The following is a 57,671-nucleotide window of genomic DNA, read 5'->3' on the forward strand; positions in this document are numbered from 1 at the left end:
CTTTGTCCATTAACTTTTTGATCAATTATACTGTGGATACCAGTATTGAAAATACTTTTACCATTTCTTCCTACTTATCTACAGTGTTAACCTTAACCATTGGCTCGGGTATTATTTTCCAATTACCGGTAGTGATCTATATCCTATCTAAACTAGGGATCATGACACCAAAGTTCATGAGATCTACCAGAAGGTATGCGGCTGTTCTAATTCTGATAGTGGCCGCGGTAGTTACACCTACTGCCGATCCATATACTATGCTCATTGTGGCTTTCCCTCTGTTCTTGTTATATGAACTAAGTATCATGATATCGGCACGAATAGAAAAAAAGAAACAGAAAGCCGAACTTGCCTTTTATAAAAAATAATCATCCGCTAATTCAATAAAATAGTTTTGAAACGGTCAATATCACGACCAAAGCAACAAAATATTTACCATCGAAATATATAATTCTATATACATTTGAATATGTCTACAGCTAACAAATTAAAGCTTGCCATCGGTGCCGATCATGCAGGATTTGAGTACAAGGAAATTTTAAAGGAATTTCTTATCCATTATGAAGTAAAAGATTTTGGTACTTATAGCACAGATTCTGTTGACTATCCTGATTTTGCTCATCCTGTAGCCAGTGCTGTAGAAAACAAAGAATTTGATTTTGGGATACTGGTATGTGGAAGTGCACAAGGCGTATCCATTACGGCCAATAAACACCAGGGAATTAGGGCAGCAGTATGTTGGTTAACAGAAATTGCCTCATTGGCCAGACAACATAACAATGCGAATGTGATTTGCATCCCTGCCCGCTTTGTGACAACGGAACTTGCTAAAGAAATGGTAACAACCTTTCTCGAAACCCCTTTTGAAGGGGGTAGGCATGAAAATAGGGTTAACAAAATATCCTGCTAATCAAAAACTAATTAAGCATAACCTTAACTAATAAAAATGAATAAAAAGTTCTTATATACCGGACTCGCCTTAATGATGAGTCTTGGTACTATGGCACAAGATAAAACGGCCATAAAATTTAGTGATCCAGTCAACAAGGATAGAGCTTATGCACACTTGTCTATTCTTGCCTCAGATGAATATGAAGGTCGTGAAACAGGCAAGAAGGGAGCTTGGATGGCGGCAGAGTATATCAAGAAGCAATTCCAAAGCTTTGGCTTAACAGGCCCTGTAAAGGGTAGCACTGATCCCTATTTTCAAAAAGTTGGCCTATCCAGCTACAATGTTGTAAATAGTACTTTAGTACTTAATGGCAAGGAAAAACAGGTTTACAAAGACTTTCAAATTGCCAATAACAGCGTTAGTTTAGCAGGTTTAGACCTGGCAATAAACGAAGTGGTCTTTGTAGGCTATGGATTATCTAGAGATGGCTATAACGATTTAGAAGGAGTGAATATTGAAGGAAAAGCAGTAATGGTATTCTCATCTGGAGAACCCAATGCTTTTAAGGCTACTGATGGCAAAAAAGTTAGCCCTAGGGCCGCAATGCTGGCCAGACAAAAAATGATTAACAATCTTCTAGCGGGAAAACCGAAGGCGATTATTTTCATTGACCTAAACTTCAACAATATTCCTGAACAAACTAAAATTGCTTCAGCTAATAGCAGGTTGATGCTACAAAATGCCGCCACTGCAGAAAACTTAAAGAAACAACCAGCGTTTGTTTCTTTGACTATCTCTAAAGAAACCGCCAATGAAATTTTAAGCACCGGAAACACATCTGTTGATGCTGTCATCAATAAAATTAACCAAACAGGTAAGCCTGCCAGCCAAACTTTCAATGTAAATATCATTGCAAAAGCACAAAAAAAGAAAGTTGAGGTACGAGCAGAAAATGTACTCGGCTTTCTGGAAGGCTCTGATCCTAAACTAAAAAATGAAATACTTGTACTTACAGGTCACTATGACCATATTGGATTAGTGAACGATCCCAATGCAAAAGACAAAGTAAATAATGGTGCAGATGACGATGGCTCTGGCACTACTGGCGTACTTTTAATGGCCGAAGCTTTTTCAAAAGCAAAAAAAGCAGGAAAAGGCCCCAAAAGAAGCATCTTATTCATGACCGTTTGCGGGGAAGAAAAAGGACTGTTAGGTTCTGAATGGTATTCAGAACACCCCGTATTTCCAGTAGAAAACACCATAGTAAATCTCAATACAGATATGATTGGACGTATTGGAGAAGAATATCTTGGTAAACCGGATAGCGCTAACTATGTGTACTCTGTTGGTTCCTATAAATTAAGTACCCAATTGGGAGATTTGAGTGAGAAGGTGAATAACACGTACACCAAATTAAAGTTAGATTACAAATATGATGATCCAAAAGATCCTAACCAAATCTATTATCGTTCAGACCACTATAACTTTGCCAAGCTTGGCATCCCGGTAATTTTCTATTATGATGGAATGCTAGAGCAGGACTACCACCAACCTGGAGATGAAGTGAGCAAAATTAACTTTCCTTTGTTGGCCAAGCGTGCCCAGTTAATTTTTTACACTGCATGGGAAATCGCAAATGGAGAAAAACGACCTTTTGTTGATAAGAAAGATGATGGCGGTAAAAGAAACTAACCCCATCATTTAAGCATAAAGAAATCCCGTTAGGTAAACTAACGGGATTTTTTATTTAAAGCATATCTTTGTTGCATCCATGAAAAAATATCGATTCATTACAGGCCTGATGGCAATTTTACTATTTATCTTAAGCACTTTTGTATATGCCCAAGAAGGTGTAAGCTCCCGGGAATTACTTAAAAAGCAGCCTAATTTTTTAACAACTCATTTAAAAGCTAGCGATACGCTTTTCCTGAAGGATATAGCTGTACTCAAAAATTTTATAGTGATGGATAGTGTAGATGTAGAAATACTGAAACCTCAAATTCTCTATACCCTACTTAACGAAAATACAATTGATACCACTGCAACCTATAAAACCCTGATTGATGCCATCCTTACTTTTAAACAGGGTATTGGCTATTTAGAATTTAGAAAAGGCATTATACTCTACAAACAAATGGCCATTGTTAAAGTAAATCCCAAAAACTGGGAAAATGATCAGATCTTATTTAAAAGACTTGGCTTTACCGAGGCCGACCTCGAAGATTTCCTATTATTTATTTCCAAACAAGAAAATAAGGACTTAAACTACAAGGAAGCATATTTAGCCTACATGAAAGAGATCGATCGTTTGCAGTAGCTGGCGCTCATCCTCTACTACTGATTTATTTCACGACCAAATTGGCATTTTCTATTCAATATACCGGATCAACCTGAACCTATTAAACGTCTGGGCAACATCTCCAAAAGTGGGTACAATTTGGCTTGCCCATTAAAAGAAATGAATGTCATATGACCAGATGTTGAATAATTATATCAACATCTGTCCGTTAAACTTTAAAGCCCTCGCCTATTTTTGCCTATATTTGAACTCTTATGAATGTTGCCGAAGAATTTTTAGTAAAAGCCGATGAAAAGGCTTTCGATATACCGCATCGTAACACAATAAACTACAACATTGGCAAGTACAATGCTGCAGTAGAACGCGGTCTTTCGAAGTTTGAAAATTTAGAAGCCTCTAAGCGAAAAGCCCATGTAGTAAAATGGAGGGTAATGGAAAACCTGGACAAGTTTTTACCTGAATTTGAATCCAATTTTCAAAAACGTGGGGGGAAGGTGATCTGGGCCAATGATGCTGCCGAAGCACAAAAAGAAATCCTACAAATTATCCAAAGGTCTGGTGGCAAAAGCGTCATCAAATCTAAATCTATGACTACCGAAGAAATTCATTTAAACGAATTTTTAGCGGAACATGGCATTGATTCCCTAGAAAGTGATTTAGGAGAATATATCGTACAATTGTTGGGGCAAGCCCCTTATCATATTGTTACGCCGGCTATGCACCTGAGCAAGGAAGATATTGCCAAATTGTTTAATGAAAAGTTTGGCACACCAATAGACGCTACGCCTGAACAACTTACCCAGAAAGCCCGTGAACTGCTTCGCGAAAAGTACCTAAAGGCCGACATTGGAATTACCGGAGGTAACTTTTTAATTGCCGACACTGGTAGCATTGCTTTAACAGAGAACGAAGGAAATGCCCGCTTAACCACCACATTTCCCAAAATACATATCGCCATTGTAGGGATCGAAAAATTAGTGCCATCCATTTCCGACCTAGACCTGTTTTGGCCGCTGTTGGCCAGTCATGGAACAGGACAGAACCTTACCGTCTATAATACCATTTTAAGTGGCCCTCGACAAGCCCATGAAACTGATGGTCCTGAAGAAATGTATGTCATTTTACTGGACAATGGCCGTACACACCTGCTTGCACAAAAGGAACAAAGACAAGCGTTATACTGTATACGTTGTGGTGCTTGCCTAAATGCCTGTCCGGTGTATAAAAATATTGGGGGACATACCTATAATACCACTTATAGTGGGCCGATTGGTTCCATTATAACGCCACATTTTAAGGGCATGAAAGCATTTAAACACCTCAGTTATGCTTCCAGCCTTTGTGGAAAATGTTCAGAAGTTTGTCCCGTAAAGATAGATATCCACAAAATGTTGCTATTGAACCGTAGAGATGCAGCCAACAACCATGACAATACCAAATTGGAAAATTGGGGCTGGGATTTATGGAAAAAGGGCATGAAAAAACGTTCATTTATGGATTTTTTTGGAGGCAAGGCCAAGAACTTCTTTTTAAGAACCTTCTTCAAGAAAAGCTGGGGAAAATACAGGGAGATGCCAGAAGTAGCAGAAAAGTCCTTTGCCAAACGTTGGGAAGAACACCAAAAAAACAAAGAGTTGTAAAATGAGAATGCAGCTAGATCTAGTAGTGTCATTTTTCAATTAAAGTGTCAAATCTATAATTTTAAGTCTTTGTTGACTATCCCCATTTATTAGTCTAAGCCTTAAAGTCTTAAGTTTGGAGTTGGACGTATAATCAATATCTTTATACTTTATACTTTATAAACTATTATGCTGTTCGACAGAAAACAAAAAGACGATTTGCAGCTATTATCTATCTACAAACGACTGCTTTATCCTCGCTTGGTAGAAGAAAAAATGCTCATTCTTTTACGTCAAGGTAGAATTGGCAAATGGTTTTCGGGAATTGGACAAGAAGCTATAGCCGTAGGCAGCACACTTGCCATGAACAATGAAGAGTATATATTACCCATGCATCGTAACCTTGGTGTTTTCACGACCAGAGATATCCCCCTAAAAAAATTGATGGCTCAATGGCAGGGTAAGATGAGTGGCTTTACCAAAGGGCGAGACAGGTCTTTTCATTTTGGCACGCAAGATTATAAGATTATAGGCATGATATCTCACCTAGGTCCACAAATGGCCTTGGCAGATGGTATCGCATTAGCTGATCTGATAGCAAAAGAACAAAAAGTTACCTTGGTTTTTACCGGAGAAGGTGCCACCAGTGAGGGCGATTTCCATGAGGCCATTAACGTAGCGGCGGTCTGGAACTTACCTGTTATCTTCTTGATAGAAAATAATGGATACGGCCTTTCAACCCCTATTAATGAACAATATAAATGCAAAAATTTGGTAGACCGTGCCATTGGTTATGGTATTGAAGGGATACAGATAGATGGAAACAATATTTTAGAAGTACATGACAAGTTAAGTGAGCTGGCCCAAAGTATCAGGAGCAACCCAAGACCCATCTTAGTAGAATGCCTAACCTTTAGAATGCGCGGACATGAAGAGGCTTCTGGCACCAAATATGTGCCCCAACATCTATTTGATGAATGGGCAGAGAAAGACCCCGTAAAGAATTTCGAAGACTATCTGTTGGAGGAAAATATCTTAACAGAAAAACTGATCTCAGAAATCAGGACTGATTTCAAGAAAACAATTGAACAAGAAGTAGAAGCTGTTTTTCAAGAATCCGAACCTATAGCAAATGCTATGCAGGAAATCGAAGATATGTTTTATCCCTATCGGTACCAAACCAATGTCCCAAGTGAAGTGCAACATGAAAAAAGATATCTAGATGCCATTAGTGACGGTTTAAGGATAGCCATGCAGCGCCATAAAAACTTAATCATTATGGGTCAGGATATTGCTGAATACGGGGGTGCTTTTAAAATCACCGATGGATTTGTTGCCGAGTTTGGAAAGGAGCGCGTACGCAACACCCCTATCTGTGAATCTGCCATTGTAGGGGCAGCCCTTGGCCTTTCTATCAACGGCTATAAAGCAGTAGTAGAAATGCAGTTTGCAGACTTTGTAACCTGTGGTTTTAACCAGATCATTAATAATTTAGCCAAAACACACTATCGCTGGGCAGAAAAAGCAGATGTGGTAGTGAGAATGCCTACAGGTGCTGGCACTGGTGCTGGCCCATTCCATTCTCAGAGCAATGAAGCTTGGTTCACTAAAACACCAGGTCTAAAGGTGGTTTATCCTGCTTTCCCTTATGATGCGAAAGGTTTACTATTAGCCGCAATTGAAGAACCAAATCCGGTTATTTATTTTGAACACAAATATTTATATCGCAGTTTAACCAACCTGGTTCCAGATGGTTTCTATACCATTGAGATTGGAAAGGCAAACCTATTGAAAAAAGGAGAACAGCTTTCTATTATTACCTATGGCCTGGGTGTACATTGGGCATTGGAATATTTGAATGCCCATCCTGAAGTTTCGGCCACCTTGGTTGATCTGGTGAGCCTGCAACCTTGGGATACACAATGTGTAGTGCAGGCCGTTAAAGCTACAGGTAGAGTGCTTATTCTACATGAAGATACCTTAAGCAGTGGTTTCGGTGCAGAGCTTTCCGCCTGGATTAGCGAACACTGCTTTGAACACCTCGATGCGCCGGTTATGCGCTGTGCCAGTCTGGATACTGCCATTCCCATGAACAAGGTTTTAGAAGACAACTTTATGGCAAAAGCAAGGTTGGCAGAAACCATAAACAAGCTATTAAGCTACTAATCTAATTAGTTCACCTCTAGAGGTTTCTTGATCAAATACCGAATCTAAAGCAATCGTTCCCGAGAACGATTGCACACTTTATTCCCTTAAGGATTAGGATCTTATTCTATTTTATTATTTAACTTGATTATAGAGTATGAACATTCTATATGTTAACCAACCTATATCCTCTGGCTAACTAATGAAAATTTAAAATCAAATTAACCAAATCTTAAATCAAATTAACCCCATGAACATTAAAAACAAAATCTATTATGCTTTTGCCATAGCTATTGCAATGGTTTGCATTATTCCAAGCTGCAAAAAAGGCTCGGAAAAAACAGAAGAAATCACTGAAGAAGCACAAGGGTTCATCAAAAGCACAGGGTCGGGAGCAACGATAGCGGCTACTTGTGGTGCAAAAGGATGGGCCTCGCAGAATGGTGGCACCCTAGGTGGTGGTACAGCAACGACTACCGTAGTCACAACATATGCCACCCTTAAAGCAGCCATACAGAATACCAGTGTTAAGGTAATACAAGTAAATGGCACCATCGAGATCCCATCAGGTGGCAGGATCACTTTTCAAGATCAAACTGGCAAAACAATTTTTGGCTCGTCTGGTGCAAGACTTACTTCTTCAGATCAAACTGCCGCTAATTCTGGGATCATGTACATGAAAAGATGTAGCAACATCCTTATCAGAAATCTCATTTTTGATGGCCCAGCAGCTTATGATGTAGATGGACAAGATAACCTCACGATAGATGCCTGCACAAACGTTTGGGTTGATCATTGTGAATTCAGAGATGGACTAGATGGCAATCTGGATGTGAAAAACACATCAGACTTTATCACCGTTTCCTGGACTAAATTTACCTACCTAAAAGCACCAAGAGCAGGTGGTCCAGGAGGCAGCAACGATCACAGATTTTCTAACCTTATAGGTTCAAGCGATAGTGCTACCGGAGATAGAGGAAGTTTAAACATCACATTTGCTCGTTGCTGGTGGGCCCAGGGCTGTGTAGAACGCATGCCTCGGGTTCGTTTTGGCAAAGTACATATTGTAAACAGCTACTTTAACAGTACAGTAAGTAGTAAATGTGTGCAGGCCGGGTTCGAAGCAAATTTGCTCATCGAATCAAACGTATTTGAAAATGTGAAAAATCCAATTGTTTTATTAAGCCCAGCACCTACCGCTGTCCAATCCAAAAACAATGTATTCACTAACGTAACCGGTACCACAGCAGGCAATGGTGTTAATGCCTTTACCCCTCCATATACACTAAGTATACTAAGTGCTTCAAGCGTTAAATCAACAATTACGGGTTCTTCTGGTGCAGGAGCCACCTTAACAGGCAATACCTGTACAGCACTTTAAGCCGAAACCATTAACTTCTTATTCGTAAGAGTTAATCAGATTAAGCTAGTCAGTAAAACCTGCGATCTGCTCAGATGTTTCCGAAAAGGATGTAGTGCAAATGGTACCATAATGAATGGGCAGTGGCTATGTTAAAAATAACATGGCCACTGTTTTTAATAGAATAAGGTTTATGTAACCGTTTCCAACAGCACTTCTGCTAGCGGATTAAACAGGTAAATTTTACCATTATCTAAACAGGTACAACGGTAACGCTTTCTTATACGTTCCCCCCTTTCAAATTTACGGCCGTCCTTAAGAAAAAATGTGGTATGGATGGGCAAATCCTCTACATGAATGATTTTCTCCTGCTTATCGTATTTTTTTAACGTTCTGGCCAAAGTTAGATCCGTACAGCTCGATGCCGCGGGATTATTGAGATAGACTGTAATGCTATAGTGAACATCTGGTGGGAAGACCTGCAATTCGAAAAAAGGTTTCATCATTCTTTTAAAATTGTCTTTCCACTCTACGCCGTGGGGTTTTACCTTATTCTTATGGTCATTCCACGTTAATAAATGTGCAAACTCATGCACAGTGGTGACCAAAAAAGCATAAGGGTTTAGATCATTGTTCACGGAAATTTTATGCCCACTCTCCCTAAAAGGATGACGATAATCGCCCAGCTTGGTGGTCCTATTTTTGGCAATTTTAAATTCGCATTGAAAATAGTCTATCCACTTGGCAATAATAGGAGCTGCCTGTGGAGGCATATAAGCGGCTAGGATCTCTTTCTTGTCCAACTGTTAATATATAAATCCGTTTGCAATTTAAAGATTTTTTTGATCAAAAAGTCCTCAACTACAGACAGAAAAGCCATTATAAAGCTATAATATTTTCATTTTCAGGTTACTTCAGCAACTGATAGGCAATCAAGGCGGCAACATAAGCCATTACCGTCATATACACCAATTGAATGATAGGCCATTTCCAGGATTTGGTTTCCCGGTAAACAATCGCTACGGTACTCATACACTGCATGGCGAAGGCATAAAATAACATCAGGGAAAAAGCTGCCGCAAAGGTGAATATTGGCAAGCCCGTTTCTGGATCCTTAGCCGCCCCGATCTTATCTCTTAACCTTAGTTCTCCCCCTTCACCATCCACACTATCTACACTATAGATGGTAGCCATAGTCCCCACAAAGGCTTCTCTGGCAGCAAACGAGGTAATAAGTGCAATCCCTATTTTCCAATCGTAGCCCAAGGGCTTAATCAATGGCTCTATGGTTTGTCCAACAATACCTGCATAAGAATTTTCCAGTTTTTCTGCCGCCCTATCTCTTTCCAATGAAGCCAACTGCACACTGTCTGTAGAAGTTGCTTCTATCGTTTCATATTTCTTTTCTATGGCAGCAAAACGTTGGCCAGGGCCATAAGAAGACATCACCCAAAGTACAATAGATATGGCAATAATTACCTTACCTGCCTCCATAACAAAGGTTTTGGATTTTTCATACATTGTGAACAGTACATTTTTCCAACGTGGCATCCTGTATACAGGCAATTCCATGATAAAGTATGACTTTTCTTTTGCTTTTAGGATGAACTTAAACACCAATGCAACCAATATTGCCGCAGTAATGCTAATTAGGTACATGGCCATTAAGGTTAGTCCCTGCAGATTAAAAAAGCCTAGTACTTTTTGATCGGGCACTACAAGTGAAATCAAAAGTGTATAAACAGGTAACCTTGCCGAACAGCTTACCAATGGTGTAACCATAATGGTAATAATCCTGTCTTTCCAACTTTCTATGTTTCGGGCGCTCATAATAGAAGGAACAGCGCAAGCAATTCCTCCAATCATAGGTACAACAGATTTCCCGCTCAAACCAAATTTACGCATTACCTTGTCCATCATAAACGTTACCCTGGCCATATAGCCTGTATCTTCCAAAATGGAGATCAAAGCAAATAAAATAGCAATCTGGGGAATAAAGATCACAATTCCACCAAGCCCTGCTACAACACCATCTAATAAGAGGTCGGTTAGCACACCTGCAGGCAGATGTTCATGCCCAAATGCCGTTAACCATACAAAGGCTTCCTCTATTAAATCCATTGGATAAGATGACCAGGAAAAAATAGCATTGAAAATAAAAAACAGAATAAAAAAGAAAATAATAAAACCCCAAATACGATGGGTCAATATCGAATCCAATTTATCGGTAAGCGTGAATTTTCTGGCGGCCCCAGTATCTACCACTACATCACTTAAAATTGTACTTAAATGTTTATAGCGCGCTACCGTTTCCTGTCCTTGTAATTTTACAGTATCAAAACCGTGGGCCTTCTCAATGGCCTCTATGGCTTCTTGTTGTTTGCCAGAAAAGAATGTTAGATGTTCATGTTGATGCAATACCTGAAGTGCATAGTAATCATTATCGGTATCGATCTCTTTTTTAATTGCCTCTATGGCTGTTGGTGCTAATTCAGCAACTGCCACACCTTTATTTTGGGTAGCAATTGGGGTCATTTGGGCTATCGCCTGTTTTAGTTCAGTTAAACCATCGCCCTTTCTAGCAGAAACGGTTACCACCTGTATTCCCAAACGTTGGGCCAGTTTATCTTTATCTATACTTATGCCTTCTTTCTTGGCCATATCGGCCATATTGAGCACCAACAGCATAGGAATACCCAAATCTGCCACTTGCGAATAAAGCAGCAAGTTACGTCTAAGGTTGGTCGAATCAGCCACCAAAACTACCACATCTGGATAGCTGGCATTATTTTTATCTGCTAATACCTGGAAAACAATGCTTTCATCCTTGCTTTTAGGATAAAGACTATAGGTACCTGGCAGGTCAATGATTTCAGTGGTCTGTCCTTGCGAAAGTCTGCAATATCCGATTTTTTTATCAACCGTTATTCCTGGGAAATTACCTATTTTTTGGTTCAGCCCAGTTAAAAGGTTAAACAAGGTAGATTTTCCAGTATTCGGATTACCGACTAATGCAACTTTTAAATCAGCCAAAATATTATTGAATTATAATTACCGCAGCCTCACTTTTACGTAAACAGAGTTGATATCCTGCTACCCGAATGGCAATTGGATCTCCTAGCGGGGCATACCTTTCCACCTCTACAATTTCACCCGGCAAGCAACCCATCTCCATTAATTTCACAGACATCTCTACATCTGTAAAGGAAACGATTATACCTTTTTGTCCCGGATTTAATTGCGAAAGTTTCATACAAAATATGTTATTTATGCAAAAAGGCTACATTTTGCCCCCTTACAATTTGGCTGCAATTTAACCCTTATTTATATCAAATCCAAATAAAGACTTGTAACAAAAATAGCCATCAAAAATTTGATGGCTATCGGTTATTTTATGATTTTGCTTAGAATCCGCCTGGTCTTCCTCCACCTCCAAATCCTCTTTGGCCACCCTGACCTTGTCTATTGTTGTTCATGTTCATTCCTGCAATGCTGCTCAACGAGTAGGTAAACGAGAACATGAAATAACGTTTCAATACATTAAAGTTCTGGTCAACAATCTGATTGGCATTAGCCGTACGAGAAATACCTGTATTCTCATTAAACAAATCGTTTACCGATAATTTAAAGGTTCCTTTGTTTTTAAAGAACTGGCGACTGATGTAGGCATTTACCTGCGTAAAGCTGGTATTATATTCCCCCCTGCCGGTATATCTGTTATAGGTCGCATCTGTCTGTAAGCGGATATTTCCAGGAAACACGTAGCTTATATCGATATTAGGCGATAGTGTATAGAAGTTTGTCGTTTCTCCCAAAGTGTAACTACTATGGTCCCATCTTCCAGAAACACCTGCGATTAAATCTAGTTTGTCCAGATTAGAAACCAACTTATAACCATTGCTCAAGCCAATGGTTTTGGTAACATTTTCTTGCCCATCGGCAATATTTGTTGAGTGGTTAAAAGAGCTTCCGGCATTGATCTGTAAATTAAGCTTATTTCCTTTAATGATAGGCAAGCCCAGGTTACCAAAGATGTTCGCATTATAATTCCCTTTAACATTCAAATAGCCAGTTTCTATTTTACCAAAATCTTCAGATGTTGGATCATTAATTACTCGTTGTGTGTTTCCAAAATCATTAAAAGTCTGTGTAATAAATGCACCCAAAAACAAGGTACGATAGCTGGCAAAATCGAAATTGTTATAAAAAATCCTTAAGTTATTGGAGAACGAAGGTTTTAAATCTGGGTTACCCAACGGTACGCTCTGCGTATTGGTATTATCACGTACAGGCTGTATCTGGTCAATGCTTGGCTGGTTGGTTCTACCATCATACCTGATGTTTAAACGCTTACTATTACTAAAATTATATCTAAATTGTGCTGTAGGCGTCACATTAACAAAATTCTGTTTAAACAAAAGTCCAGTGGTCAAATTATCGTTGGTACGATTGGTAAGCTGTCCGGCCACACCTACATTCCAGTTATATTTCTTCTCGTTTTTATTGAAACTGAAACCTACCGCATTGGTCCAAGTAGTGTTTTCAAACTCATTACTATAGTTTATATCAAGAAGATCATACTGTTGTGTTACATTATTAAAATTGTAGGTAAAACGCCTTCTGTTATCTTTCAGATAACCGTTCTGATAGTTAAGTTCAAGACTTAATGTTTTCGACAATGGCTCTGTATATACCAATCTAGAAGTATTGCTAAAAGATTTCGTATTGTTATCATTCAATAGGTTTCTATCACGGATATCGATTGGACCTGTTGGAGGAGTTAATGTTTCCGGATTTATGTTGTAGTTATCAGCATCACTATCGTTAATATTCGTATTAACGTTTAGTGACAAAGTACGGCCTCTACGCAAAAATTTCCTCCTCAGCAATAAATTGTTGCTTATAGATGGAGACGTAGAACCCGTGATTAAATTTTGAGAGCCTAAAGCATTACCAGCCAGGTTATTTCTACTATAATTGGTAAAGCTATTGGCTGAATTATCCGTATATGAAATATTGGGCTGAACCCTAATTGAAGTAGCAGAATCCAATTTGGTGTCGATCATGAAATTTAAGCGATGGTTTAAACGCTTGGTTGTACTTTCCGCATCTTCTAAACTGGTTACCACATCGTTTCCAATAAACCTTTGCGTGTTAGAGGTATTAACATTAAACAAAGACGTTTTGTTAAAGAAATAGCTGGCATTGAATTGGGTACCATCATCATAAGTATCGGCAAAGTTAATACCCGCCGCATTGGTAGTCGTAATGCCCTGCTGCTGGCCTGCTCCACCAAACATCATTCCACGGCCACCGCCGCCAAAACCACCGCCACCGCCAATTCCACCACCAAAATTTTGCTTGTTTACATTATTAAACTGCCCGATCAAGGAAAGCTGTTGGTTTTTATCGAAACGGTTAATACTAAGGTTTACATCATATCTATCATCAGTACCATAACCTACACTGTTATTACCCACATATCCTTTATTTTTGATCCCATTCTTGGTCACGATGTTCAAGATCTTTTCACGGTTACCGTCATCCACACCAGAGAATTTAGACTGTTCTGACATCTCATCAATGATCTGGATTTTATCTACCATATCGGCAGGCAAGTTTCTGGTGGCCAGCAAAGGGTCATTTCCCATAAAATCTTTGCCATCAACCTTCACTCTCTTAATGGTCTCTCCCTGTGTAGTAACCGTTCCATCTTTCGATACTTCTACACCCGGAACCTTTTTCAATAGATCTTCTACAACAGAGTTTTCCTTAACCTTTAAGGTAGAGGCATTTATTTCCAAAGTATCTTTTTTAACCACTACAGGCGGTGTTTCCCCTTTAATTTCCACACCTTTCAAGGTTACCCCTGTATCTTCCATCACTAGCTCGCCAAAGTTGAGGTTTGGAGAAGAAGCGGTCAGCTCAAAATCTTTATTAATAGATTTCAACCCTAGATAAACTACATATAATCTATATTTACCTGCAGCAATATTACTTATGGAAAATGTACCATTACTTGCGGTAGAAGTGGCGCCTACTACACTTGAATCGCTTAGTTTTTTAATAGCTATGGAAGCATAGTCTATCGCGCTTCTATCTTGTCCATTCAACACCTTTCCCGTAACGGTTCCCTGTGCTTGTGCAAGTGAAATACTTGCGGCAAACAGGATGGTAAAAAACAATAATTTTTGTACTAATTTATTCATTTGTCTGTTTATAATTTTTATGAAATTACTTTATCAGACTTTTTAAAGCCTGAAAGGTTTGTTAAGAAATGTTAAAAGGGCAGTAACATTTTAAATACAACTAACTTTATCGTTACATTGAGAAGAGAACGTAAACATCCCTTACCAATAAAAAGTTAAATTATCTGCTTTGATAGCGCGAATGAGGTATTTTAGGACACTTACAGCTAGGTTTAAAAATGCTGCAAGAACTGAAGAGCATCAATATAAAAAAAACGGCAATGAGATTAAACCCTTTCATTATAGTTCGATAAATGTAACAAAACATAACTGAATACCCCCATTAAACAGCCTATCATGTCGCAACCAAAATCCCACCATTCCGCAGAACGATAGGTAAAAACTTTCCACTGCAACAATTCTATCCCTCCACCAATTACAGCAGAAATAAGAATTATTTTAAAGATAGTCAGGGATCGGAAACTATAATTATGTTGGTATTTTATTTTCCCGTAAAAAAGTAGAATAGTCAGCACATAAAAAAAGCCCAAATGTGCCAATTTATCAAACCCAGTAAAAAAGAAACCAGAGCTACCTTGGCTACTAGATAAATCTATATTACAAAGCACCAGAATAACGGCAGTCCAAGCAACAGCCCAACCTTGGTATTTTAGTGCTTTGTAATTACTCATATTTAAGCGCCTACTAGGGCTTTGTATTCAGTAGCACTTAGCAGACCATCAACATCGGCCACATTACTTAAAGTAACCTTTACCATCCAACCTTTTCCATAAGGATCTGTATTTACCAACTCTGGATTATCATTTAACTCGGCATTAAATTCTTCTATCGTAGCTGTTATAGGCATGAACAGGTCAGAAACTGTTTTTACGGCTTCAACAGTACCAAAAACATCTTCTTTCGCTACTTCAGCACCTACAGTATTAATATCTATATAAACAATATCACCCAATTCACGTTGTGCGAAATCTGTAATACCTATAGTGGCTTCGTTACCTGATACTTTTACCCACTCGTGGTCTTTTGTATACTTTAATTCTGATGGAAAGTTCATTGCTATATTCGTTTGTTTTTAATATGATAAATATATGGGACAAAGTTAATTATTTATGGCAATTGTAGGTTTACTAATTTAAGGTTATTCGCAAACTAAAACCAAAATTGCTAAATGAAGTATTGAACGATTGCGAGGTATATGGTTTGGTAATATTCGAATCATAAAATACCTTGACATTAAAACGTTGGTTAAGCACATAATCAACACTTGGACGCAAGGTAATGTTCTTGGCACCAGAAGACACTTCCGCTTCGGTAACGTCTGCCCTATAAATTACCGTCTTGTTATCCCTTACCGAAACATCAAGCTTAAAATCCATATTATTATCCATCTTCATTTGCTTAAACAAGCCAAATGGAAAACGGAATTTTGTGGTACGATAGCCCAAGCCAAATACGATATTATTTTCAGACAGGTGTGCCAGTTGGCTGTTCGATAGGCTCAAGGCTAACAAACGGGTTCTATTGATTTCGAAATTGGCGGTCAGGTTATTCTTAAATCGCGTATCTACACCAATCAAAGGTGCAAATTGTTCGGAAATGCTTACCTGAGCGAATTGATAATAGGGCAAGAAATTATTGCTTACATCCCTACTATTCACAAAACCATTTACTTCTTCATACTTCAACAAGCTATTAAAACCATTTATGCTATAAGTTGAACGATAGCCATGTCTTAAGCTCAGCTCAGAGAAACGATCTGCGATATAAGGAATTTTAGTCAGTCCGGCATAGGTGAGCCTCCAGTTTGGCAATGGTATTTTTGGCAAACTATTCAAACTCGAAGAATTAGCATCTTTACCTGTATAAGCTGCTATAAAAGCCGAAACCACCACATCCTGTGCATTCTTATCATAACCATCTGCATAGCCATTATTCACCCCAATAGAATTTGGGTTTAAACTCCCCAAACGGCGCGAAATAATTACCCTGTTATCCATAAACTCATTGAAAACACTAGAGAGCACACTTCCACTCTTATCCTTAAATGCTGTAGCCAAAGAAATGATAGACACACTATAATCGCCAGTTGTGTTTGGACTTAGGTTTCTGAACGAGGCCGTTGTATTATCATATTTAAAGTTCGAGGAATAATTCAAGGTCCTGTTCTTACTTGCGGTCAAAGTAATCTTCAAATCCCTTAAAGGTTCTATGGTACTGGTTAGCTGAAAATCTTCACGTAAGGTATTCACATACAGCTGCACCTGTTGGTCATCCATGGTAAGCCAACCATTGTTCAAGGCCATTTCTCTAATATCCCTCTGACTACCGAACACAAAGCCCAGACCTGGTGCACCCGTCACATCGTCAATACCAAAGAACTTGGTTTTTGGCAAATAACCCGGCAAAAAGGTACCCTTAGTTTGGGTAAAGGCTACGTTTACATTTTTTATACTCGTCAGTATGCCCAACATCAATTTAGAGAACTTGAACACTGTATCCCTATTATTTAGGCTCCTCCTCATAAAACCGAACTTATTATATAAAGAAACCATATTAAGGGTAGGGTTAACCTGAATGGTTCTCGAGTTCTGAATGGTATTTCCTAAGTTAATGGTCGGATCGTTCAAGGTAGACAGGGCTTCTGTCTGCCAGTTGAAGGTCGTTCCATAAGTAGTCGCTACGCTCACCCAATCGAAACCAGGTATCTTGCCAATGGGTAAATTGTACCTTACGTTAAGGCTGTGGTTATAATTGGTGTTACGTCCCAAGCCTTTAAGGTTATTCCATAAGGTATCTCGTTTTAACCCTTCAATTCGTCCATCAGGTTCATCAATGATCGAATAATTGGTGGCATCGAAATCTAAACTCAAAGATTTGGTCAGGTCCCAAGCTATACCATAAACTCGGGTCACCAAAAAATTCTTGTTAAAGGTGGTGTTGATCGGGATATAGTTATTTGGATCATTATTTCTCAACGTATTTTCAGAATAGAAACGGTCAAAGTCAATTCTGAAGTTGATGGAATTCGGCATCAATGTAAAATTGAACTCTTTTAAGAGTTTTAGGCTATTCGATTTGATGATCTTGTCAAATGGCTGATAATTTTTGGCATTATAGGTATAATTATAGGCTAAAGAAGCTTTATAGGTATGCTGTAAATTATTTTCATTGATAAAATCACGATGGGAAAGCTTGGTCTGTGCATAGGAAATATTAAAGTTTTCAATATCCCACAGCCTCACTCTTGAATCTTCTTTGGTACGCTCTTTTCTAATGTTGGTAAATGCAATGCTGCTTCTGGTGGTATAATCCTGTGCAAAATTAAGTATTGAGTCTCTTTGGGCCTTATTTGCATTATCCAAGGCCTTTGACAATTCGATATCTGGTGTTCTAGGATCAAATTGTGGTGTAGCGATCTGCTTTGAATAGCTCACAAACATAGGAATTTTCACGCCGCTTTTTTGAGGTAGCAACTTGCCCAATTCTATATTTGATGAAATATCAAATGCAGTATTATCAGACCTGCTGCGGTCACTTACCTTGCTATCTAAAGTTCCAAAGCCTATGGTAGATTTGGTTCCAGATACATTTACGTCGGCAAAATCAGCTAGTTTGGCGCTCATTCGGGCTGTGGCTGCCCAGCCTCCGCGTTCGTCAAATTCTGTTAAGCGCAGTTCATTGAACCAAGCCTGTGCATATTTGGCCAAACCATCATCATTTGGAGAAGCGTCAATTCCATTTTTCCAAGGGTTCTTAAGTCCGAGCATATACACCCGCACCTTACTCATATCGGGCTGTCCCTTAACAATAATAGTATGCCTGCCGTTCGTATATTTATAAGGGATGTTAATAGGCCAGCCGGAATTATTACGGGCTATTTTAGCTTTTTGAAACAACTCAAGCTCAATATCCAGCTTGTTCTCTTCAGGCCATATGGCATACGGATCACTAGTACCCGGCAAGGTCACTTTTAAGGGCTGGTTATATTCATAGTAGTTGTCATCGTTATCTGTTCCAATACGCAAAAACACATTTACGTCGTTATTTTCTAAGGGATGAATGCCGTCACCTTCCAAATGGACATACATTTCCAGTCGCTTGTAAGACCTAAAGTCGTTAATGGCCGTTTTAAATGCCGCCCTTCCGTAGCCATCTTTCAAATCTTTAACAATGAAAGATAGTGACTGTTCATTTTGGCGTGTGTCTCCCCTGTAATTGCTAAAATCTCTTTCCCTTTCTATGCCCGGTGGCACCACATAAGGAATTGGGGTTCTCTTACCGTTCTCTTCAATATTTACCGTGCCCAGTTCCAAGGTAGAGTTATCTGCCGGTGCTGGTACAAGACCTGGGTCGACAATTACCTTATTGCTTTCGTTCTTGGCATTATATTGTCTCCACTCTCCGCGTACAAATTGTATTTTGGCAAATCTTAAAACCGCAGTATCTGCAAAATTGGTCATGAACATCCTTACAAATCGGATCGATTTAAAGTCTTGAATATTTCCATATTTTTGCTCGTACTGTGCCAAAGGAATCCTGACTTGATACCAGGTGGCATTTTGGGTCTGTCCGTTGGCCAATTTAACCTGCGAAACCACTTTATCTGTTACAAAATTTTGTCCAACGATTAAATCACCTGGACGCATAGATATCTTATATTGATAATATTCGTCTGATTGGGTCATATTGTTGTCCCGGTTTACATCTTCTCCGTCGGGCAAAGAAGTAGAAGCCGAGTTTTCTAATCCCAATTCATCCATAGACTGTTGAGAGGTTTTCGAGTTTCCCTCTACACCATTATAGTTCTGATAGCGCTTTAAGATACCCGCGTTAGATTGATCTAATAGTTCTCCCCTAAAATAGGAATAGTCATCAGATGAAGGGTCATTATCAAAAGCTAGTGCGGCATCTGGATTGAGCTGTGCCTTAATTTGGCTAATCTGAGAGGCAAATTTTGCTCTTTCGTTCGCATTTGATAAGCCGTCCAGACCTACATCTTGTGCTCGTCTTACATTGGGATCATTATCAAAAACCTGGACAACCGGTTGTAGCTTGGCTACCCTACCCCAACTCGTTTCATCATACTTCGTCGGATCGTCGGTGGCCGGCAGTCCATTTTCAATAGATTTTCTTCCGTCTTTTAAGATATCTTCTGAAATATTACCAATATTAAAATACAGGTCACCACCTTGCGAACCCGGCTTATACATAAAGGGATCCATTACCCAAAGCTCTATATACTCGATATTCTGCGCCTCAAAGTCATTAACATCTACCCTTCTCATTAATCCCGCCCACCTGTTTCTTGGATTCTGCAAAGTGCCATCTGCATTAAAGCCCGTAGGCGTAAAATTATAAGGTCCTCTTAGCATCGGATAATAAGCCAGATCTAAGGTCTGCAGGGTGACGGCCTGTCCCGTACTGATCTGCTTAAACGGAAAAACCTCCTGCTCCAAAACTTCCCTTACATAATGGTTAGAAAGTTCTGTTTTATTATTTCTGAGGTTGGCCGGAATTTGTGCTGTACCACCCCTGTTGTAGAAAATAGGATCTATATTGTAAAAAGCAACTTTGGCACGATTATAACCATATCTTAAATCATCTGAAAACTGAGATTCGGTAAACAATTGTGGTGTTCCGGAAATCTGCCAGGAAATGGCGCTCTTCAAATCGATTACCGAACGTGAAGCTTCAAAATCGTCAATGTAACTGGTACCGCCTTTACTACCGCCCATATTTAAGGCAGAAGGATGTCCTGGTACCAATTGCGCGAACTCTCCATAGAAAGTAATGGTCGACTTCTCCTTGGTAGAGATCAAGGGAAGCTTATCAATCATTTTGGTTAAAAACCTTGAGGGCGAAGAATAGTTCAAATCTAAGCCCCATATGGTATTGGATATAGGCTCTTCTCCATAATTCACTTTGGGCGTAATTGGCCTTTCTGTGAGGTTCATAAAGGTACCCCCTATATTGAGTTTGTTATTTACCCTATAATCGCCCCTTACACCAAATAACGAACGCTGTTGCAGTCCAAATAATTCATTATTTTCGGTCGATATTCTAATTGACTGACCAGAGCTCAACAAGGCGGTATTCAGAATTTTAACCCGTCCACCCATATAGTCGACCGTAAAATCAGCGCCTTCTACCAAAGGAATACTACCCAGGTAAACCTTTACAGAACCTTCAGGTACATTAATAGCATTTAGGCTAAATTCTGAAGAGATGTCGGATTGGTAATTCCCTTTGATGATGTAACGGTTTTTATCGGGGAACAATTGCTGGGCAACTACTTTAGTAGAATCGTACAATTGCGGATAGGTATATTTAGTGATGAGCCCTTGCTCTGTCGCTTGATTAAATTGAGCACCTAGGTCCTTACCAAAAGGTTCTATAAAAGGAAAAATGATCCGGCCATTTTGTGGATCGATAGTAACATAACCATTATTCGTATTTCCACTAAGTGTAGAGATAGAGCTGCTAGGAAAGCCAGTATTGGAAGAGTTTCCAGTATTTTGTGTTGAACTAAAAGGTTTATTTTCGGCTTCAAAATCGAACACTCCGTCTGGTTTACGTTCTTTTTGAGGATTTAACCGATCTAACCCAGTAGCGTTGATCCAAATTTTATTTAGGGTATTTTGCCCTTCGGTAATCACTGCCCTCTCTACCCCAGAGGTTTCATCCAATCTAAAGATGTCCAACTTAAAATTTTGATTACTGATTTGATAACCCCCAATATTATAGATGTTTTTCATCATCAAATCCCATATGGGAAGGTTGGTTTTGGTTGTTTCATTTTTCAGCAACTTGGCATAGAGCAGATTTGGGGCATTTTGGTCAAAGGGCACATCAGTAGAGAACTCACCCACCTGATATTCTACCCCATTATAAGTATAACGATAGGCCACAGCCAAAAGTTCATCCGTATTTAGCTGTGTATTTAAGGATATATAACCCAATTGAGGTTGAAAATTAAACTCTCTTTCGGTTAATTTCCTGGCATAAGTGATTTTGGCAAAATTATCCGTGGCTTCGGTGGCTGTGTTTGTCTTAAAATAATTGAGAATTCCATTTCCATTAGAAAGTTTGGCCCCTGCAGGTAGATTACGTAACAAGTCGTTAGACTGTTGAGGAAAATTAGTATTGCTAAATCCAGAAGGTAATACCGAACCTCCCCCTGTAACTAAGCCCCCAATAGCCACCGAGTTGTACGGTGTATTTTCTCCTAAATCTATAAACCCGAGCACATCTCTCGAATCGGTAGTATTGCCAGTTTTATTAGTGACCCATACCTCTATTTTGGTAATTAAAATCCCAGAAAGGACAGTAGGGGGGTTGGCAAGGGCCCTATTGTAATTATCCCTAAAATACTGCGCCAAAAAATAGTGCTTGTTGGCCTCATACTCGCTCCCACTAATCCTATATTCGTTTTGCTGTGCTCCGTTGCTAATTTCAATCTGCTTAGATTGCGATTTCTGTTGGGAAAACACGGTCGTTAAACCCAACTTGCCAAATTGCAATTGGGTTTTAATCCCAAAAAGTGCCTGTGTGCCGCTAATTAATGAGGTATTTAGCGGTAAACTTACATTTCCAGCTTCTATTTTCTTAATAATATCATCAGGTCCACCTGTATAGTCTAATTTAACCTGGTTTTCAAAATCAAACTGCGCTTCGGTATTGTAGTTCATTTTGATTTTCATTTTTGTACCAATGTTCCCCACCACATCCATCTGAATACGCTGGTTAAAATCAAAATTGCTCTGCACCCGCTGTCTTTCATTAAAAAGCGGATTTTCATTTTTATTGATACGACCTAGAAAAGTAAGCTCCGCTTCTCCACTAGGCTGTATATCAATACTCGTTCCACCAAAGATCTTTTCAAAAACACGGCTATTGATCTTCACCTCTGGAATAATGCCCGTTTTACGGATATCGGCTACTTCGGCATTAGACAATAAGCGCCAGTTATCTCGCTTGATCTCGCTATTGATGAGACGTAGATATTGTTCAACGGTAAGGTACTGCGGTAGCGAATACAGCTTATCGCCAACACGTTCGGTAATTACATAACGATTGTTAACCGCATCGTATTCTACCTCACGTTTAATGTTTTGTGGTAATACCAAAAAGGGATTCGTATAGGTACGTAATCCCATGATTTGCTTTTCTTTAATGTTGAAAGAATTCTTGGCCGAATCGATTCGCGGTCCCACATTGTTTACTTGAGAGAGCGAATTCTTGCCCACAAAAAGGCATACCAATAAAACAAAATAGGTAAGTTTGTTTGTCAATCGTGGTTTATTTATAAATTCTTCAATGCTATTTTAATCATCTGCTCAACCGTCAAATCTCCTTCCGCTTTTTTGATCACATTATCCAACGCTTTTTCAGCCACTTGCTTCCCAAAGCCAAGCATGATTAAAGCAGATAACGCTTCATCTTTAATTGTATTATGAACAGGCATAGAAATTAATGATTCTATACCTTCTTTCTTTAGTTTGTCTTGTAGTTCGAGTACTATTCTTTGGGCCGATTTAGCCCCTATGCCTTTAATCTTCTGAATCAATGCCACATCGGCATTTACTATGGCTTGCTGGATTTCAACTGGAGTAATTGACGACAGCATCATCCTACAAGTTGTTGGTCCAATGCCCGATACAGATATCAGATGCAAGAAAAGTTTCCTTTCTCCTTCATCAGAAAACCCATAAAGGGTATGCGCATCTTCTTTTACATGTAACCATGTATAAATTTTACAACGCTCGGCACTGCCCAAGGCGGTATAAGTGTTCAGCGATATATTGATGTGATAACCAACACCTCCTGCTTCTACAACAACATAGGTTGGACATTTGAATGTCAGCTTCCCATCAATATATGCATACATAGTGCTAAGTTAACAGTTAAAAAGCCAAAAATCAAAAATTAAAGATAGTTGGCTTTTTAATGATCTATCTGTCCTATCATAATCGCGAGATTACGACGAAAAGACCGTTTAATTATTTCTTTTTAAACAATCCCTTTCTTTTGGGTTCGGCTTCTTCCTTTGCTTGTACATCTAATACGGCAATGGTGACCATATTCACAATTTCCCTTACCGAGCTACCCAACTGCACAATATGAACTGGTTTTTTCAACCCCAATAAAATTGGGCCTACTGCCTCTGCACCTCCAAGCTCTTGTAAAAGCTTATAGGCAATATTTCCCGATTCTAAATTAGGAAACACCAAGGTATTTGCAGGTGCGTCTGCTAATCTACTAAAAGGAAAATTATCTTTCAGCATTGAATTATTAATTGCGAAATTTCCTTGCATTTCTCCATCTACAAGTATCTCAGGGTACTTTTCATGAAGAACCTTAACCGCTTTCCTGGTTTTTTCTGGAATTACGCCTTCATTAGAACCAAAGTTTGAGTAGGAAAGCAGGGCTATTCTTGGTTGGATATTAAATTTTCTAACCGATTTTTCGAGCAATAGGGTAAGATCTACCAGTTCTTCAACGGTTGGATCTACATTTACTGTGGTATCTCCGAAGAAGACAGGACCTTTCTCTGTCATCATCATATACATTCCCGCCACCCGGCTTACACCCTCTTCTGTACCTATAATTTGCAACGCTGGCTTAATGGTAGTTGCATAATTTTTGGTTAGGCCCGAAACCATCGCATCGGCTTCTCCAAACTCTACCATTGAAGAACCAAAATAATTCCTGTCGCGCATCTTTTTAACCGCTTCGGTTAAGGTTACCCCTCTTCTTTGCCTTTTCTCATACAACGACTGTGCATATTTCTGTGTTCTTTCGGTCTCTAAAGCCGGATCGATAATTTGTACCCCTTCCAATTCTAAAGCATTCTCCTCTATAATGGCTTGGATTTTTTCTTTATTGCCCAATAAAATTGGGATAGCGATATTATCGTCTTTAACAATTTGGGCCGCTTTTAGAATTTTATAATTATCGGCTTCTGCAAAGACTACACGCTTAGGATCTGACTTGGCTTTGTTGGTAATGGCACGCATAATGGCATCATCTGTGCCCAAACGATGTTTAAGTTCTTCTGCATACGCATCCCAATCGGTAATGACCTTACGGGCCACACCGCTTTCAATTGCCGCTTTTGCCACTGCCATAGAAACGTTGGTCATCAAACGGAAATCCATAGGTTTAGGAATGATATAATCCTTACCAAATTTAATATTTTTAGCATTATAGGCCATATTTACGGCCTCTGGGACAGATTTTTTAGCCAATTCGGCAATAGCCCTTACCGCAGCAATCTTCATCTCCTCATTAATGGCTGTTGCCCTCACGTCTAATGCACCTCTGAATATATAAGGGAAGCCCAATACGTTATTCACTTGGTTAGGATAGTCTGAACGGCCTGTAGCCATGATGATATCCTTGCGGGAGTTGATCGCCAAATCGTAGGCAATTTCGGGATCAGGATTGGCCATGGCCATTACAATAGGGTTTTTGGCCATCGATTTCAGCATATCAACCGATACGCAATCAGCTGAAGAAAGACCGATGAACACATCCGAATCTTTCATGGCCTCTTCCAATGTATGTAGATCTCTAGTGGTAACGAACTCTTTTTTAATTGGATCGATATTTTGACGATCTGCACGTATCACACCACTTCTATCGCACATTACGATATTCTCTTTTTTGGCACCCAAAGCCACATATAAACGTGAACAGGAAATAGCCGCGGCACCCGCACCATTTACCACGATCTTGATCTTGTCCATTTTCTTTTTCTGCAGTTCACAGGCATTTAGCAATGCTGCCGCAGAGATGATGGCCGTACCGTGCTGGTCGTCGTGCATCACCGGAATGTTCATTTCTTCTTTAAGCCTACGCTCTATTTCGAAACATTCTGGCGCTTTGATATCTTCTAAGTTAATTCCGCCAAAGGTCGGTTCCAGTGCTTTAACGATCTTTACAAACTCATCTACATTCTTAGTATCCAATTCCAGGTCAAAAACATCGATATCGGCAAAGATTTTAAATAGTAGTCCTTTGCCTTCCATTACCGGCTTACCTGCTTCAGGACCAATATCACCAAGTCCTAAAACTGCAGTACCATTACTTATTACGGCTACCAGGTTTCCTTTTGCGGTGTATTTATAAACATCTTCTTTATTTTCTGCAATTTTTAAACAAGGTTCTGCTACACCTGGCGAGTAGGCCAATGTTAAATCTCTCTGCGAAGAATACGGTTTAGTTGGTATTACTTCGATTTTTCCGGGCCGCCCTTGCGAGTGGTAATCTAAAGCATCTTGTTTTCTGTTAATCTTGCTCATTTTTTAATCATTTGTAGCGGCCAAAGTTACAATTTTTTTGAGGATACAATTTCTTTTTTATTAATCCTAATGGAGTGGCAACAAGTTGTAAGGCCCATGAATTTAGTCTGTATAAATGACAAAAGGGACCGAAAGTCCCCTTTGTCAATAAAAAATGGAATGAATTAACAGCCGCCTTGGGCATTATTTCACCCATAATTTTAGCGTTTCTTTATGGGTTTCACCTATCAGATTTACTATATAAATACCTGGCACCATCCCTTTAGCCAAATCTAACTGTCTTACCGTCCTGCCCTGCGGCCAAAAACTGGTTTCCGTTTGTAAAATCTTCCCTTCAACAGAAGTAATTCTAATCGTGATTTTTTCAGATTTTGGTAATGATAATACCATGTTAAAACTATGGTTTACCACGGGGTTTGGATAAATTAGAGCAGCCGAACCGGCAAAATCAAATTGTAGGGCCATAATTCCACTCTCGCTAAATTTTGCATCCTTATCAACAGCCCGTACCCTATAATAGTTATAACCATTTGAGGGATTTACATCGTTGAAAAGATAGCTCCTTAAGGCACTACTTTCTCCAGCAGCCTCTCTACGTCCAATGGTTTGGAATGTTGTACCATTAGTGCTCCTCTCAATAGTAAAGTGCGAGGTGTTATGCTCTGTATAGGTTGTCCAAGTTAATGCGGCAGTCTGACCCACTTTTTTGGCATTAAAAGTTAATCCTGTAACTGGAAGCACCTGAATGACATCTGATGCGGCACTTAATGCACCATATTCGCTAACTGCCTGTACTTTGTAGCTATAGTTTGTGCCTATAGTAGCCGTATTGTCTGTAAATTCGTTGGCCAGGCTAAAACCAATAACGATCTCATTTCTGGTAATTATATACAAGCGGGTGTAATTTACTGCCGACCAAGTAAGCTTATGATTGGTGAGGGTCAGGTTTAATGGTTTATCTGGTGCTTCGGCAATCATTCTCGGATCCCAGGTATCGCCACTTCGAAGTATTACATTTTCATAGGTATAGGCCGCCGCTTCCAGGTCTGTCAAGGTGTTTTTAGCTGTACCCGTTACCGTACTTGTTACATTGCCACCACCATCTTTAATATCATATTCATAATTAGAAATTCGCTGCGACATATCTACCGCCCCTCCCGCTGCATTAGTGGTTCCATAATCTGCAAAAACCGCCGGAATAGCTCCCATTTTATAATACCAGCCCTGTGGATATATATTCACATTACTCGATAATTTAGTATGGATGAAGACTGTTTTAGGGGCATTTTGCCAAGGGCGACCAAGATATACATCTACACTGGCAACTCTATCTTTCGCAATAACGGTATTGCTGAATACATATCCATAAACTGTGCCCGCCTGATGGCTAGGTGCCACGATATATCCTCCTGCAGCCCTATTAATAACTAACGTGTCCCTATCAAAGAAAACATCGCCACCACCATAAATGAAATCTACCGCACCATCAATTCTAGATTGTTTAATATAATGTCTGGCAGACAAACTGCTATAGGCGGTTAAATAAGTATCTTGATAGGATCTAAGGTAACAGTTGTTCATCGAGAACTTATCACCTGGTGTATATAGGGCCAAAGCTTGTGGCCCTGTAAGATTTACATAACCCTTTGAATTTTCAAAAGTAATATTTTCAAAATAGCAATTTGCCGAGTTAACCACCATGGTAGCGCCCAAGCTTACACTATATACCGTACTGCCTTGCCCGTCATCCCCAGAAAGTCGATTATCGGTAATGACAACCCCATTTCTACTTTGGCCAATCAAATGAAGAAATGGTTTATTTACAGGAATATCATGGTGCCCTGTGTAGGTGCCATTTTTAACAAAAATAAGCCAGGGCACGGTTCTATCTGTTGGTGCAGCAGCAATGGCAGCAGTAATGTTTGTATAATCTCCAGAACCATCCTGAGCCACTATCACATCGAATAATTTCATGGTTGGCTGCGCTCTTGTGCCCGTAGTGAACGTAAATGTTATACCCGTATAGGCATTACCCGACATATCTGTTAATGCACCTGCCGGAACAGTTACCGTATATGCGGTATTGTAATTTAATTTTTCATAAGGAAAAGTTACCGTTTTAGACCCAAAGGTACCCACCAATGTTTTTGCACCAAGGGTAACATTGCCTACACCTGCCTTTACCCGCTCGTTAAAAGTAAGTACAACAGCCCCGTTTATAGTTGCGGTATTAGATCCATTTGCAGGAACCGTAGAAATGAGTACAGGAGCATCCGTATCATTTATAACTTCTTTATCAGCGTAAACATAAATATTGGTAAAGGCAGATCCATCGTTATCTGCACTTCCTCCTAAGAGACCGCTTGTTGGATCAGCTACCCATCGCAAATAGATACGTGTTTGGTTTTCGGCACCTGCTGGCAAGGTTACATCTAAATTTTTCCAAGCGGAATTATACACATCGGTAATGTCTACACGAGCAACTTCTGTAAAAGTAGTCCCATTTGTAGAGTATTGTAAAGTCATTACTTTATAGGCTTGGTAGTTGGCACTCACCATAGATCTTACCTGTATGTTATGGTAACCTGTAGTAGAAAATTGCGCCTGTAAATAACGGCGGGTGCTTACAAAATTTGCCCCCGATGTCCATAATCTGGCATTGGGATAAGAGGGTGAAAATGCGCCTGGGTTTGAAAGCCAGTTCACCGCTACCCCCGTAGGTTCAAAAGCAGATAAAGTCCCTGTGTTTGTACTTTCTGAATAGTAATCGGCTAATTTAGACACCTTAGTATTCTGATCTTTAAAATTCCAACCCACTATAAAGGGAATTTCATCGAAGGTTGCGGTTAAAGATTGATCACTATTTACCGTAATTACTCTTTGCGTAGCGGTCGTATTATTTTCCCATTTACTGAAAGTGACCACTGGATTTGGCACCACCTCTACAGTAACTTCTGTACCTTCTTCGTATTTACCATTTGTTGGCAACGGGTTAAGCTTAACTTCGCCCCAAGCAGAGCCAGTGGTCGCTACACTAAAATTATACGTTACTTTTGTGTCAAAAACAGCTTTTATAGATTTTGCAGCATTAATGGTAACCAAGTAAGGATTTGCAGTAGACAGTTCTGCTTCGGTATTGGCATCTACCCATTTGGCAAAACGATAACCAAAATTAGCGGTTGCCAATAGCGATACATTTGAACCCTCGTCATATTGCACAGCATTTGGTGTACGACTTACCGTACCCGCATTTGCAGGACTAACACTTGTCGTTAAAGCATACTGGGTAACTATTGGCGAAGTATCATCGCTCAAGGTACCTGTAAGCTTAAAATCTTTACTGGCAAAATAGCGATTACCCGTGCCCGTAATCCAAACATAGATCCGTATGCTAAGGGTCTTATTCTGCGCTACCTCTATATTGGCCACATTGACATTAGCTACCTGCTGCCCTGTTAACGACGCTGTGCTGGTATTTAATAGGGCTACAGAATTGGTATTACCTTGGTCATTGGTATAAGAAGCACCATTATAGCTTATCGCTCCGGCAGGAAATGAATTAAGAAAGCCATCCAAAGAGTAGTAAATGGCCATTCTCGCAGAACCTGTTCCACCGCCCAGTGCACTGAGGTTAATATTTGTGAGCGTAAACTTTTTACCAACAGGCACTTTCAATGTATATTCCACATAAGAATTCTCATTATAATTAATTGGAAGAAAAGCTGTTGAGCCTACCCTTTGCCAACCTGATATCGTTCCAAAAGTGGAGTTATACTGGACACCGCTAATCGCATTTCCCAATACCTGGTCAGTCGCTATCAACCCTCCGCCAGATACTAGGCCAGTAGCGTTAGCTAATGACCATGTGGCTGTTTCTGTGGTTTGTGCCCATAACGGAACGCTGAAAAATAGCAAATAAAAAAATAAGTAAAGTTTTTTGTTCATACATTTTAGGTTTAGCTGGTTTTTGGTTATTGTTTGATAATTTTTCGGGAAATAATTTCCTTATCCCCCTTATACTTTACTATATAGATACCTTGTGGCAGGTGTTCCATGGCAACATAGGTTTGCACCGTTCCCTTAACTATCGGCTGAACTAAAATTTCTAAGCCAGCCAGGCTAAAAACACCGAGTGTGGCATTAGCTACCGCTACAGGATGTTCAAGCGTAAAACCTTTGTTGACAGGATTGGGATATAGCTTTAACTGCACTATCGAACGGTTATTTACAGATCGGACTTCACTGTAGCGATACTTCCCGTCTAAATCTATTTGTTTTAACCTATAATAGCTAGTTCCAGATAGAGGCTGTGGATCTGTATAATGATAAGAATGTGCACCCGGTTTGTTAGCAGCGGGCATTTTGATCACTTTCTCAAAATCATTCCCATCTAAACTTCTTTCTATCTCGAACCAAGCAGTATTTACTTCATTGGCTGTTTCCCAAAGCAACTGTACTTCCGCTTTTAATGACCTTTTAAACGTAGCACTGAAGGACACAAAATCCAATGGCAAAACCACTCCTATGGGCGCATAAATAGTAAGGTTATCTATGTTCATGGTAACTGTAGCCGGTTTGGTAATTTTTAGCCTATTAATGTTAGCCCCCTCTATCGCAACCGTAATCAGATCGAACTTGGAAGATTTAGCAGCTGATGAAATGGCAGTCGTGCTCCAAGTTTGTCCGCCATTGGTAGAAGTATATATTTTTATGCTGTTTGCATTGATGCTGGCCCGTTGATTTTCATGAAATGTAATTTTCGATATTCCCTGCGAAAAAACAGGAGTGATTACATAGGGATCTTCAGTTAGTGTATATTCTGTAGTGGTGGCCGCATTTCGGTTCAGTATTTTTAAACTCGGATTGCTTAGCCCACTTGTCCATTGGTTATTAGGGTCTGCATCAGCAACACTTTTCTCTTCCCGCTGTGCGCCATATAAAATCCAAGTGCCATTGTCTTGAACAGAGGTCTGGATAGTAGCTGGCATATTTATAGTACGAACCGTTGTGTTGGTAAAAGGTTCTGTCCAATATGCTTGCGCTATGGGATTATACAGTTGCACTACATTGCTATAACTCACCTGATTATTGGTTGCTGTTAACTTCAACCTGTAATAGGAAGTAGAACCAAAGGGATTGTTATCTGTATAGGTGTAATTGCTCAAACCATTATTTTGTTGGCTATTTACCGAAGTCAAGTCTGAGAAAGCTTGTCCACTCGCACTTTTCTGCAACACAATACCTTGTAAATCAACATCATTATTAATAACCCAGTTTAAAGTAGAGGAGGTTGTACTTCCTGAATTTAGCGTTGCCGAAAATCCTAATACTTCATAGCCTTGCGAAACAGCGGGCACAATACTATTCAGGTACACCTCCAACATGGTATATCCCTCTGCATTTGTGGTATTTCCATCTGTTGGATCGTTTGGATTTAGCCCGTTTGCCAGCTCCCAATTATCTGGCATTCCATCTTCATCGGTATCTGTTAAGGCAGGTCCAGACTGATATACAGGCCATCCGCCTACTTCTACCGGCAAATCAATAATGCCTCTTTTGCCCGAAGTAATTCCCACGCTATAAGCTGTTCCGGTAGCTGTTTCACTCACCACACGCCTATCTACCGCATCTCTAACGGGTAAAATAGCCCCTGCATTTTTCAGCACATCAGCGTAGGTATCTTCTGCAGTTTGCACGGCAATGGGTTGAGCCACGGTAAACTCGACCAAAGATTTGGCCGCTGCCTGTAACTCGCTAGGGATTTTAGTGAGGCTAACCGCACTCCAGTTATCATTTGTTTTTGCCGAGTTGCCATGCATTATGTTTCCACTTACATAAAATTCTCCAACCCCTTTGGCTACATCAGTTTCGTAATCTGCTTCAATGAACAAATAATCAGAAGGAGTAGCCGGTCCCGGCTTATAATAGTTGTTTACCAAATTGATGCGAGAGAAGCTATTGTCTAAATTTACTGCACCTCCTGCCGCTGCATTCCTAGTTCCTGCATTATAAATTACATTATTTCGATAATCAACCAATGCATTTACATCATGTGCCCGGGCACCGTTAAACCTCGTAGATCTGGCATTTAAATGCGCAAATAAATTATGGTGGTATGAAACATATTGCCCACCCCAGACCCCTCCATAACCTCTATTTCCCTTGGCATGTCCTGCATTAAACAAACCCTCACTAATGATGCTGTACTGTACCGTTACATTCTCCATGTCGTACATGGCCGCACACTCTTCATTCGCCCAACTAAACGAACAATGGTCAACAATTACATTGTAGCAATTTTCAAGATCGAAGCCATAAACCCCTGTAGAGAGTGTACTACCCGGCCTAGAGCGCAAATACCTGATAATGATATTGCCATGGTTACCGCCCTGGCCAGTAGATCTTGCTCCGTTAATGATAAAAGAATATCCTTTTAGGCAAATGCCATCTCCCGGTGCCGTTTGTCCTGCAATGGTAATGTTCGACCTATTTACCTTGATCTGGGATTGTAATTCAATAATGCCACCAACAGCAAACACAATAGTTAATGGTTCTCCCGGATAGGCATTAAAGGCTTCCCTAAAACTGCCCGGACCTGCATCGTTTAAATTGGTAACCGTATATATTTTTCCGCCTCTACCACCGGTGGCAAATTTACCGTAACCTTGCGCTCCTGGAAAAGCGGGCTGTTGGGCATTCGCAAAAAAATACGTAAAAAATATAGCGACGAACAACGCTATTGACTGTGGGGATGTACGGAAGTTCATGACAATGTTGGTTTAGTCAATTATACAGGCCACCATTGTACACTTCACGTTCACCTTATCTTCTCTGTTTTTAGAGACCTGATTAATATTTGGTTAAACCAATATTAATCAGTTTACTACAGTTGCAGTAATGATTTAACATATAAATTTATGCAATCTTTCCCGTTAACGATTGCATGGAAGAATAAGTCATGCTATCGATTGCACAAATGCAGTAAAAAGATCAGTAGCCTTAGCTATAATGATTAGGTTGTACGTCCCATATAAGGATCTGTAAAACTTTCATAACCTGTTTCTATATGTCCTGCAAACTGCTGCGAAAACATATTATTGCTTGCTACTTCTACCTTAAAATGATACCAATTATGACTCGATTTTAAATCTAAAATAATTCGTTCGGTAGCGCCAGGCTTAATTACCCGATTAAAATCTGGTTGTTTATAGGCCAAATCGACAATATTTATGGCTTGGGCTGTTTGTCCTGTATGCTTAATTTCGATCATCACATTTCCCGTAGGTTTCTTAGTGATTCGGTTCAGTTCTTCCGTCACTGAAATCTCTAGTTGGGGATCATTCTTTGTCCCAATAAATTGCCTATAAAAACCATTTGGCCCATGCAGATCCAGTTGATATTTTTCGCCATCAAACGATGCTAAAGGCCACTCATAAGAAATTTCATCGCCAGGCTTAACCGCAAACCACCAATTCCTACAACGCTCCATTTGCCCTTGCGCTTTTCTATAGTTGAATGGAGCATATACCCGGTAGGGTGCACCTACAGTCTTTTCCGCAAAAATCTGATCTCTTGCCGCCATTGTGATGACAAATCGCTTTTTATCGTCAGACAACCTTCCATTCGATCCCAATTGATAGGGCAACGCTGCCGCTTTTCTTATGCCCTTCTCTTGGGGTGCCATAATATGCTCAAATCTATCTACACCTGCTTTATTTTCTATATCAGCCTTAGCCACTTCTATAAAATTACCTGGCTCTGCTTTAAATTTCGCATTATATATGGTTTCTGCAAAAGCATTCCGATCTAAAAATGGCAATTGTTCTTTAGCCTGCAAATAAGGTTTAAAGGCGGAAGTCAAGTTACCGCTAATAGCGCGTCGCCAAGCACTAATATTGTCTATTCTGATCTTCTTTTTATACTTCTTATTTACAAAATCTTCCAAAAATTGAAGCGTTGAAGTATGGTCGAAAACCTGCGAACAGACCCTTCCTCCACGACTCCATGGCGAGGCGATAAGCATAGGCACCCTAAAACCCAGACCTATAGGGGCTTCTCTAGCCTGTTTTTCTGGAACCCCCTGTTTTAGCTCGTTGGCCAAGCGCACGTGCTCTATCTCCGTATCTATACCAGCAGAACATTTTCCCGTTTCTGGTTTATGCTCATCTGGAATGGAAAAGGGAACAACATGGTCATAATAGCCATCATTTTCATCATAGGTTACTATAAAAATAGTCTTTCTCCACACCTCAGGGTTTTTGGTTAAAATATCCATGATTTCGGAAATAAACCATGAACCATACCAAGGTGCACTGGGATGATCAGAGAAGTTTTGAGGTCCCGCCAACCAGGAAACTGTTGGCAGCTTACCATGGTTCACATCTTGCCTAAACTGGCAAAGAATGTCGCCCTTTGGCACAACCAGTTCTCTCTGCGCTCCTTTATCGGTATATTTTAATGAAGTGATCTTTCTATAATTCGGATCCATTTTATTCACGACAAAAGCACTATAAAAAAGATTTTTTTGCGCTTCACTTAATTCCTTGAACTTATCCTCTCCCCATTGCTGTAGTTCCTCGGTTGCTTTTTCCAAGGCTATATTCTTATCTTTTATACTTTGTTGGATCTTCTTTGCGGCATCCTCACTAGATGGACTTTCTTCCTGTAGTTTATTAATCTCTCCCGGTAAAGTATCTACTTGTTTTTTAAGGTTCTCTACATATTTATCTTTAAATTTCACATGGTAAACCTTGAAGAATTCTAAGAGATTGCAACCAAAATTGGCCAACCATGAACGCTCTTCGCCCACAAAACCACCACCACAGCTTAACTCATTCTGGTAAAATTTCCAAGCCACCTTATTTTCCGAAAGCAACTCTGGAAATGTTTTCCAGGTATGTTTACCATAGGAGAAGTTATCGTTTCTAATATTGGCTTTTGCCAAACCATTTTCTTCATTCGTTATCTTTCCAGTCCAAAAAAACGAACGATTAGGTGTAGTACTGGTCATGGCAGAACAGAAATTCTGGTCACAAACCGTAAATGCATCGGCCATTGCATAATAAAAAGGAATATCCTCTCTTGTATAATAACCCATTGTTAGGGGCATGTGCGCATATTTTTTATTGCCTGGTTTTTTGGCAAGCAGCCATTTATCATATTTGCCATTATTATGGGCATCTACCTGACTTGCTCTCGAATGGGGCAGTGATCCCATCCAGGTTACTTTAGTGTCTTTGATATTTAAACGAAATGGAGCAAAAGTCTTACCTTGCGCATCGGTCTGGAACCAAGCCGGCTTCTGATCGGGTTGTATGGTAATTCTGGGATCATTAAATCCCCTTACCCCTTGCAAAGATCCAAAAGTATGGTCAAACGAACGGTTTTCTTGCATCAGGATAACGATATGCTCGGCATCATAGAAGGTACTGCCCGCTACAGGATCAATGGCAAGAGCTTTTTGGATGGAGCCAGACAATGCGGTAGATAAGCCAGCTGCTCCAGAAAGCAATAGTGATTTACGCAAGAATTCTCTTCTATTATCCATTTTGTTTTTATTTGTTTCGTTTTGTTTTACAAACACAATTTAACGCTTTAATATTAGCAAAATATTAACAAAATAAAACATCACGTTTTTTTTACATTAAGAAAAAATGGAAACAACAAATAATGGAAAAGCGAGAATAAACAAAAAAAGAAGAGTGTTTCAGTCTATTGGACTTTAATTTAAAACTTGGCACTGCCTTACCCTAGCTGCCAACCGTCTATCTGGATTATTTTTCAGGATAGTTATCTAATTGCCTAAACTCTTGAAAATAATGTTGGATTATAATGGTTTTTACGAAGGTCGGCAGAGGTCATTTCGGCCTTTCTGGTTTTCGAGGTATCCTTCGTTCGCCAGGCCCCTATTAATTGATTAACGGAATGTTTTGGGAATAGACAAAAAAGGGGGAAATTGAGATAACGAATAGCAAATATCGTTGGGCATTCTTTTGAAAATGCGATCTTTCATTATAACCTATCCCAAAATCTATCCATATCCAAATATAGGGAACATGAAATTACCTTGCATTATTTTTCAAGAAAGTGAAAAAGAGACTATAACACGATCTTCAAGGTCATGCCTTCGGTAATTTTTGCCGACTTTAAGCCGTTAACTTCCTTTAGTGTGGCTACCGTTGCTCCATTAAACTTTTCTGCGATACCCGATAAAGTATCCCCTTGTTTTACCGTATAGGTTACAAACGTGGTTTTGGTCTTCGAACTTTCTATAATGGCATGGCCCTGTCTTAATATCTTTAGTTTCTGACCAGGGATAATAGTGGTACTTTTTAGCTTGTTCCAAACTTTCAGATCCTGAACTTCTACACCATACTTATTGGCAATACCATTAAGGCTTTGGCCCTGTCCCACGTTATGTATCAGCATTTTTCCCTCGGGCTTTTCATTCTTTACCAATAATACTTTCTTTTTTCTCAGATCCCTTAGGTCATCTGTTGAGGCAAGCACCACTTCACGTTCTGTATTAAAGTCGCTATTTAGTACTTCAAACATTCGTTCGAAATGCTGGTGTTCCGGCTTAGGGATCACAATACGCTTTGGAGAAGTATCGGTACCATTTACGATTCTCTTTTTATAGCTCGGATTTAGGATAGCCAATGTTTCTTCTTCCCTATCCATTGCTTTTGCCAAATCTCCCAATGCCACAAAATTCCGAACAATAATGGTATCTGTCTTAAAATTAAAAGGGGAGGGCTTACTGGTGATCTGATGGTTTTTAGCATACTTCATGACATAAACCGCAGCAATAAAAGCAGGCACATAGTCTCTGGTTTCCTTCGGAAGAAAATTTCTAATCTCCCAAAAATTACGCGACCCCGCTTTCTCAATTGCCCTAGTCACGTTACCCTTTCCACAATTATAGGCCGCTATTGCCAAAAGCCAATCCCCCAACTCTTCGTAGGCATCCCTAAAATACGTAGCGGCAGCATAACTTGCCTGGATGGGATCTTTACGTTCATCCACAAAATTATCCATATTCAAGCCATAGGCCTTTGCCGTTCCAAACATAAACTGCCACATGCCTGTTGCTCCTACCCTAGATATGGCATGAGGATCCATTGACGATTCTATAATAGGCAGATACTTGATCTCTGCAGGGATATTATACGCTTTCAGGGCCTTTTCAAAAATAGGGAAATAATAATTGGAAAGCGCTAGCATCTTTCCATACATATCCTTACGTTTTATATAGATATCTATAAAGTTTTGTACATATTCATTATAATCTAATGGAACGGTTTGCTCGATGGAATCCAACCTTAACTTATAGACCAAGTTCTGGTTAAAGAACAAAGGTTTATCAATCAATGGCACAGCCACCGTATCTAGCGGCGAAGAGGTGGTGATATTTTTTAGGATGGTATCATTTTGTACCGTCCTGACAGGAACCTGGGCGTAAGCATTATAGCATACTAAAAAAACTAAGCTACCTAGTATTAATTTTCTCATAGGCAAAATGCGGCAAATAGCCTTCGGCTATTTATCCTTTTTTAAAAAATGGTATGACAAGGAGAGGAGTCCCTGCTCATTAAAATGTTTGGTCATTAGTTGTATACTTAACGGTAAACCCTCCTTATTATTGCCCAAAGGCAATGCTACCGCAGGAATACCAGCCAACGAGGCCAAAACAGTATAGATATCGGCCATGTACATCACCAAAGGATCCTGCACATTTTCACCGATCTTAAAGGCAGGAGTAGGCGCAACCGGACTAACCAGCATATCGTATTCTTCCAATAGTTTTTCTACCTTCTCCCTAATCAAGCGGCGAACTTTTTGTGCCTTTTGGTAATAAGCATCGTAATAACCGGCGCTTAATACAAAAGTGCCTAGCATAATCCGACGTTTCACTTCCTCACCAAATCCTTCGGCACGTGAAACTTTATATAATTGGTTTAAGCTCTGTGCCTGTGTATTTCTATAGCCGTAATGTACGCCATCATACCTCGAAAGGTTGGAAGAAGCTTCGGCCGTTGTCAGTACATAATAGGTTGGCACCAAATAGTCAAGCAAATCAAAAGAAACATAGCTGATTTCATGGCCTTGGCCTTTCAGTTTTTCAAGCGCAATTAAAATAGCTTCCTTGGTTTCCTGATCTAAAACATCATTCTCTATTGTTTCTTTTAAAACTGCGATTTTCTTCTTGCCATTTTGTGATAGGTTTGCCGTGTAGCTAGGCACTGGCAGCGAAGAAAGCGTGCTGTCATGCTCATCGGCACCTGCAAGCACTTCAAGTAACAAAGCCGCATCACTAACAGAAGACGTCAATGTGCCTACTTGGTCAAAAGATGATGCGTAGGCAATAACGCCATAACGCGAAATTCTACCATAGGTGGGCTTAAAGCCTATCGCTCCACAGAAAGCAGCTGGTTGGCGAACAGATCCTCCCGTGTCTGTGCCCAACGTTGCCAAGCACATATCAGCCTGCACAGCCACCGCAGAACCGCCTGATGATCCTCCCGCTACCCTTTCTTCGTCGGCAGCATTTTTTACCGTTCCATAAAATGAAGTTTCATTAGAACCGCCCATTGCGAACTCATCGCAGTTTAAACGGCCAATAATAATGGCGTCTTCAGCCAATAACCTTTCCACTACGGTAGAGGAATAGGGAGAGACAAAATGATCGAGCATTTTTGAGGATGCCGAGACTTTATGGTCGAGATAGCAGATATTGTCCTTTATGCCGATTACCATGCCCGCAAGCTTACCTGCACTTCCCTTATCAATCTTTTCTTGTACTTTTTCAGCCTGCTTGCTTGCAGAATCAAAAAACACCTCATTAAACGCATTGAGGTGTTTGTTTTTTGTGATTTGCTCAAAATAATAAGCAATTATTTCTTTTAAAGTTAGCTGCCTTTGCGCAAGTTCTCCCTGTATCTCTGTTAAAGAGGTATATTTCTTCAAAATCTAAATTTAAAAGCTTTAAAATTTACCAGTTACTAAGGCTTGTTGGTGGTGTTATCGCTTGTTGAGTCTACACCATCCTTTCCATCCTTAAATTCTTTCATTCCTTTTCCCAAACCACGCATAAGTTCTGGAATTTTTTTACCTCCGAAAAGCAGCAATATTGCTACAATAATCAATATGATTTCGGTTGTACCTAGCCCTGCTAGAATTGTTGGCTGTAACATAATCGTTTTTTTTATATTTTTTTAAACCTTAATTTGAACTTTTAGGTTCCTTATCTTCTGTTGTTTTTACTTCGTGATCTTCTACGGTAGGGGTCTCTTGATCATGAATAGAGTAGCCCGTGTCTTCCGAAGGGTGCTGATAACTATTCACTTCTCGTTCACTTTCCTGTTGTTCTTTATCTAGATCAACAGCATTGATATTACGATGGATCTCTCTTTTTACGCCTTCTGAAGCATCCTTAAATTCACGAATACCTTTGCCTAATCCTCTTGCCAATTCTGGTAATTTTTTACCTCCAAATAACAAAAGTATGGCCACCATTATGAGTGCTATTTCTCCACCACCCATATTCAAAAACTCTAATAACGGCATTGAATACATTTTAAAATACATTTTATACAAATATAGTTAAATATTAACTGCTTTCTTGTTATCGTGCCAACCAACTCTCCGGATTTTGGGGAGTACTTCCCCGATGTATCTGAAAACCAAGCTCAGGAACACCTTCCGAATTAGCCACAATTCCGATGGTCTGCTTCGTGCTTACCTTGTCTCCCTTGCTCACGCTGGCACTCTTCAAATTTTCATATACGGTGAAATACTCACCGTGTTTAATAATAACATAATACTTTCCAAACTTTTCGAATACTGTACTTACGGTTCCATTAAATACCGCCCTTACGGCCGCTCCTTCGCCTGTTTGAAAAACAACCCCATCATGTCTTGCCGACGCCTGATCAACCATGTACGTACCAAACTTAGCTGTGATATAACCTGTAGCTACCGGTGAGGGCAAGCTACCCCTATTGGCTTCAAAGGCATCAGAAAGTTTTGCCGATTCGGGAGTGGACCGCAATGCTTCACTGGTTGTCCGGGGTTTGGTAGTTGCTGCAACAGGAGCAGGCTTATTTTCTGCTTTAGCTTTCGCAGCCGCTATTCTTTCACGCTCTCTTTCTTCCTCCTCAGCTTTTTTACGTGCTGCGGCAATCTCTCGTGCAATGGCCGCCCTTATTTCTCGGTCGATGGCCATTTGCTGTTGTTTTTTCTTTTGGATATCTTGTTTGTACTGTTTCTCTTCCTTACTTAGTTTATTAAGTACGACAGTTTGTTCGTTTCGGTTTTTATCCAGCTTTACTTTTTCACTTTCCTGCTCTTTCAGCAAGCTTGTTTTATTTTTTAAATCTTTATCTAAAACAACGATCTGATTACTTAACTCTTTTTCGGTTCCCTGAATATAGGCTGCCTGTTTTTTACGATATTGACCAAATTGCTGTAAGTATTTAATGCGTTTATAGGCTTGGTTAAAGTCTTTTGCCGCAAAAATAAACATCATTTTATCATAGGAATTTTTATTGCGCTGTGCAAATCTGATCATACCCGCATATTCTTTTTTCAGGTCTGATAAGCGTCCTTGTAAATGATGTACTTTTCCTGTATTCTCTGTAATTTTATTGTCCAGATTTTTCATTTCTGAATTAATAGTAGAGATTTTTTCCTGTCTTAATCTAATCTGTGCCTTAATGGCATTAATTTGTCCAAGCGTCAGCTTTTTACCATTGGTGGTTTTATTCAGATTCTTTTGAGCTAATTCAATTTCTCTTTGCAAGGCTTCCTTTTTACGTGTAAGCTCCTTGCTTGATTGGGCAAAAACACCTGTGCAAAACAGTAAAAAAACAACTAAAATCAGGTTTTTATTCAACTTCATTAGCCAAAAGTATAAAAAAATTAATTGATTAGTTCAAAACTCTTAGGAACGGTAAAAGGGAACTCCAGAGCAACATTACTCTCGATTTTTATAAATTCAACGGATGCCGCTATTTTTTTATTGCCTACAGCGGAAACAATCTTAAAATCGGATGGGAACAAGGCATTATTTATTGGCGTATATTTTCCATAATCGACTTTTAGTCCCTGCCCCGCTTCCGCATCGTTCAAGGTAAGTGCCGATGGCTTCAATAAGGTATTAAATAAAACCCTATAAGCCAAGCTCTCTGATGTTCCACTTAATAGCCAAACTGCATTTTCCTGTACCAAATCTGATTTTTCCACCATAAATTCCTTAATGGTGTTACCAGAAAGGATGGATTGTAGCCATCCAAAATTAATCTGCTCATTGGCAAATTGATGAATGTAGCTAAATGGCTTCCTCAATAAAGTTTTTTGAGGCCTGTTCATAAGCCACAGGCTATCTGGTGTAATTACGGCCCTGGCCACCTCATAAGCTCCTCCAAGTGCCGTAATATTGAACCATATCTTCTCATTTTTTTTGATACGGATATTGATTGTCACCCCATTTTCTTCCCCATTGATGCTTAGTTGTGCCTTTCCTTTTAGAGAAAGCGTATTAAAAGGCAAATCTTTGGATGTTAAGCTGCCAATATTCTCCATTTTCTTATCCGATACGGATGTGGTTACCGGCGCAACTGGTGCTTTTACGATTTCTTTCTTTGGTCTACAGCTTAAAACCAATGTTACCATGCTGGCCAACACCAAGCTATTTAATATACTTCTTTTCATTTATTTTTCTAGTTAACTTATCCGACTGATTTCCTGCAAGCTGTGCTTTTTGCCATTGTAATAGTGCATTCTCCTTATCTCCCTTTAAAAATAAGATATCTCCATAATGCTCAAGGTAAACAGGATTTGAACCTTCGTTGTTCTGTAAGGCCCTTTCTATATAACTTAGGGCCATATCAAACTTGTTCAGTTTCAACAGCACCATTGCATAGGTATCTAAAATTGAAGCGTTTTGCGGCATAGCCGATGCTGCTTTTGCCGCCAACTTTTCTGCCTTTGCCAAATCATGGTTTCTCAAGGCCAAGTAATAGGCATAGTTACTCATGGTAAGGTAATTTTGGGGTGCCAGGCTAACCGCTCGATCAAACGCCTGATCGGCTTCCTTCAATTTCCCCTGGTCTATCAAAACTTCTGCCTGTAAAGCCAAAATCATAGCCTTTAAACTATGGTCGTCCGATTCGAGCTGCAAAGCCGATTTAAGCTCCAACCCTGCTTCCGCATTTTGTCCATTACGATGCAGGGCAAAAGCCCTATAATAATATAGAATAGCCTGATTAGGATAGATGGTTAAAGCTTCTTCTCCGGCTTTGATCGCCTCTTCATAATTTCCCATTAAGGTTAGCACGCCCAACACCTTCTCCCAGGCAATGTAAAACTGTTCCGAAAGCTTAACAGCTGCCTGATATTGATTTTTTGCGCCACTGAGGTTGCCCTGTTGATACATGATATCCCCATACAATATCTTAATCTTAGGATCATCTGGATTGTCCCTCAATAAAACACCGCCAAGTTCGGTTGCATTTCTCACCATATCTTTATTATTGAACTTGAGCAGCATAGAACTGATAATCTCTACTTTATTTGCCAAAGGCATTTCTGCATTACCAAATGCAGATTTAAGTGCAGTTTCGGCATGTTCTGGCTGCTTAAGGGCATAATAAACATCGGCCATTGCCAAATCGACTTCAAAATCGTCTGGCTTTAATTTTTTTGCCTTCAATAATAAGCCTAAGGCTTCTTCTGGTTTATTTTTTTCCAGCAACACACCACTTAAGTGGAGGTAATTCTTGACATCGTCAGGATTCTCCACAATGAGCTTCTGTAAATCGGGATTCGCTGTAGTCTCATTTTTCACCTTCAGTCTTTGCTTAGCTGAGCTTGAGGCTTTTGAAACACCAAATTTTTGCTCTAAGGTTTCATAAGCTTTTACGGATTCGTCCATTTTCCCTGCAATAAACAAGGCATTGGCACGATCGAAGTAGTACGCTTCAGTTGCTGGTTCCAGTTTAATCAGTTGATCCAAAACCTGAACCAGTGCCTCCATATTACCATTGCGCTTATAAAGCTCCGTTTGCAATTTCAGGTACCAAACATTATTGGGATTAACCGCTATTGCCTTTTTAATGGATAATTCGGCATCTAACAATTTATTTTGCCGCATGCTTAAATTGGCCATTTCGAAATGTGCGGCATCATTGTTAGGGTCTATGATCAATATCTTAGAAAAACTGGCATTTGCCCTACTGTAGTTATCATTTAATTTATCTTTCAATCCAGCAAAAAAAAGATCCTTTATGGCATTACTGTCTTTAACAGCAGTAGGCCTTTGTTGCGCCTGAGCCACAACACCAATACTAAACAACCATATGATGAAAAAGCTTTTTTTCATTTTTTCCAATTTTGAACCGGACCGGCTATAAAAAGTTAAGCCTCATTTTTTACCTGTATGCCCATAGCCACCTTCTCCCCTGTCTGTGCTGCTTAATTCTTCTACCAACTGCCATTTAACCATTTCGTGCTTGGCAACTACCATCTGTGCTATCCTATCTCCATTATTAATGGCAAAATCAGTATCAGACAAATTAACCAGCAGAACTTTAAGTTCTCCTCTATAATCTGCATCAATAGTACCAGGCGAATTCAATACCGTTACCCCATGTTTATAAGCCAATCCACTACGTGGTCTAATCTGTGCTTCAAAACCAATAGGCAACTCTACGAACAAACCTGTTGGAACTAAAAAACGTTGCAATGGTTTAATAATTATTTCTTCTGCCGTAAAAGCTCTCAAATCCATCCCTGCGGCATGTGCAGTTTCATAAGCAGGCAATTGGTGGGTTGACTTATTTACAATTTTTATTTCCATGTTTAATTAAGTGCGTTTTAAAATCTTTCTTAAGTCATCTTTCTCAAAGAAATATACCAGTATTAAAAATGCAATTAACATTGCATTGCCAATGTAAATATTTCTATTGAACAAGAAAAACGAGCTGAAGCCTATTAGGGTTGAAATGCCTAAATAAAGCAAAATCTTCTTTAGGTTATATGGAATGGGATAATGTTTTTGGCCAAGAATATAGGAAATGACCATCATGGTAAAATAGGCGACCATACTTACCCAAGCTGATCCCATGTAGCTAAACTTAGGAATAAGCAAAAAGTTAAAAACAATGGTAATTATAGCCCCAATAATGGAGATGTACAACCCAAATTTGGTCTGATCTGATAGGCGATACCAAATAGATAAGTTCATATAAATACCTAAACAAACATATCCCAACAACAAATACGGCACTGCCGGTAGGCCTACCCAATATTCTTTGTTACGGATAAAATATTTTAAAATTTCAATATTAGCGATCAATCCGACAAACAGGATGGCCAATGCAATTACAAAATACTGTAAGATTACCGCATAGGTTTTCTTAGCATTATCTTGCTTGGCATGACTGAAAAAAAAGGGTTCAGCCCCCAGCCTAAAAGCTGTAATAAAAATACTCAAAAAGACAGCAATCTTACAAACGGCACCATAAATACCCACTTCGCCATCGGCAATATTGGCTGGCAAAAGCTTATTCAATGCTATTTTATCAAGGTTTTCGTTCACAATAAAAGAAAGGTTTGCCACCAGCACAGGCCAGCTATAGGTGTACATACTTTTAAAAAGCCCTAGCTCAAACTTCAATTGTATTTTACTAAACTCGGGTAAAAGTAACAATAGGGTTGCGGCACTAGCCACAAGATTAGAAATGAAAACATAACCAATCCAACCTTTTTTGTACCACGAGGCCATCCAGGCATAGCCCATCCATTCATGTTTAATAACAGCAGGCACTACAAATAAAAAGATTAGGTTGAAACCCACAAAAACGCCAATATTTAGAAACTTAACGATGCTGTATTTTATGGGCCTTTCATCGCTTCTAATCTTAGCAAATGGAATAACGCAAATGGCGTCTATAAACAACATAATTAGAAAATAAATAGTGTATTGCTTATAATCAGCCACTTTTTCCGGCGAACTTGCCAGGTATTGAGCAATAGGCTCTAGAAAAACAAAGCCACTTATCAGAAATAGAGTAGCAATAAAGACTATGCACCAAAATGAATTATTATAGACCTGTTGTTTTTTATCTTCATGCTTGTTAAGGTATCGGAAATAAGTACTTTCCATGCCAAAAGCCAAAATAGCATTGATAATGGAAGCATTTGCATACATATTCGTAAATATGCCGTATACACCTTTAGAGTAAACCCCAGTATAAATAGGTGTTAATATAAAATTAAATAACCTGGAGAAAACAGTGCTTATCCCATAGATAGCCGTTTGACCAACAAATTTTTTTAGTACAGACAAGTTGATGTTAGATTTACGATTTCAGATTTACGATTTTCTAAAATCAATACTTCACTTATGTGTTTTTTGGGTTCATAGAAGACTACATCGTAACTCATCATTCTACAATTGCAAATTAATATTACCATAACAGGTTTTTCTTAATTACTACAAAGTTGCTATAATTTTGAACTTCCCCTTCAATTATTTCTATGCTTTCTACTTTTGCTTTTTCTGGTCCTTCATGGCACCATTCTACAAACATGTCCAATACCGCCTGCTCAGCCTCCGCTTCTATCAATAGCGAGCCATCCTTTTCATTTTTCACTTTTCCCTTTACCCCCATCTGGTCGGCAACTGCTTTTGTACTGGTCCTAAAAAAAACGCCCTGCACTTTACCTATTACTTTTATATTGATATGTTTCATTTTTTCAGTCCGAAAATTGGATGTTCGAAGTCCGAAGATATTTCGATTTGGTATTGGGCTTAAAGATAAGGCGGAACAATTTAACAATCTAACAATTTAACACTCGGTTTGCTAAAATATGTAAAGTGCAAATGCATAACTTAAAACGTATAGCCTAAGACCCTATCTCTTTCTAATAAAAACCCATCCCATATTTCTTGCAAGATAGTTGCCGCTGGTTTTATTTCATTTAACATTGCCGATACCTGCCCAATTTCCAATTCACCTTCTGTCATATCACCTTCAAACATACCCAATTTTGCCCTTGCCCTACCTAAAAGCGCTGCTAAATCTGCAGTGCTTGCCCCATTCGCTTCGGCTTGGGCAACTGCATTAGCAAATTCATTTTTCAGCAACCTAACCGGCACCAGCTTTTTCATGCTTAGCTTGGTATCGCCTTCAGCTGATGTTATTATTCTCTCCTTAAAATTCGGATGTGCCGAAGATTCTTCGGCAACGGCAAAAGCAGATCCTATCTGCACAGCGTCTGCTCCTAATGCAAATGCGGCCAGCATGGCCTTTCCACTGGCAATGCCTCCAGCGGCGATTACGGGAATATCCACCGCTGCCCTGATCATTGGGATCAAACACATAGTAGTCGTCTCTTCTCTTCCATTATGGCCACCTGCCTCGAAACCTTCGGCAACTATGGCATCTACTCCGCTATATTGAGCCTTTAAGGCAAACTTTGTATTGGCAATTACATGCACTACCTTTACTTCTTTCTGCTTCAAGAAACCAGTCCATGTGGCAGGATTACCAGCAGAAGTAAAAACAATCCCTACCTCTTCCTCTACCAGGATATCCATAATTTCCTGTACATTAGGATACAATAAAGGTACATTTACCGCAAAAGGCCTATTAGTGGCCTGTCGACATTTCCTGATGTGTTCACGCAGCGTGTCGGGGTACATAGAGCCTGCACCAATAATGCCCAAGCCACCCGCATTGGAAACTGCCGAAGCTAAACGCCAACCACTACACCAAACCATTCCTGCCTGTATAATTGGATATTTAATATCGAATAAAGAAGTGATAGGGTTTTTCATGCAATTAAATTAATCGTTTTACATTTTTCGATCTTATCGTCTGACCATTCGTTAGTTCAATCAAATTGATACCTGGTTTTTTTCCCACTTCGAAACTACCATATTGGGCATCTATACCCAAAAACCTAGCGCCATTTAGCGTAGCCCATTTTAATAATTCCTCAAATGGCACTTGCCTACATTGTTGGAGCGTCTGCATTTCCGACAATATAGATAATTGATGGTTGCTCGCCAGACTATCCGTACCAAGAGTAATATCTACCCCCTCAGCTTGCAACATCTCCACATCGGGCAAGCGGTCCTCGATATATAAATTTGCATTTGGGCATAAACACCAATACAAGTTATGGTGTATTTGTTGTGCAAAATCCACATCAGCCTTGCTCGAAAAGGTATTATGAACCAACAATAGGTTATTTTTAGGCAATTGCGGCAAGTGGTAATGAATAGCATTGTGCCCATTACCATGACTTGCTGATTTCGGTATGTTCAAACGCTGGTACATACTTTCAAATTGTCCTGTTCCTTTTTCAAAAAACTCATTTTCAGCTTCGGTTTCCTGATTATGAATGCTTAATACATCATCTTTAGCGGTATGTTCCTGAATGGCTTCAAACAAATCTTTAGCTACAGAATAAGGAGCGTGCGGCACTATAGAGGCTTTAAGAGGTCGAAATCCCTCTTTGATATTTATAGCCCTTTCCATTATTGGTGCGGCTGGCATGTTAAATCCAAATACCTCTACAAAAGTATGATAGTAAACCTGGCTTTGCTCTTTCACCCTTTTGGAGATCAATTCATTTGAAATATCGCCAACTGCCACAATACCGTTCTCATACATCTGCTTATCGGCAGCTGTCATATCAGCTATAATAAACTCCTCAACCTGGTTACGTTGTGCCACTACTTCCTTTACAAAATCAGGTAGTCCCGTCCTTTCTCTTATTTTATGGAAGAGATGGGAAAGCTCCAGATGGCAATGAGTATTTATAAAACCAGGCACCAACACCCCTTCAAATTGCTCTATATGTTCAATGCTCAAACTTATGGCCTCTTCATTTGTCAATACCGCCTCTATTTCCCCTTCCTCAGAAATACAAAGTACTCCCTTGTTAAGCGGAGCAGAAGAAACTGGGAATATCCAATTCGCTGATAAATATCTTTGCATCTTACAAATTAAACGGAATATGCCCGAATACAAAAATTAAAAGAACTTTTGTTGCCTTGCTCCACAAGGTGTGGAGAAGCTCTACAATCTAACAGCAAGCAAACAAAACACAAACAACTAACTATAAGCTAGTTAATTTTTGGCACACCCAATTGGCACCATTATCTCATATGAGTTGATATAATTAACACATTGTATAAACTTAAAAATTAATAATTATGAAAAAGTTATTTGTAGCAGCTATCGTAGCATTCGCGGGATTTACAACATTACAAGCACAAGCAACAGAAGTTAACAAAATTGAAATGGTGAGCGTACAAGACAGTGTAATTAAAACGCCTATCAAACTTGAAGAATTACCAGATGCCATTAAAACTGTTCTTCAAACAGACCCTTATAAAGACTGGACACCAACTGCAGCCTTCAGCGTAAAAGATGGTGATAAATCATATTTCCAAATAGACGTTAAAAAAGAAGAGCAAGCCGCTTCCCTTAAATTCGATGCAGAAGGTAAACCAGTAGAATAACTAGGTAACTAGCCTATTACAACTTGATATAAAAGCCAGATATATTCTGGCTTTTTTTATTTTTGTATATGGCTACAGTTTTAATTATTGAAGATGATAGTACTTTCGCCCAAATCATAGAAGGCTTTTTGCAAAAAAACAATTATCAGGTCACCATAGTAAGCAACGTTGCCAAAGCACTCAAACTAATTGCCCACGAGCGCTTTCACTTATGGTTAATAGATTATAGGCTTCCTGACGGTACGGGCATAGATGTATTAAACTATAGACGTGAAATCGGCCTTAATGTTCCGGCCATTATCATGACCAGCTTTAATGATGTTAGAACCGCTGTAAAATCTATACAACTCGGAGCCTCCGATTACATTACAAAGCCTATCAATCCCGATGAGCTTTTAATGGTCCTCGAAAATGCCCTACAGAAAAAAGAACAAAAAGCAACCACAGAAAAAGACTTTATAAAAGGCAAGAGCGACGTAGCCAACCGTTTATACCAACATATCGATCTGGTGGCAGAAACAGACATGTCTGTTATTATACAGGGAGAAAGTGGAACTGGAAAAGAATTTGCGGCCAGAACGCTCCATCTTCAAAGCAAAAGAAAAGATAAAATCTTTATTGCCATTGATTGTGGCGCCCTCTCCAAAGATCTAGCAGCCAGCGAGCTTTTTGGCCATATAAAGGGCGCTTTCACTGGGGCCGTTGCAGACAAGAAAGGCTCTTTCGAAGTTGCAAATGGGGGTACTATTTTTTTAGATGAGATAGGGAACCTTAGCTATGAAGTACAGGTAAAGTTACTAAGAGCCTTGCAGGAGCGTGTTATACAGCCATTAGGCAGCAACAAGCAAGTGCCCATTGACGTACGCATTATCACCGCAACTAATGATGACTTGGCCAATAGCATGAAGAATGGTGAATTCAGGGAAGACCTCTATCACCGCTTAAACGAATTTAAGATTCAATTACCCCCCCTTCGCGATAGGGGAATAGACCTGGAACTTTTTATTGACCATTTTGTAAAACGCTCTAACCAGGAACTCAACCGGAATGTTAAAGATATTGATAAAGAAACCAAATCTCTCCTCTTAAAGTACGATTGGCCCGGCAACTTACGTGAGTTAAAAAATGTAATCAAGCGCATGGTGCTACTTACCCCCGGCACTACGGCCACTATTGAAGGCTTACCCGATGAAATGAAAATGACCATTTCTGAAGATAATCCCTTAGATAACCCCTTAGATTTAAAGGCGGTAAACGAAAGCAACGAAAAAACACTTATCGCCGAAACTTTGATCAAGGTAAAATACAACAAATCAAAAGCGGCCAAATTGCTCAATATAGATAGGAAAACGCTTTATAGCAAAATGGAGCGGTATGGCATTGAGTAGTTTCTGAAAATCAATTGCACTGCTCCGATCTCCCGAAAGCCCTTCTTTGCGCTATAGCCCAAAGCTCACCATTCCGCTTTGGGGCTGCCGCTTCAATAAGGTTTATTGCACATCGTCCATCCCGACCACGCAGTAGCTGTGAAGCAAATTTATTTCGGCATCGTCATGTCATAGTAGATTTCATGCTTTTTCTTTATGCAAGATAAGATTATCTTCATTGTTCCCGGCTTCCCAGAAAAGACGTACTATTGAAAGAAAGGCATAATTATTTGCACTATCCCTGCCTTCTAAACCCGATTGAAGTAAAAATATCCCGATTTTATCGGGAATTGCAACGAAAAGCGGGGCTAACTTTGTTCTGTGTAGGAATTTGATTTTCTAAAAAGTAATAAAAACTCTATATTAGTAAACCAGTCTCACAACATTAATAATAGCCCTAAGATTGCTTCGTCGTGTCTTCTCGCAATGAGGACATGGAAATCGCTACAATACTCCAAAGTGCTTTAATGCATTCCAAATGCCATCGCTATCCACATCATCGGTAATGTGATCTGCTATAATTTTCACTTCCGGATTTGCATTGCCCATGGCTATGCCCATTTTAACATGCCGTAGCATATCTATGTCATTACCTCCATCGCCAAAGGCCATTGTCTCCATCAGATCAATACCAAAATGAGCACAAAAGATATCAATCCCCACCTTTTTACTCTGTCCCTTGGGATTAACGTCGGCAAATAATGGGCTCCACCTAGAAGCTACCGAATTAGGCATTACCTTATCCATAAAGGCTATTTCTTCTTTTGGACCAATAAAGATATTTGTTTGCAATACCGATGTTATATCCACCTTATTGATATCCACTAATGGAGGTACCGGAAGGTTCAAATGGGCATACATCCCGGCTATTTCGGGCGTTACATCATGAATGCTGATCTCCCGTTCCGACATAAAGGAAAAGCTCAAAGCATGGTTTTGCGTATAGTCCAATATGGCCTGAATATCTCGCGGATCAATGGGCTGCCTATATAGCATATGACCTTCCTGCGTAACGCAATATCCACCATTGAAGGTAATATAGCCATCGAAATTTAAGTATTTGATATGATCAATACTGTTGATAGACCGACCAGTAGAAAGTATAACCTTAATTCCTTTTGCCTGTAATTTCGCTATCGCTTCTTCAGTAGATGCTGCAACTTTATGTGTCTTAAAACTTAATAAGGTACCATCAGCATCAAAAAAGACAGCTTTCATAGAGGGTATTTGCATGATGCAAAGTTAAAAAAGTTGAGGGTAAAGCAGCACGAAAAACCGAATATGGGGACATAATAGTTTGAAAATTACCCTTGTCCAGAACAGGTTTTGTCATACTTATCTGATAACACGGATAGCAACTTATGGCATTGAATAAACACGTTCTTCAATAGTACTCAACAATAGGTTAAGCTGCTCAAGTAACTTTGATAGTCGCAATTTAGTAGCCTCTTCAATGACATTTTGAACCGCCACTTCCTGTTCCAATTGCCTAAATGCCGCTCCCAATTCCTTCGCACCGATCTGTGCAATACGGCCTGCTAGTCGATGTACCACTAATCTTATTGCAGATTGGTCTTCAATCGCTATGCTGTGCCTCAAAATTTCTTGGTCTTCTTCGCAATCACGCATAAAGCTAGCCAATATCCTAGCCATCATTTTTTGGTCGCCCATTGTCATTTTCTTTAAGGAACTGCCATCAAACCCAATGTTTTTTTCCGCTAATGGCGATATCTGGAAAAGTGCCAATAAATCCTCTGCCTTAAACGGTTTCATTATTATTCCTTCAAAACCTTGGTCCAATACGGCTTGCCTTTCATCAGGCAATACCTGTGCAGTGATAGCATAATATTTTATGGACGAAGAAAGCTTAGTTTTCAATTGTTGGTAAAGTTCAAGCCCTGTTATCCCTTCCAAGCGCATATCAATAAGTACATAGGCCAGATTTTCGTCGGGGTGTTGGGCCAATACTTCTTCAGCGGTACTAAAGGTTTTATAAGGAATATGATGGGCAGAAAAAATCAGGGCACATAACTCCAAAATAAGTCGGTCGTCATCTATTACCCATATGGTTTTGTTTGTTTCTACCACTTTAGCCTCCTGTTCTTTTGCCATCTGCAGGGGTAAAGCAGTGATGATAAATTTTAGGTATACTACAAAGATTGTACCTTCACCTACCTTGCTCTTGACATTAATTCTTCCATTTTGAGCATCTATCAAAGTTTTCACAATAGCCAGTCCTAGTCCGGCTCCATGCCTGTTGAGCTCTTGCTTATCTGGCGCATCTGCCTGTTCAAATTCTTTGAAAATCTTATCATGGTCTTCCTCTGCAAACCCAATACCTGTATCTTCAACATTAAAATAACAATGCAGGTCATCATCCTTGCGTTTACATTCTACCTTTAGTTTTACATGGCCTTTCCTGGTGAACTTAATGGCATTCCCCAAAAGATTATATAGAACTTGTTTTAACCTGAAAGCGTCTCCACTTATCCAGCGTTCTCCGCCCAAATTAAAATCTGCAATCAACTGCAACCCTTTCTGCTCTGCCAAAGGTTTCATTGCAGCAATTACTTCTTCCAAAAGCTTTAAAAGGTCGAAATCCACATTTTCAAAACTAAACTCTCCAGAAATAATGCGATTATAATCCAATACTTCATTTACGATCTGTAACAAGTGTACAGACGATTGATGGATGGCCGCCACATGCCTTTTATTTGGATTTTCTTGCTTGGCAACCAATTCGGCATAACCTAAAATGGCTTGTAAGGGTGTTCTGATTTCATGGCTCATATTGGAAAGGAAGCGTTGTTTGGCTTTTCCATGGTACTCTGCCTCATCTTTTGCTTTTTCCAAGGCAAGTCGGTATTTATTGTTCTTGGTAATATCTGTTAAAATAAGGTAGCCAAGCACCAATGTAATTAGAAAAAAGCCAACAATGATAATTTTGATCTGGAATACGCCCTCGTTAACAACTTCTTTTGCCTGAAATCCATTTTGGTCTATCTGTACTAGCGCTTCGGCCTCCACTTCTCTTAAAACATTTAACATCTGCTTGGTCAGGGCGTTGCTTGAACTCGCCAATTCTGATTCCCTCCTTAGAAAACGATCACTTTTTTTACGTTGTTCTGTTTCTATGGTCCTCAATGTCGCTTCCACGTCACGCATCAAGCTATCTTGAACCTGTTGATTTAAGGTATCACGCTTAATCTTATATTCTTCTGTGATAATTTTATAAACCTCCGACTTCTTTTTACCAAACAGCCGACTTAAAAACCCTCTTGATTTTTGTTCTTCTTCTGGAGCCAATGTTGTGGTAGAAGTAGCTGTTTCCGTGGTAAATACAGCACTATCAGCCTCTCTGGTCCGTTGAGAGAAAAGTTCATTCAGTTTAGCCACTTCGTCTGAAAAGGATTGGGTATTCACCAATGTCTCTTTTACTTCTAGGTATAATAAGAACTGCTTATCACGATCTACCAATAAACGCTTTAGGATTTTTATTCTCTTAAGTTGCTCTTCATCATTGGCATAGAGCGTAGTGAGCGTATCCAAGCTCTTGCGTAAGTTTTTGGTAGCCAAAAAGAAATTAATGTTATTATGTTGTGGCTCTCTTTGTAGCTGATCTAAACCCGATATCTGATGTGAGAGCTTATTCACGATACGTAACTTATCGTTAGGTGCCGATATTTTTTCTACCGTGCCCAAAATTTCACCAAATACAAATTTACTCACGCCCCAAGCCAACAAAAGGGCAAAACAAGCAAATAGAAATCCTAGGATAACCTTGCCCTTGGTGGCCGTAAAAAATGGTTTTTGGCTTTGAACTGCCGATTTGATGGTCATATTTAAAATACAACCACAAAACACGCACCGAAAATGATCTTTTTATTTAAAAATTTTATTACTTAGACCTTATCAACTAAGCATTGAGACAGTCTGTAACCTACCCATTTTTGATCATGCAACGATTACTTTAAGATTTTATAATTTAGCGTTTCCTTACTTTATCTTTGTGATATGAACAGAATTGATCGGCTTTTTGGCATTCTTATTTTATTGCAATCTAAAAAGCATGTAACTGCCGAGCACATTGCCGATCGCTTTGAAATCAGTGTCCGTACAGTTTACAGAGACATTAAAGCTTTGGCAGAACAGGGCATTCCGCTAAGTTTTGAAGCCAATAAAGGGTATTTTATTGTACAGGGCTATTTTCTACCACCAGTTTCTTTTAATACCGACGAAGCTGGTGCCTTGCTCATCATGGAACGTTTTCTGGAGGGTTTTGCCGACAAATCTATTAAACAGCATTATCACAGCGCCTTAGACAAGGTTAAGAATGTACTGAAAACCAACCAAAAAGAAGTGCTGGAAAACCTAAACCAGCACATCAAACTACAGTTGCCCGAGCGGCTAAAAAATGATTTCGAATATCTGGCTGCTATTCAAAGTGCTATTACCGCTAAACATAGTATACTCATTAACTATAAAAACAACAAAGGAGAGGTTAGCAAACGGGAAATCGAACCTATTGGATTAATTTTTTATGCTTTTGGCTGGCATTTAATTGCTTGGTGCAACCTAAGGACCGAATACCGAGATTTCAGGATAGACCGAATCATCGACATCACAAATACTCATCAGCCTTTCAAAAAAGACAAACATATGCCGCTCGATGACTACATGAAATTACTTCCAGTAGATTTTTAATATTTAGAAAGCCAACAGCATTCAACACCCGCAATTTCAGCCCGCTTTACGCTTCTCCAGATATAAAATCGGGCCCCACTTCAATCGGGCTTATACAACAAATGAAATTCAAAAAAGAATCAACCCGAAAAGGCACTGCCATAGGGTTGTCAGTTGCACCTATTTTCTTTGTCTCAACAAAAAAAATTAGTTCAACATCATGAAAATCATCGAAGAATTATTAAAAGAGCTAGCCTATGAGGCAGAAATTACGCGCAAATTTTTAAAAATCGTTCCAGTAGAAAAATTTGACTGGGCACCACATGAAAAAAGCATGAAGATGAAGGCTTTGGCCACCCATCTGGCAGAACTTCCCAGCTGGATCGGCTTAGCCCTAAATACCGAAGGCTTAGATTTCGCTACCACTCCTTACGAACCTGTTGAAATTAAAGACCATGCAGATTTACTGGTGTACCTTAATGAAAATGTAGCGACAGCCAAGGCTGATCTGGAAAAAATAACAGAGGCAGACCTTGATGGCAGATGGGTAATGCGTAGTGGTGAAACCATACATGCAGACCTGTCCAAGTACGAAACCATTAGACATAGCTTTTCCCAAACTTCACACCACAGGGCACAATTGGGCGTTTATCTTCGCCTATTAAATATTCCCATACCTGGTACCTATGGACCAAGCGCAGATGATCATTCCTTCTAAAAGTTATATTTTTCTAGCTATCTGATTTCATCTTACGTTTATTCGAATTAGAATTGGTTACTTTGTAGATCATTTAACCAATTCTAATTATGACCGAACACACCACCCGTTTAAACAAGTACATCAGCGAAAGCGGATTATGCTCAAGAAGAGCCGCAGATAGATATATTGAGCTGGGACAGGTTTTTATCAACGGGAAGAAGGCAAAAGTGGGAGATAAGGTCATTTTTGGAGACCTGGTAAGCGTAAATGGTCAGAACATTGAGCCTAGACAAGCTGAAAATGCCGTGATATTGGCCTATAACAAGCCCATAGGGATTACAAGTACTACGGAAGGGAACGTAAAAGGGAACATTGTAGAACATGTTAATTACAGTGAAAGGGTTTTCCCTATTGGACGACTGGATAAAGATTCCCAAGGATTGATCTTTTTAACCAATAATGGCGACTTGGTCAATAAAATCTTAAGAGCCGGGAACAATCACGAAAAGGAATATGTAGTAACGGTGAACAAACCTGTTACGGAACATTTTCTAGAAGGCATGAGCAAAGGTGTTCCTGTTTTAGGTGTAATGACCAAAAAATGTAAAGTAAAAAAAGAGAGTGCCAATATATTTCGAATTACCCTTATACAAGGATTAAACCGGCAAATTCGTAGAATGTGTGAACATTTTGGTTATGAAGTGACCAAGCTGGAACGTGTACGCATTATGAACATTAACCTAAAAGGCCTGGCTGTTGGCGATTGGCGCGAGCTTACCGAGGAAGAGCAGAATGACATCTATAAGCTGGTAGCCAAATCAAGCTCAGACGCCACTCCGAAGAAAAAAAACACCACATCACCTGTAAAAAACAAAGTTAAGTCCGAAAACGCAAAGTCAAATCGCCCTGCCAAAACAGCCCCGAAAACTAAAGCTAAAACTACTACTGGAGCTGGTAACGATTGGTTTAAAAACAATGGAACGAATAAGAGAAGTAGCGCTCCAAAAGGAAAGTTTGGCACCTCATCTACTAGAGGCAAAAGGAAATAAGTAACCGTTTTATCGTCCAAAATTTAGAGATTACTTTCAAAACTTACTCTAAATAGCTATATTTACGGGGAACCGACAGCTAAATCTATGGACGCATTAAATAACTTAGAACCTTTACTAAAGGTATTTTGGTACATTGCTATTCCTATCAGTGCAATCTTCTTAGTTCAAACCATCATGACCTTTATAGGCGCAGATTCTGGGGATGGTATTGACGCCGACTTTGATGGAGATCTTGATCATGCGAACGCCCCGTTCCAGCTTTTTTCCTTTAGAAACCTTATCAATTTTTTATTGGGCTTCAGCTGGACAGGTATATCGTTCTATGGCCTGGTTAACAGCAAACCTTTATTGATTACCTTATCAGTTATCATTGGTGCTGCTTTTATCATGATCTTTTTTATCACCATCAAACAAATTCAAAAATTAGCGGAGAACAATACTTTTAAAATTGAAAGTCTATTACATAGAACTGCTTCTGTATACCTCCGCATTCCTGAACATAGAACTGGCACTGGCAAAATTCAAGTCAGTGTAAACGGCTCATTCAGAGAAATAGATGCCATCACCAATCAAGAACAGATTACAAGTGGATCAACCATCAAAATAGTAAAAATAGAAAGCAACAATTTAGTACTCGTAGAAAAAATATAACATGGAAAACCTTTTACAATCGCCTATTACGATCATTTTAATTGCCGTTATTGTCATATTCGTAACCCTCTCTGCCCTATTGGCCAGGTATAAACGTTGTCCTTCAGATAAAATTTTGGTGATTTATGGCAAAACTGGTGGTACTTCTGCTAAATGTATACATGGTGGAGGTGCATTTATCTGGCCAGTTATTCAAGATTTTGCCTACCTCGACCTAAAACCTATCTCTATTGAAGCAAACTTGGTAAATGCCTTAAGCAGGCAAAACATAAGGGTCGACGTACCTTGTAGGTTTACGATTGCCATCTCTACAGAGACCGACAGCATGAACAATGCTGCAGAACGATTATTGGGCTTGGTCCCTTCTGATATTCAAGAATTATCAAAAGACATCCTATTTGGTCAGCTACGTCTGGTCATTGCCACCATGACCATCGAAGAAATCAATTCGGATCGTGATAAATTTTTAGATAACATCTCTAAAAACGTAGATACCGAATTAAAGAAAATCGGTCTAAAACTGATCAATGTAAACGTAACCGATATTAAAGACGAATCGGGATATATCGAGGCACTAGGTAAAGAAGCTGCGGCAAAGGCTATTAATGAAGCGATTATTAGCGTAGCAGAACAAACCAAAATTGGAGAAACTGGTAAGGCCATTGCCGATAGGGAAAAAGATGTACAGATTGCGGAAACCCAACGCGAACGTGATGTAAAAATTGCCATTACCCAAAAAGACAGGGAAATTAGCATTGCTTCTGCTGCCAAAGATGAAGCCATTGGTAAAGCTG

40 protein-coding genes (2 of these 40 cut by a window edge) are annotated in these 57,671 nt (G+C 39.5%); 14 read left to right on the plus strand and 26 right to left on the minus strand.

Annotated elements, in window-relative coordinates; genetic code table 11:
* From tatC to JHD79_RS02975, 7 genes are all read left to right on the plus strand, one after another.
* Positions 1-368, plus strand: the final stretch of a protein-coding gene (gene tatC, locus JHD79_RS02945; RefSeq protein WP_199117652.1) for a twin-arginine translocase subunit TatC. 514 nt of this gene lie to the left of the window's left edge; 368 of the gene's 882 nt are visible here — the last part of the coding sequence; its start codon lies beyond the left edge, outside the window; it ends in the stop codon at positions 366-368.
* A gap of 101 nt (positions 369-469) precedes the next feature.
* Complete coding sequence (rpiB, locus tag JHD79_RS02950) at positions 470-910, plus strand: ribose 5-phosphate isomerase B (protein ID WP_199117654.1); 441 nt, start codon at positions 470-472, stop codon at positions 908-910.
* Positions 911-946: 36 nt separating this feature from the next.
* The gene (locus tag JHD79_RS02955) at positions 947-2,584 is read left to right on the plus strand and encodes a M28 family peptidase (protein ID WP_199117657.1); all 1,638 of its coding nucleotides are present in this window, start codon (positions 947-949) and stop codon (positions 2,582-2,584) included.
* A 79-nt stretch (positions 2,585-2,663) separates the two neighbouring features.
* Positions 2,664-3,209 (plus strand): hypothetical protein, encoded by a 546-nt coding sequence (locus JHD79_RS02960; RefSeq protein ID WP_233164536.1) that lies wholly within the window; start codon positions 2,664-2,666, stop codon positions 3,207-3,209.
* Positions 3,210-3,445: 236 nt separating this feature from the next.
* The gene (locus JHD79_RS02965) at positions 3,446-4,831 is read left to right on the plus strand and encodes a LutB/LldF family L-lactate oxidation iron-sulfur protein (protein WP_199117661.1); all 1,386 of its coding nucleotides are present in this window, start codon (positions 3,446-3,448) and stop codon (positions 4,829-4,831) included.
* A 168-nt stretch (positions 4,832-4,999) separates the two neighbouring features.
* Positions 5,000-6,976: a thiamine pyrophosphate-dependent enzyme gene (locus tag JHD79_RS02970; RefSeq protein ID WP_199117663.1), complete on the plus strand. Its 1,977-nt coding sequence runs from the start codon at positions 5,000-5,002 to the stop codon at positions 6,974-6,976.
* Positions 6,977-7,205: 229 nt separating this feature from the next.
* A complete protein-coding gene (locus JHD79_RS02975; protein ID WP_199117665.1) occupies positions 7,206-8,336 on the plus strand; it encodes a polysaccharide lyase family 1 protein in 1,131 nt (376 codons plus the stop codon).
* 170 nt (positions 8,337-8,506) lie between these two features.
* Here the strand turns inward: JHD79_RS02975 and JHD79_RS02980 are convergent, their stop codons facing one another.
* The 24 genes from JHD79_RS02980 to JHD79_RS03095 form a co-directional block, all read right to left on the minus strand.
* Complete coding sequence (locus JHD79_RS02980; RefSeq protein WP_233164537.1) at positions 8,507-9,118, minus strand: SprT-like domain-containing protein; 612 nt, start codon at positions 9,116-9,118, stop codon at positions 8,507-8,509.
* A 106-nt stretch (positions 9,119-9,224) separates the two neighbouring features.
* Positions 9,225-11,351 carry a ferrous iron transport protein B gene (gene feoB / locus JHD79_RS02985; protein WP_199117751.1) on the minus strand — a complete coding sequence of 709 codons (2,127 nt, stop codon included), beginning with the start codon at positions 11,349-11,351 and terminating at the stop codon, positions 9,225-9,227.
* A gap of 1 nt (position 11,352) precedes the next feature.
* Positions 11,353-11,568: a FeoA family protein gene (locus tag JHD79_RS02990; RefSeq protein ID WP_199117667.1), complete on the minus strand. Its 216-nt coding sequence runs from the start codon at positions 11,566-11,568 to the stop codon at positions 11,353-11,355.
* 151 nt (positions 11,569-11,719) lie between these two features.
* The gene (locus tag JHD79_RS02995; RefSeq protein WP_199117670.1) at positions 11,720-14,524 is read right to left on the minus strand and encodes an outer membrane beta-barrel family protein; all 2,805 of its coding nucleotides are present in this window, start codon (positions 14,522-14,524) and stop codon (positions 11,720-11,722) included.
* 266 nt (positions 14,525-14,790) lie between these two features.
* Positions 14,791-15,195: a VanZ family protein gene (locus tag JHD79_RS03000; RefSeq protein WP_199117673.1), complete on the minus strand. Its 405-nt coding sequence runs from the start codon at positions 15,193-15,195 to the stop codon at positions 14,791-14,793.
* 2 nt (positions 15,196-15,197) lie between these two features.
* Positions 15,198-15,578 (minus strand): glycine cleavage system protein GcvH, encoded by a 381-nt coding sequence (gene gcvH / locus JHD79_RS03005; RefSeq protein WP_199117677.1) that lies wholly within the window; start codon positions 15,576-15,578, stop codon positions 15,198-15,200.
* A 73-nt stretch (positions 15,579-15,651) separates the two neighbouring features.
* Positions 15,652-22,680: a cell surface protein SprA gene (sprA, locus tag JHD79_RS03010; protein WP_199117753.1), complete on the minus strand. Its 7,029-nt coding sequence runs from the start codon at positions 22,678-22,680 to the stop codon at positions 15,652-15,654.
* Between the two features lie 146 nt (positions 22,681-22,826).
* Positions 22,827-23,411, minus strand: a complete 585-nt coding sequence (gene ruvA / locus JHD79_RS03015; RefSeq protein ID WP_199117679.1) for a Holliday junction branch migration protein RuvA — start codon at positions 23,409-23,411, stop codon at positions 22,827-22,829.
* Between the two features lie 112 nt (positions 23,412-23,523).
* Positions 23,524-25,827: an NADP-dependent malic enzyme gene (locus tag JHD79_RS03020; RefSeq protein ID WP_199117682.1), complete on the minus strand. Its 2,304-nt coding sequence runs from the start codon at positions 25,825-25,827 to the stop codon at positions 23,524-23,526.
* 183 nt (positions 25,828-26,010) lie between these two features.
* Positions 26,011-29,772 (minus strand): pectinesterase family protein, encoded by a 3,762-nt coding sequence (locus JHD79_RS03025; RefSeq protein WP_199117684.1) that lies wholly within the window; start codon positions 29,770-29,772, stop codon positions 26,011-26,013.
* A gap of 26 nt (positions 29,773-29,798) precedes the next feature.
* Positions 29,799-32,594 carry a T9SS type A sorting domain-containing protein gene (locus JHD79_RS03030; protein ID WP_199117686.1) on the minus strand — a complete coding sequence of 932 codons (2,796 nt, stop codon included), beginning with the start codon at positions 32,592-32,594 and terminating at the stop codon, positions 29,799-29,801.
* A 245-nt stretch (positions 32,595-32,839) separates the two neighbouring features.
* A complete protein-coding gene (locus tag JHD79_RS03035; RefSeq protein ID WP_199117687.1) occupies positions 32,840-35,374 on the minus strand; it encodes a phosphocholine-specific phospholipase C in 2,535 nt (844 codons plus the stop codon).
* A gap of 551 nt (positions 35,375-35,925) precedes the next feature.
* On the minus strand, positions 35,926-37,338 hold the full coding sequence (locus JHD79_RS03040) for a LysM peptidoglycan-binding domain-containing protein (RefSeq protein ID WP_199117689.1): 1,413 nt from the start codon (positions 37,336-37,338) through the stop codon (positions 35,926-35,928).
* A gap of 27 nt (positions 37,339-37,365) precedes the next feature.
* Positions 37,366-38,793 (minus strand): Asp-tRNA(Asn)/Glu-tRNA(Gln) amidotransferase subunit GatA, encoded by a 1,428-nt coding sequence (gene gatA, locus JHD79_RS03045; protein WP_199117691.1) that lies wholly within the window; start codon positions 38,791-38,793, stop codon positions 37,366-37,368.
* Between the two features lie 35 nt (positions 38,794-38,828).
* Positions 38,829-39,020, minus strand: coding sequence for a twin-arginine translocase TatA/TatE family subunit (locus JHD79_RS03050; protein ID WP_199117693.1), 192 nt, complete (start codon positions 39,018-39,020; stop codon positions 38,829-38,831).
* Between the two features lie 28 nt (positions 39,021-39,048).
* Positions 39,049-39,393 (minus strand): twin-arginine translocase TatA/TatE family subunit, encoded by a 345-nt coding sequence (locus JHD79_RS03055; RefSeq protein WP_233164539.1) that lies wholly within the window; start codon positions 39,391-39,393, stop codon positions 39,049-39,051.
* A gap of 58 nt (positions 39,394-39,451) precedes the next feature.
* Positions 39,452-40,726 carry a murein hydrolase activator EnvC gene (locus tag JHD79_RS03060; protein WP_199117695.1) on the minus strand — a complete coding sequence of 425 codons (1,275 nt, stop codon included), beginning with the start codon at positions 40,724-40,726 and terminating at the stop codon, positions 39,452-39,454.
* A 20-nt stretch (positions 40,727-40,746) separates the two neighbouring features.
* Positions 40,747-41,538, minus strand: a complete 792-nt coding sequence (locus tag JHD79_RS03065) for a DUF4292 domain-containing protein (protein WP_199117697.1) — start codon at positions 41,536-41,538, stop codon at positions 40,747-40,749.
* Positions 41,516-43,207 (minus strand): tetratricopeptide repeat protein, encoded by a 1,692-nt coding sequence (locus JHD79_RS03070; RefSeq protein WP_199117700.1) that lies wholly within the window; start codon positions 43,205-43,207, stop codon positions 41,516-41,518. Before JHD79_RS03070 ends, JHD79_RS03065 begins: the two co-directional genes overlap by 23 nt.
* A 42-nt stretch (positions 43,208-43,249) precedes the next feature.
* Positions 43,250-43,684, minus strand: coding sequence for a dUTP diphosphatase (dut, locus tag JHD79_RS03075; protein WP_199117702.1), 435 nt, complete (start codon positions 43,682-43,684; stop codon positions 43,250-43,252).
* A gap of 6 nt (positions 43,685-43,690) precedes the next feature.
* A complete protein-coding gene (locus JHD79_RS03080; protein WP_199117704.1) occupies positions 43,691-45,175 on the minus strand; it encodes an oligosaccharide flippase family protein in 1,485 nt (494 codons plus the stop codon).
* A gap of 121 nt (positions 45,176-45,296) precedes the next feature.
* Positions 45,297-45,581 carry an acylphosphatase gene (locus JHD79_RS03085; protein WP_199117706.1) on the minus strand — a complete coding sequence of 95 codons (285 nt, stop codon included), beginning with the start codon at positions 45,579-45,581 and terminating at the stop codon, positions 45,297-45,299.
* 140 nt (positions 45,582-45,721) lie between these two features.
* On the minus strand, positions 45,722-46,669 hold the full coding sequence (locus tag JHD79_RS03090) for a nitronate monooxygenase family protein (RefSeq protein WP_199117707.1): 948 nt from the start codon (positions 46,667-46,669) through the stop codon (positions 45,722-45,724).
* Positions 46,670-46,673: 4 nt separating this feature from the next.
* On the minus strand, positions 46,674-47,837 hold the full coding sequence (locus tag JHD79_RS03095) for an amidohydrolase family protein (protein ID WP_199117709.1): 1,164 nt from the start codon (positions 47,835-47,837) through the stop codon (positions 46,674-46,676).
* 218 nt (positions 47,838-48,055) lie between these two features.
* Here JHD79_RS03095 and JHD79_RS03100 point away from each other — a divergent pair, with 218 nt between their 5' ends.
* Together JHD79_RS03100 and JHD79_RS03105 are read left to right on the plus strand one after the other, a co-directional pair.
* Positions 48,056-48,364 carry a hypothetical protein gene (locus tag JHD79_RS03100; RefSeq protein ID WP_199117711.1) on the plus strand — a complete coding sequence of 103 codons (309 nt, stop codon included), beginning with the start codon at positions 48,056-48,058 and terminating at the stop codon, positions 48,362-48,364.
* Between the two features lie 68 nt (positions 48,365-48,432).
* Positions 48,433-49,752: a sigma-54 dependent transcriptional regulator gene (locus tag JHD79_RS03105; RefSeq protein ID WP_199117713.1), complete on the plus strand. Its 1,320-nt coding sequence runs from the start codon at positions 48,433-48,435 to the stop codon at positions 49,750-49,752.
* Between the two features lie 483 nt (positions 49,753-50,235).
* Here JHD79_RS03105 and JHD79_RS03110 read toward each other — a convergent pair whose 3' ends face one another.
* Positions 50,236-51,024, minus strand: coding sequence for a Cof-type HAD-IIB family hydrolase (locus JHD79_RS03110; RefSeq protein ID WP_233164540.1), 789 nt, complete (start codon positions 51,022-51,024; stop codon positions 50,236-50,238).
* A 126-nt stretch (positions 51,025-51,150) separates the two neighbouring features.
* Entirely contained in the window at positions 51,151-53,631 is a 2,481-nt protein-coding gene (locus tag JHD79_RS03115; protein ID WP_199117715.1) for an ATP-binding protein, read from the minus strand.
* A 174-nt stretch (positions 53,632-53,805) separates the two neighbouring features.
* Here JHD79_RS03115 and JHD79_RS03120 point away from each other — a divergent pair, with 174 nt between their 5' ends.
* The 5 genes from JHD79_RS03120 to JHD79_RS03140 all read left to right on the plus strand — a co-directional run.
* On the plus strand, positions 53,806-54,495 hold the full coding sequence (locus JHD79_RS03120; protein WP_199117717.1) for a YafY family protein: 690 nt from the start codon (positions 53,806-53,808) through the stop codon (positions 54,493-54,495).
* Between the two features lie 199 nt (positions 54,496-54,694).
* On the plus strand, positions 54,695-55,192 hold the full coding sequence (locus JHD79_RS03125) for a DinB family protein (protein ID WP_199117719.1): 498 nt from the start codon (positions 54,695-54,697) through the stop codon (positions 55,190-55,192).
* A gap of 89 nt (positions 55,193-55,281) precedes the next feature.
* On the plus strand, positions 55,282-56,223 hold the full coding sequence (gene rluF, locus JHD79_RS03130) for a 23S rRNA pseudouridine(2604) synthase RluF (RefSeq protein WP_199117721.1): 942 nt from the start codon (positions 55,282-55,284) through the stop codon (positions 56,221-56,223).
* A gap of 87 nt (positions 56,224-56,310) precedes the next feature.
* Positions 56,311-56,877, plus strand: coding sequence for an NfeD family protein (locus JHD79_RS03135; RefSeq protein ID WP_199117722.1), 567 nt, complete (start codon positions 56,311-56,313; stop codon positions 56,875-56,877).
* A gap of 1 nt (position 56,878) precedes the next feature.
* A protein-coding gene (locus JHD79_RS03140) for a flotillin family protein (protein WP_199117724.1) crosses the window boundary here: on the plus strand, positions 56,879-57,671 show its 5' portion. 743 nt of this gene lie beyond the right edge of the window; only the first 793 of its 1,536 coding nucleotides appear in the window; the start codon lies at positions 56,879-56,881; the stop codon falls past the right edge of the window.

The organism is Pedobacter sp. ASV28 (assembly GCF_016428855.1).
Taxonomy (GTDB): domain Bacteria; phylum Bacteroidota; class Bacteroidia; order Sphingobacteriales; family Sphingobacteriaceae; genus Pedobacter.

Coding starts and splice junctions, on each gene's coding strand:
- rpiB (WP_199117654.1), top strand. CDS start 470: ATGTCTACAGCTAACAAATTAAAGCTTGCCATCGGTGCCGATCATGCA.
- JHD79_RS02955 (WP_199117657.1), top strand. CDS start 947: ATGAATAAAAAGTTCTTATATACCGGACTCGCCTTAATGATGAGTCTT.
- JHD79_RS02960 (WP_233164536.1), top strand. CDS start 2,664: ATGAAAAAATATCGATTCATTACAGGCCTGATGGCAATTTTACTATTT.
- JHD79_RS02965 (WP_199117661.1), top strand. CDS start 3,446: ATGAATGTTGCCGAAGAATTTTTAGTAAAAGCCGATGAAAAGGCTTTC.
- JHD79_RS02970 (WP_199117663.1), top strand. CDS start 5,000: ATGCTGTTCGACAGAAAACAAAAAGACGATTTGCAGCTATTATCTATC.
- JHD79_RS02975 (WP_199117665.1), top strand. CDS start 7,206: ATGAACATTAAAAACAAAATCTATTATGCTTTTGCCATAGCTATTGCA.
- JHD79_RS02990 (WP_199117667.1), bottom strand. CDS start 11,568: ATGAAACTTTCGCAATTAAATCCGGGACAAAAAGGTATAATCGTTTCC.
- JHD79_RS02995 (WP_199117670.1), bottom strand. CDS start 14,524: ATGAATAAATTAGTACAAAAATTATTGTTTTTTACCATCCTGTTTGCC.
- JHD79_RS03000 (WP_199117673.1), bottom strand. CDS start 15,195: ATGAGTAATTACAAAGCACTAAAATACCAAGGTTGGGCTGTTGCTTGG.
- gcvH (WP_199117677.1), bottom strand. CDS start 15,578: ATGAACTTTCCATCAGAATTAAAGTATACAAAAGACCACGAGTGGGTA.
- sprA (WP_199117753.1), bottom strand. CDS start 22,680: ATGGGATTACGTACCTATACGAATCCCTTTTTGGTATTACCACAAAAC.
- ruvA (WP_199117679.1), bottom strand. CDS start 23,411: ATGTATGCATATATTGATGGGAAGCTGACATTCAAATGTCCAACCTAT.
- JHD79_RS03020 (WP_199117682.1), bottom strand. CDS start 25,827: ATGAGCAAGATTAACAGAAAACAAGATGCTTTAGATTACCACTCGCAA.
- JHD79_RS03025 (WP_199117684.1), bottom strand. CDS start 29,772: ATGAACAAAAAACTTTACTTATTTTTTTATTTGCTATTTTTCAGCGTT.
- JHD79_RS03030 (WP_199117686.1), bottom strand. CDS start 32,594: ATGAACTTCCGTACATCCCCACAGTCAATAGCGTTGTTCGTCGCTATA.
- JHD79_RS03035 (WP_199117687.1), bottom strand. CDS start 35,374: ATGGATAATAGAAGAGAATTCTTGCGTAAATCACTATTGCTTTCTGGA.
- JHD79_RS03040 (WP_199117689.1), bottom strand. CDS start 37,338: ATGAGAAAATTAATACTAGGTAGCTTAGTTTTTTTAGTATGCTATAAT.
- JHD79_RS03050 (WP_199117693.1), bottom strand. CDS start 39,020: ATGTTACAGCCAACAATTCTAGCAGGGCTAGGTACAACCGAAATCATA.
- JHD79_RS03055 (WP_233164539.1), bottom strand. CDS start 39,393: ATGCCGTTATTAGAGTTTTTGAATATGGGTGGTGGAGAAATAGCACTC.
- JHD79_RS03060 (WP_199117695.1), bottom strand. CDS start 40,726: ATGAAGTTGAATAAAAACCTGATTTTAGTTGTTTTTTTACTGTTTTGC.
- JHD79_RS03065 (WP_199117697.1), bottom strand. CDS start 41,538: ATGAAAAGAAGTATATTAAATAGCTTGGTGTTGGCCAGCATGGTAACA.
- JHD79_RS03070 (WP_199117700.1), bottom strand. CDS start 43,207: ATGAAAAAAAGCTTTTTCATCATATGGTTGTTTAGTATTGGTGTTGTG.
- dut (WP_199117702.1), bottom strand. CDS start 43,684: ATGGAAATAAAAATTGTAAATAAGTCAACCCACCAATTGCCTGCTTAT.
- JHD79_RS03085 (WP_199117706.1), bottom strand. CDS start 45,581: ATGAAACATATCAATATAAAAGTAATAGGTAAAGTGCAGGGCGTTTTT.
- JHD79_RS03090 (WP_199117707.1), bottom strand. CDS start 46,669: ATGAAAAACCCTATCACTTCTTTATTCGATATTAAATATCCAATTATA.
- JHD79_RS03095 (WP_199117709.1), bottom strand. CDS start 47,837: ATGCAAAGATATTTATCAGCGAATTGGATATTCCCAGTTTCTTCTGCT.
- JHD79_RS03100 (WP_199117711.1), top strand. CDS start 48,056: ATGAAAAAGTTATTTGTAGCAGCTATCGTAGCATTCGCGGGATTTACA.
- JHD79_RS03105 (WP_199117713.1), top strand. CDS start 48,433: ATGGCTACAGTTTTAATTATTGAAGATGATAGTACTTTCGCCCAAATC.
- JHD79_RS03110 (WP_233164540.1), bottom strand. CDS start 51,024: ATGCAAATACCCTCTATGAAAGCTGTCTTTTTTGATGCTGATGGTACC.
- JHD79_RS03115 (WP_199117715.1), bottom strand. CDS start 53,631: ATGACCATCAAATCGGCAGTTCAAAGCCAAAAACCATTTTTTACGGCC.
- JHD79_RS03120 (WP_199117717.1), top strand. CDS start 53,806: ATGAACAGAATTGATCGGCTTTTTGGCATTCTTATTTTATTGCAATCT.
- JHD79_RS03125 (WP_199117719.1), top strand. CDS start 54,695: ATGAAAATCATCGAAGAATTATTAAAAGAGCTAGCCTATGAGGCAGAA.
- rluF (WP_199117721.1), top strand. CDS start 55,282: ATGACCGAACACACCACCCGTTTAAACAAGTACATCAGCGAAAGCGGA.
- JHD79_RS03135 (WP_199117722.1), top strand. CDS start 56,311: ATGGACGCATTAAATAACTTAGAACCTTTACTAAAGGTATTTTGGTAC.